General features: G+C 71.3%; 55 protein-coding genes and 1 tRNA gene (1 of these 56 only partly in view). 35 read left to right on the top strand and 21 right to left on the bottom strand.

The window, feature by feature from the left end; translation table 11 throughout:
• Positions 1–84, top strand: partial view of an aldo/keto reductase gene (locus M4960_RS07910; RefSeq protein WP_248703962.1) — the 3' portion only. It extends 867 nt beyond the left edge of the window; only the last 84 of its 951 coding nucleotides appear in the window; its start codon lies off the left edge, out of view; it ends in the stop codon at positions 82–84.
• 91 nt (positions 85–175) lie between these two features.
• Here the strand turns inward: M4960_RS07910 and M4960_RS07905 are convergent, their stop codons facing one another.
• From M4960_RS07905 to M4960_RS07880, 6 genes are all read right to left on the bottom strand, one after another.
• On the bottom strand, positions 176–460 hold the full coding sequence (locus tag M4960_RS07905; RefSeq protein WP_123293341.1) for a GlsB/YeaQ/YmgE family stress response membrane protein: 285 nt from the start codon (positions 458–460) through the stop codon (positions 176–178).
• Between the two features lie 101 nt (positions 461–561).
• A complete protein-coding gene (locus M4960_RS07900; protein ID WP_111086323.1) occupies positions 562–1,239 on the bottom strand; it encodes a FadR/GntR family transcriptional regulator in 678 nt (225 codons plus the stop codon).
• A gap of 87 nt (positions 1,240–1,326) precedes the next feature.
• Entirely contained in the window at positions 1,327–2,112 is a 786-nt protein-coding gene (locus M4960_RS07895) for an SDR family NAD(P)-dependent oxidoreductase (protein WP_123293342.1), read from the bottom strand.
• The gene (locus M4960_RS07890; protein ID WP_123293343.1) at positions 2,112–2,981 is read right to left on the bottom strand and encodes a fumarylacetoacetate hydrolase family protein; all 870 of its coding nucleotides are present in this window, start codon (positions 2,979–2,981) and stop codon (positions 2,112–2,114) included. The genes M4960_RS07895 and M4960_RS07890 overlap by 1 nt, the downstream gene beginning before the upstream one ends.
• A gap of 42 nt (positions 2,982–3,023) precedes the next feature.
• Entirely contained in the window at positions 3,024–3,863 is an 840-nt protein-coding gene (locus M4960_RS07885) for an amidohydrolase (protein ID WP_248703961.1), read from the bottom strand.
• Between the two features lie 123 nt (positions 3,864–3,986).
• Entirely contained in the window at positions 3,987–4,262 is a 276-nt protein-coding gene (locus tag M4960_RS07880; RefSeq protein ID WP_123340820.1) for a glutaredoxin domain-containing protein, read from the bottom strand.
• 49 nt (positions 4,263–4,311) lie between these two features.
• Here M4960_RS07880 and M4960_RS07875 point away from each other — a divergent pair, with 49 nt between their 5' ends.
• The 7 genes from M4960_RS07875 (at position 4,312) to M4960_RS07845 (ending at position 10,982) form a co-directional block, all read left to right on the top strand.
• Positions 4,312–6,000, top strand: coding sequence for an adenosylhomocysteinase (locus M4960_RS07875; RefSeq protein WP_248703960.1), 1,689 nt, complete (start codon positions 4,312–4,314; stop codon positions 5,998–6,000).
• Complete coding sequence (locus tag M4960_RS07870) at positions 5,997–7,433, top strand: amidohydrolase family protein (protein ID WP_374202923.1); 1,437 nt, start codon at positions 5,997–5,999, stop codon at positions 7,431–7,433. Before M4960_RS07875 ends, M4960_RS07870 begins: the two co-directional genes overlap by 4 nt.
• Entirely contained in the window at positions 7,430–7,927 is a 498-nt protein-coding gene (locus M4960_RS07865) for a cupin domain-containing protein (protein ID WP_248703959.1), read from the top strand. Before M4960_RS07870 ends, M4960_RS07865 begins: the two co-directional genes overlap by 4 nt.
• A gap of 24 nt (positions 7,928–7,951) precedes the next feature.
• Positions 7,952–8,260 carry a DUF3800 domain-containing protein gene (locus M4960_RS07860; protein ID WP_248703958.1) on the top strand — a complete coding sequence of 103 codons (309 nt, stop codon included), beginning with the start codon at positions 7,952–7,954 and terminating at the stop codon, positions 8,258–8,260.
• A gap of 244 nt (positions 8,261–8,504) precedes the next feature.
• On the top strand, positions 8,505–9,326 hold the full coding sequence (locus M4960_RS07855; protein WP_248703957.1) for an ABC transporter substrate-binding protein: 822 nt from the start codon (positions 8,505–8,507) through the stop codon (positions 9,324–9,326).
• A 4-nt stretch (positions 9,327–9,330) separates the two neighbouring features.
• A complete protein-coding gene (locus tag M4960_RS07850) occupies positions 9,331–10,209 on the top strand; it encodes an amino acid ABC transporter permease (RefSeq protein ID WP_123293349.1) in 879 nt (292 codons plus the stop codon).
• A complete protein-coding gene (locus M4960_RS07845; RefSeq protein WP_248703956.1) occupies positions 10,206–10,982 on the top strand; it encodes an amino acid ABC transporter ATP-binding protein in 777 nt (258 codons plus the stop codon). Before M4960_RS07850 ends, M4960_RS07845 begins: the two co-directional genes overlap by 4 nt.
• A gap of 66 nt (positions 10,983–11,048) precedes the next feature.
• On the opposite strand, the gene M4960_RS07840 is transcribed toward M4960_RS07845, so the two are convergent.
• Positions 11,049–12,500, bottom strand: a complete 1,452-nt coding sequence (locus tag M4960_RS07840; protein WP_123293351.1) for a DHA2 family efflux MFS transporter permease subunit — start codon at positions 12,498–12,500, stop codon at positions 11,049–11,051.
• 76 nt (positions 12,501–12,576) lie between these two features.
• On the opposite strand from M4960_RS07840, the gene M4960_RS07835 reads away from it, so the two are divergent.
• A complete protein-coding gene (locus tag M4960_RS07835) occupies positions 12,577–13,251 on the top strand; it encodes a TetR/AcrR family transcriptional regulator (protein WP_248703955.1) in 675 nt (224 codons plus the stop codon).
• On the opposite strand, the gene M4960_RS07830 is transcribed toward M4960_RS07835, so the two are convergent.
• Positions 13,248–14,213 (bottom strand): NAD(P)H-quinone oxidoreductase, encoded by a 966-nt coding sequence (locus M4960_RS07830; RefSeq protein WP_248703954.1) that lies wholly within the window; start codon positions 14,211–14,213, stop codon positions 13,248–13,250. The genes M4960_RS07835 and M4960_RS07830 overlap by 4 nt on opposite strands.
• Positions 14,214–14,327: 114 nt before the next feature.
• Between M4960_RS07830 and M4960_RS07825 the strand changes: the two genes are divergently transcribed.
• Together M4960_RS07825 and M4960_RS07820 are read left to right on the top strand one after the other, a co-directional pair.
• On the top strand, positions 14,328–14,738 hold the full coding sequence (locus M4960_RS07825; protein WP_123293354.1) for a hypothetical protein: 411 nt from the start codon (positions 14,328–14,330) through the stop codon (positions 14,736–14,738).
• Positions 14,738–15,220 (top strand): hypothetical protein, encoded by a 483-nt coding sequence (locus M4960_RS07820; RefSeq protein WP_123293355.1) that lies wholly within the window; start codon positions 14,738–14,740, stop codon positions 15,218–15,220. The genes M4960_RS07825 and M4960_RS07820 overlap by 1 nt, the downstream gene beginning before the upstream one ends.
• Positions 15,221–15,315: 95 nt before the next feature.
• Here M4960_RS07820 and M4960_RS07815 read toward each other — a convergent pair whose 3' ends face one another.
• The 4 genes from M4960_RS07815 to M4960_RS07800 form a co-directional block, all read right to left on the bottom strand.
• Positions 15,316–16,194: an aldo/keto reductase gene (locus tag M4960_RS07815; protein ID WP_248703953.1), complete on the bottom strand. Its 879-nt coding sequence runs from the start codon at positions 16,192–16,194 to the stop codon at positions 15,316–15,318.
• 145 nt (positions 16,195–16,339) lie between these two features.
• The gene (locus M4960_RS07810; protein WP_248703952.1) at positions 16,340–17,587 is read right to left on the bottom strand and encodes an FAD-dependent oxidoreductase; all 1,248 of its coding nucleotides are present in this window, start codon (positions 17,585–17,587) and stop codon (positions 16,340–16,342) included.
• A gap of 261 nt (positions 17,588–17,848) precedes the next feature.
• Positions 17,849–18,316 (bottom strand): DUF6264 family protein, encoded by a 468-nt coding sequence (locus M4960_RS07805; RefSeq protein WP_111086304.1) that lies wholly within the window; start codon positions 18,314–18,316, stop codon positions 17,849–17,851.
• Between the two features lie 10 nt (positions 18,317–18,326).
• Positions 18,327–19,199, bottom strand: a complete 873-nt coding sequence (locus M4960_RS07800) for a CoA ester lyase (RefSeq protein WP_111086303.1) — start codon at positions 19,197–19,199, stop codon at positions 18,327–18,329.
• A gap of 162 nt (positions 19,200–19,361) precedes the next feature.
• Here M4960_RS07800 and M4960_RS07795 point away from each other — a divergent pair, with 162 nt between their 5' ends.
• Positions 19,362–23,234 (top strand): AAA family ATPase, encoded by a 3,873-nt coding sequence (locus M4960_RS07795; RefSeq protein ID WP_248703951.1) that lies wholly within the window; start codon positions 19,362–19,364, stop codon positions 23,232–23,234.
• Positions 23,235–23,601: 367 nt separating this feature from the next.
• A complete protein-coding gene (locus tag M4960_RS07790) occupies positions 23,602–24,186 on the top strand; it encodes a CDP-alcohol phosphatidyltransferase family protein (RefSeq protein WP_248703950.1) in 585 nt (194 codons plus the stop codon).
• Positions 24,187–24,273: 87 nt separating this feature from the next.
• On the opposite strand, the gene mscL is transcribed toward M4960_RS07790, so the two are convergent.
• From mscL to M4960_RS07775, 3 genes are all read right to left on the bottom strand, one after another.
• The gene (gene mscL, locus M4960_RS07785) at positions 24,274–24,774 is read right to left on the bottom strand and encodes a large conductance mechanosensitive channel protein MscL (RefSeq protein ID WP_123293361.1); all 501 of its coding nucleotides are present in this window, start codon (positions 24,772–24,774) and stop codon (positions 24,274–24,276) included.
• A gap of 71 nt (positions 24,775–24,845) precedes the next feature.
• Complete coding sequence (locus tag M4960_RS07780) at positions 24,846–25,130, bottom strand: FmdB family zinc ribbon protein (protein WP_131921874.1); 285 nt, start codon at positions 25,128–25,130, stop codon at positions 24,846–24,848.
• Position 25,131: 1 nt separating this feature from the next.
• A complete protein-coding gene (locus M4960_RS07775; RefSeq protein WP_123293363.1) occupies positions 25,132–25,716 on the bottom strand; it encodes a 5-formyltetrahydrofolate cyclo-ligase in 585 nt (194 codons plus the stop codon).
• A gap of 115 nt (positions 25,717–25,831) precedes the next feature.
• Between M4960_RS07775 and galU the strand changes: the two genes are divergently transcribed.
• The 5 genes from galU to M4960_RS07750 all read left to right on the top strand — a co-directional run bounded on the left by galU (position 25,832) and on the right by M4960_RS07750 (position 30,855).
• Positions 25,832–26,722 carry a UTP--glucose-1-phosphate uridylyltransferase GalU gene (galU, locus tag M4960_RS07770; protein ID WP_111086297.1) on the top strand — a complete coding sequence of 297 codons (891 nt, stop codon included), beginning with the start codon at positions 25,832–25,834 and terminating at the stop codon, positions 26,720–26,722.
• Positions 26,723–26,809: 87 nt separating this feature from the next.
• Positions 26,810–27,469 (top strand): GNAT family N-acetyltransferase, encoded by a 660-nt coding sequence (locus M4960_RS07765; RefSeq protein ID WP_111086296.1) that lies wholly within the window; start codon positions 26,810–26,812, stop codon positions 27,467–27,469.
• Positions 27,470–27,568: 99 nt separating this feature from the next.
• The gene (locus tag M4960_RS07760; protein ID WP_132099019.1) at positions 27,569–28,660 is read left to right on the top strand and encodes a hypothetical protein; all 1,092 of its coding nucleotides are present in this window, start codon (positions 27,569–27,571) and stop codon (positions 28,658–28,660) included.
• A gap of 73 nt (positions 28,661–28,733) precedes the next feature.
• Positions 28,734–28,809, top strand: a tRNA-Ala gene (locus M4960_RS07755).
• A 213-nt stretch (positions 28,810–29,022) separates the two neighbouring features.
• On the top strand, positions 29,023–30,855 hold the full coding sequence (locus tag M4960_RS07750; protein WP_248703949.1) for a hypothetical protein: 1,833 nt from the start codon (positions 29,023–29,025) through the stop codon (positions 30,853–30,855).
• 105 nt (positions 30,856–30,960) lie between these two features.
• Here M4960_RS07750 and M4960_RS07745 read toward each other — a convergent pair whose 3' ends face one another.
• Positions 30,961–31,344, bottom strand: coding sequence for a hypothetical protein (locus M4960_RS07745; protein WP_123293366.1), 384 nt, complete (start codon positions 31,342–31,344; stop codon positions 30,961–30,963).
• Positions 31,345–31,454: 110 nt separating this feature from the next.
• Between M4960_RS07745 and M4960_RS07740 the strand changes: the two genes are divergently transcribed.
• Positions 31,455–32,504 (top strand): amidase domain-containing protein, encoded by a 1,050-nt coding sequence (locus M4960_RS07740; protein WP_248703948.1) that lies wholly within the window; start codon positions 31,455–31,457, stop codon positions 32,502–32,504.
• A 30-nt stretch (positions 32,505–32,534) separates the two neighbouring features.
• Here M4960_RS07740 and M4960_RS07735 read toward each other — a convergent pair whose 3' ends face one another.
• The 4 genes from M4960_RS07735 to M4960_RS07720 all read right to left on the bottom strand — a co-directional run bounded on the left by M4960_RS07735 (position 32,535) and on the right by M4960_RS07720 (position 37,831).
• A complete protein-coding gene (locus tag M4960_RS07735; protein WP_248703947.1) occupies positions 32,535–33,764 on the bottom strand; it encodes a hypothetical protein in 1,230 nt (409 codons plus the stop codon).
• A gap of 151 nt (positions 33,765–33,915) precedes the next feature.
• Positions 33,916–35,778, bottom strand: a complete 1,863-nt coding sequence (locus tag M4960_RS07730) for a glycoside hydrolase family 2 protein (RefSeq protein WP_248703946.1) — start codon at positions 35,776–35,778, stop codon at positions 33,916–33,918.
• An 87-nt stretch (positions 35,779–35,865) separates the two neighbouring features.
• Positions 35,866–36,321 (bottom strand): MaoC/PaaZ C-terminal domain-containing protein, encoded by a 456-nt coding sequence (locus M4960_RS07725; RefSeq protein WP_123293369.1) that lies wholly within the window; start codon positions 36,319–36,321, stop codon positions 35,866–35,868.
• A gap of 49 nt (positions 36,322–36,370) precedes the next feature.
• The gene (locus M4960_RS07720; RefSeq protein WP_248703945.1) at positions 36,371–37,831 is read right to left on the bottom strand and encodes a CHAD domain-containing protein; all 1,461 of its coding nucleotides are present in this window, start codon (positions 37,829–37,831) and stop codon (positions 36,371–36,373) included.
• A 141-nt stretch (positions 37,832–37,972) separates the two neighbouring features.
• Between M4960_RS07720 and M4960_RS07715 the strand changes: the two genes are divergently transcribed.
• On the top strand, positions 37,973–39,325 hold the full coding sequence (locus M4960_RS07715; protein WP_248703944.1) for a phosphotransferase: 1,353 nt from the start codon (positions 37,973–37,975) through the stop codon (positions 39,323–39,325).
• Positions 39,326–39,427: 102 nt separating this feature from the next.
• Here M4960_RS07715 and M4960_RS07710 read toward each other — a convergent pair whose 3' ends face one another.
• Positions 39,428–39,784, bottom strand: coding sequence for a DUF1844 domain-containing protein (locus tag M4960_RS07710; RefSeq protein WP_173170823.1), 357 nt, complete (start codon positions 39,782–39,784; stop codon positions 39,428–39,430).
• Positions 39,785–40,072: 288 nt separating this feature from the next.
• Here M4960_RS07710 and infC point away from each other — a divergent pair, with 288 nt between their 5' ends.
• The 15 genes from infC (at position 40,073) to tyrS (ending at position 56,441) form a co-directional block, all read left to right on the top strand.
• Positions 40,073–40,768 (top strand): translation initiation factor IF-3, encoded by a 696-nt coding sequence (infC, locus tag M4960_RS07705; RefSeq protein ID WP_123293372.1) that lies wholly within the window; start codon positions 40,073–40,075, stop codon positions 40,766–40,768.
• A gap of 60 nt (positions 40,769–40,828) precedes the next feature.
• A complete protein-coding gene (gene rpmI / locus M4960_RS07700; RefSeq protein WP_111086286.1) occupies positions 40,829–41,023 on the top strand; it encodes a 50S ribosomal protein L35 in 195 nt (64 codons plus the stop codon).
• Positions 41,024–41,050: 27 nt separating this feature from the next.
• The gene (gene rplT, locus M4960_RS07695; protein WP_111086285.1) at positions 41,051–41,434 is read left to right on the top strand and encodes a 50S ribosomal protein L20; all 384 of its coding nucleotides are present in this window, start codon (positions 41,051–41,053) and stop codon (positions 41,432–41,434) included.
• Between the two features lie 65 nt (positions 41,435–41,499).
• Positions 41,500–42,363: an RNA methyltransferase gene (locus M4960_RS07690; RefSeq protein WP_248703943.1), complete on the top strand. Its 864-nt coding sequence runs from the start codon at positions 41,500–41,502 to the stop codon at positions 42,361–42,363.
• A gap of 92 nt (positions 42,364–42,455) precedes the next feature.
• The gene (pheS, locus tag M4960_RS07685) at positions 42,456–43,496 is read left to right on the top strand and encodes a phenylalanine--tRNA ligase subunit alpha (protein WP_111086283.1); all 1,041 of its coding nucleotides are present in this window, start codon (positions 42,456–42,458) and stop codon (positions 43,494–43,496) included.
• Positions 43,496–45,988, top strand: coding sequence for a phenylalanine--tRNA ligase subunit beta (gene pheT, locus M4960_RS07680; RefSeq protein ID WP_248703942.1), 2,493 nt, complete (start codon positions 43,496–43,498; stop codon positions 45,986–45,988). The genes pheS and pheT overlap by 1 nt, the downstream gene beginning before the upstream one ends.
• Positions 45,989–46,066: 78 nt before the next feature.
• Positions 46,067–47,164 (top strand): N-acetyl-gamma-glutamyl-phosphate reductase, encoded by a 1,098-nt coding sequence (locus M4960_RS07675; protein WP_173170812.1) that lies wholly within the window; start codon positions 46,067–46,069, stop codon positions 47,162–47,164.
• A complete protein-coding gene (gene argJ, locus M4960_RS07670) occupies positions 47,161–48,369 on the top strand; it encodes a bifunctional glutamate N-acetyltransferase/amino-acid acetyltransferase ArgJ (protein WP_248703941.1) in 1,209 nt (402 codons plus the stop codon). The genes M4960_RS07675 and argJ overlap by 4 nt, the downstream gene beginning before the upstream one ends.
• Positions 48,369–49,421 (top strand): acetylglutamate kinase, encoded by a 1,053-nt coding sequence (argB, locus tag M4960_RS07665; RefSeq protein WP_248703940.1) that lies wholly within the window; start codon positions 48,369–48,371, stop codon positions 49,419–49,421. The genes argJ and argB overlap by 1 nt, the downstream gene beginning before the upstream one ends.
• 50 nt (positions 49,422–49,471) lie before the next feature.
• Complete coding sequence (locus M4960_RS07660) at positions 49,472–50,641, top strand: acetylornithine transaminase (protein ID WP_243648925.1); 1,170 nt, start codon at positions 49,472–49,474, stop codon at positions 50,639–50,641.
• The gene (argF, locus tag M4960_RS07655) at positions 50,638–51,600 is read left to right on the top strand and encodes an ornithine carbamoyltransferase (protein ID WP_248703939.1); all 963 of its coding nucleotides are present in this window, start codon (positions 50,638–50,640) and stop codon (positions 51,598–51,600) included. The genes M4960_RS07660 and argF overlap by 4 nt, the downstream gene beginning before the upstream one ends.
• 9 nt (positions 51,601–51,609) lie before the next feature.
• On the top strand, positions 51,610–52,806 hold the full coding sequence (locus M4960_RS07650) for an argininosuccinate synthase (RefSeq protein WP_123293379.1): 1,197 nt from the start codon (positions 51,610–51,612) through the stop codon (positions 52,804–52,806).
• 65 nt (positions 52,807–52,871) lie between these two features.
• Positions 52,872–54,308, top strand: coding sequence for an argininosuccinate lyase (argH, locus tag M4960_RS07645; protein WP_248703938.1), 1,437 nt, complete (start codon positions 52,872–52,874; stop codon positions 54,306–54,308).
• On the top strand, positions 54,305–55,000 hold the full coding sequence (locus tag M4960_RS07640) for a DNA-3-methyladenine glycosylase (protein WP_248703937.1): 696 nt from the start codon (positions 54,305–54,307) through the stop codon (positions 54,998–55,000). Before argH ends, M4960_RS07640 begins: the two co-directional genes overlap by 4 nt.
• 127 nt (positions 55,001–55,127) lie before the next feature.
• Entirely contained in the window at positions 55,128–56,441 is a 1,314-nt protein-coding gene (tyrS, locus tag M4960_RS07635; protein WP_248703936.1) for a tyrosine--tRNA ligase, read from the top strand.
• The last annotated feature ends 373 nt before the right edge of the window (positions 56,442–56,814 follow it).

The following is a 56,814-nucleotide window of genomic DNA, read 5'->3' as shown; positions in this document are numbered from 1 at the left end:
CGCTCGAACGTCGCTCGGGTGGCGGCCGTGGTGCCGGAGGCTCTGTGGGACGACCTCCGCGCCGCGGGCCTGCTCACCGCCTGAGCCCCGCACAACCAAAATCACCCCGAACCGCACGGATGCGCGGTTCGGGGTGACTTTGGTTGTGCAGCGAGTCGTGCCCGCCGAGACCTGCCTAGCGGGTCTTGGCGCTGCGACCCGAGAAGCGGATGTAGATGATCAGCACGATGATGGCGCCGATGATCGAACCGATGATGCCGGCCGGCTGGAAGAAGCCGTCCATCAGGTCGTGGCGGAAGATCAGGAACCCGAGGAACCCGCCCACGAACGAGCCGATGATGCCCAGCAGGATGGTCATGGGGATCGAGATGTGCTGCTTGCCAGGGACGACGAGCCGGGCGATGGCGCCGGCGATCAGGCCGACGACGATAAGACCGATGATGGTGCCAAGGACGCCCATGGTGTTTCCTCCGTGTTCTGCGGCCGGTCCGAGCGCGACGGATGTCGTGCTCAGGGCCGACGACCGACACAACACCCACCCGGCTGCACGCGTTCTCGGTTTCAGTCGAGGGAACGCCGCAGCCAGCGCTCGACACCCTCGACGTGCGACACCACGAGTGCCTGCACGAGCTGCGGATCCCGGCGTCGGATGGCGTCCACGATGGCGGCGTGCTCGTCGAGGGTGCGCTGCACGGACCCGTTCTGCGTCAGGCCGCGCCACACCCGCACCCGCACGGTCTTGCTCGACAGCGCGTCGAGCAGCCCGGACAGGTACTGGTTGCCGCCGATGCCCGCGATGGTCGAGTGGAACAGCAGGTCGTGCGCGACGAGGTCCTCGACGCCGGTGTCCTCACCGACGGACTGCATCAGCGTGGCGAGCTCGTCGATCTGCTGCTCCGAGGCCCGCGCGGTCGCCAGGACGGCGGACGCGGGCTCGAGGATGCGGCGGACCTCGAGCAGGTCGACGAGGGACCGGTCGTGGTGCATGTCGACGACGAACGACACGGCCTCGAGCAGGACACCGGGTTCGAGCGACGTCACGTAGGTTCCGTCGCCGCGGCGGACGTCGAGCACGCGGATGAGTTCGAGGGCCTTCACCGCCTCGCGCAGGCTGTTCCGCGACAGGCCGAGCGACTCGCTCAGTTCCTTCTCGGGCGGGAGGCGCTGCCCGGGTTGGAGCTCACCGCTCACGATCATCTGCTGGATGCGTGCGATCGCATCGTCGGTCAGCGACGCCACGTCACCACCTCCTGATCCCGGCCCGCTCGCGGACGCGAGCCGACAGGTCGACGATAGCCGGGCCTCCCGGTCGTCACGGCCGGACCATCAGGCGGGCCGCAGCCGGAGGGCCTGCATCCCGCCGTCGACGGCCAGGTCGACGCCCGTCGTGGACCGGGCGAGCGGGCTCGTCAGGTAGGCGACCGCCTCGGCGACCTCCTCCGCCTGGACGAGCCGACCGTGCGGCTGCCGGGCCTCGAGGGCAGCGCGTTCGGCGGCCGGGTCGCCCGCCGTGGACAGCAACCGCGCGACCCACGGGGTGTCAGCCGTACCGGGGTTGACGGCGTTGACGCGGACGCCCTCGCGGATGTGATCGGCGGCCATCGCGCGGGTCAGGGCGGCGATCGCACCCTTGGTCGCCGAGTAGAGCGCCCGCTGGGGCAGCCCTGCGGTGGCGGCGATCGAGCAGGTGTTCACGATGCTCGCGTTGCCCGACGCCCGCAGGTGGGGGAGCGCAGCGCGCGACAGCCGGACGGCGCCGAGGACGTTGACCTCGTACACGCGGCGCCACTCGTCGTCGTCGTTGTCCTCGACCGTGCCCTGGGCGCCGATGCCGGCGTTGTTGACCAGGACGTCGAGGCCGCCGAGCTGCTCGACGGCGGTGGCGACGGCGGCGCGGACCGAGGCGTCGTCGCTGACGTCGCACGTGACCGAGAGGAACCCCTCGGCGGTCGACGGCTGGAGGTCGAGCACGGCGACCGTGGCACCGCGGTCCTGCAGGGCGGCGGCGATCGCCGCGCCGATGCCGGACGCGCCCCCGGTGACGATGGCCCGGACGCCGTCGTGGCTGGCAGCGCTGCGAGCGCCGCCGGCGCTGCCGGTTGCGTCCGCCATCAGGCTGCTCCGACCGTCTGGCGCTGCGAGCCGAGCCCGTCGGCGGTGAGCTCGACGACGTCGCCGGGCTGCAGGTAGGGCGCGTGTCCGGCCAGCGCGACGCCGGCCGGGGTCCCCGTGCTGATGACGTCGCCGGGGTACAGCACCATGAACTGCGACAGGTACCGGACGATCTCCACAGGACGGAAGATCATGTCGGCGGTGGTGCCGTCCTGCCGGACCTCGCCATTGACGGTCAGCCGGAGCGCGAGTGCCGCGGGGTCGAGGCCGGCGGCGGTGAGCGACCCGGGCGTCACGAGCCACGGTCCGAGCGGGTTGAAGGTCTCGCAGGACTTCCCCTTGTCCCACTGCCCGCCGCGCTCGAGTTGGAACTCGCGCTCGGACACGTCGTTCGCGATCGCGTAGCCGGCGATGGAGGCCTCGGCGTCCGCATCGGTCTCGCAGTACCGAGCCGTGCGGCCGATGACGATCGCGAGCTCGATCTCCCAGTCGGTCTTCGTGCTGTTCCGGGGGATCAGGACCTCGTCGTCGGGGCCGATCACCGTCATCGGGTCCTTCATGAACACGATCGGTTCGGTGGGGATGTCGGCGCCGGTCTCGGCGGCGTGGTCGCGGTAGTTCAGGCCGATGCAGACGACCTTGCCGGGGCGGGCGATCGGTGCCCCGCGCCGCATGCCGTCGGCCCGGTCCCGGCCGATGATCGTCAGGTCGCCGGCGCTGCGGGCGTGGTCGACGCGGCCGACCGGGTCCGAGGCCAGGAAGGACCCGCTGATGTCACTGGTGATCGAGCGGAGGTCGAAGACCTCGCCGTCGGTGTCGATGGCCACGGGGATCTCGCTCCCCGCCGGGCCGAGTCGTGCGAACTGCATCGTTCCTCGCTCTCCGGCTGCGCCAGTGCAGCCAGAAACATCCTATGTCTGCGTGCTCCTCGGGACAAGGTAGATGCGCTCCGCGGTTCCGCCGAAGACGGCGTCGTGCTCGGTCGTCGACAGGTCGGCGAGTGCGTCCGTCGTCCGCTGCACGACCGCCGCGTACTCGGTCGCCAGGGTCGACACCGGCCAGTCCGAGCCGAACAACGACCGCTCGGGGCCGAACTGTTCCACGACCTCGCGGACGTACCGGTCGACCGGGCGGTCGCGCCAGTCCGGTCCGGCCTCGGTGAGCAGGCCGGAGACCTTGCACGTGACGTTCGGGCGTGCAGCGAAGTCGGCCATCCGTCCGGGCCAGGCCGGGTCACCCGTGTCGATCGATGGTTTGCCGGCGTGGTCCAGCACGAACGATGCGTCGGGGACGGCGTCGACCAGGGCCAGCGCAGCGGCGTGCTCCCGCGCTCGGACGAGGACGTCGAACACCAGGCCGGCACCGGCGAGGGCTCGCACTCCGCGGGCGACGTCCGGGCGGCCGAGCCAGTCCGCGTCCGGTTCGTCCTGCGCCAGGTGCCGGATGCCGACCAGGCGATCGCCGCCCGGGAGCGCACGGACGGCGGCGATCCGGTCTGCCACGTCCGGCGCGGTCAGGTCCACCCAGCCGATGACGCCCGCGACGGGGGCGGGCTGCTCGAGGAGCCAGGCGGTCTCACCCGGATCGTGCACGGCCTGCACCACGATGGTCCGTGTCACGCCGGTGTCCTGCGTCGCTGCGCGGAGGTCGTCCACGTCGAACCGGCGGCGGATCGGGGCGACGGAGTCGTCCATCCAGGGGTACGGCCGGTCGGCGGGGTCCCAGAGGTGGTGGTGAGCGTCGATGATCACGCCCTCATGATGCCCGATTCATCCGATGTCCGCCCGGTGCCCCGGCCGGCGACTTTTCGCGCTGAGCGACACGTCACGGGTGCCTGTCGGCGTGACGTGTCGCTGGGCGCGAAAGTCCGCGGCTCAGACGGCGCCGGAGGCCTCGAGCTCGGCGCGCAGCTCGGCGTCGGACGGCTCGACGAAGTGCTTGCCGTTCGGCAGCACCACGACGGGGATGTTCTTCCGGCCGCTGATCGCCTCGGCACGGTCGGCCGCCGACAGGTCCTGCTCGACGTCGACGTACTCGTAGTCGACGCCGAGGGTGTCGAGCAGCGCCTTGGACCGGCGGCAGTCGCGGCACCAGTCCGCACCGAACATCGTCACCTTGTCGAACACTTCGGTCGTGGATGCATCGCTCATGCCCAGAGAGTACGTCGGCGGGGCCCCGCGCATTCCCTACGATTGGGGCATGCCGCCAGGACCCGACCCCGAGACGCGATCCTGGGTGTCGGCAGCAGTCCGACGCTTCGCCGCGGTCACGAACCTGCTCGTCGCAGCCCGTCGGTTCCGCATCGTCGGTGGCGACCCCCGCGACGCGTCGGCGCTGCACGGCCTGCTGACCGGCCTCGGTGCACGCCCGGCCGCGGAGCACGAACCGATCGACCAGCTCTGGTGCCTTGGTTCCCCCGAGGACTCAACCCCCGTCATCGAGCGCGAGGCGGACCGCCCCCGCGGCGCCACGCTCATCGTGATCGACGCCGGCCGGCACCTGCCCGCGGTCGACGAGGACGCCTTCGGCCCCGTCGTCACCGCCCGCCCCGGCGTGCTCGGCGTCCCGATGCTCTCCGACGACGTCTTCCTGGTCTCCACCGGCCGCGACCCCGAGGACGACCCGGCCGCCGACGCCCGGCTGCGCTGGGCGCGACGCTCGATGCCCGTCTCGCGCGCGGTCGCCGCCGAGCTCCGCGACGGCGGACTGCTCCGCGGCACCCGCATCGGCGTCGCGATGTTCCTCGAGCCGAAGACGGCGGTCCTGAGCCTGCTCCTCCGCGACGCCGGTGCCGAGGTCGTCGTCTACGCGCACGCCGACGAGACCGACGACGCCGTGGCCGCGTCGCTCCGGGCAGCGGGGCTCACGGTGCACGCGAGCAGCACGGCCTCGCTGCCGGAGCAGAAGGCGCTCGCCCTCGCGATGCTCGACACCCGGCCGCACATCCTGCTCGACGACGGTTCCCACGTCATCCGGCTCGCCCACCAGGAGCGTCCGGACCTGCTGCCGACGATGCTCGGCGCGGCCGAGGAGACCACGAGCGGCCTCCGACCCCTGCGCGTGATGGCGTCGCGGGGCGAGCTCGGCATCCCCGTGGTCGCCGTCAACGACGCCCGCACCAAGACGTTCTTCGACAACCGGTACGGCACCGGGCAGTCGACGGTGTTCGCGATGCTCGACCTGGTCGACGGGCTCCCGTCCGGTACGCACCGAGCGATCTCGGGAGGCGCGGCGGTCGTCGCCGGGTTCGGGCACGTCGGCGAGGGGGTCGCGTTGGTGCTCTCCGCCCTCGGGTTCCGGGTCACGGTCGCCGAGACCGACCCGGTGCGCGCCCTGCAGGCGCTGTTCGCCGGCCACGCCGTCGCACCGCTCGCCGAGGCGGTGCAGGACGCCGACCTCGTGGTGAGCGCCACCGGGGTCGCCGACACCATCGACCTGCGCGTGCTGCGCTCGTGCGCGGACGGGGCCGTCGTCGCCGTCGCGGGCGGGGTCGACCACGAGGTCGCGCTCGACGACGCCCGCGCCGCCGGTGCCGAACTGCGGCCGGTGGGTCCGAAGGCCGAGCGCCTCGTGTTCCCCGACGCCGAGGGCGGACCCATCGTGCTCGACCGCGGCGGCTGCATCAACATCACGGCGGCCGAGGGCAACCCGATCGAGATCATGGACCTGTCCTTCGCCGCGCAGCTCGGGGCCGTCCGCATGCTGCTGGAGCGCGGCGACGAACTGGAGCGAGCCGTCGTGCCCATCGATCCCGCGGTCGACGACGCGACCGCCCGCACGGCGCTCGCCGCGTTCGGAGCGCGCCCCGTTCCTCCCGGCCTTCCAGCCGAACACCCTGCGGACCGCGAGCCGGACGTCCGGACGCGCCGTTTCGGAGACCCCGCATGAGCGAGTCGCGCCCGAGCACCGCGCCCCCGAGCGCCACGCACCCGCGTGCCGACCACTCCGTCGTCGTGCACTCGGCGCGCGTCGTCGTGCCGATGACCGCGCCCCCGATCGCCGACGGTGCCGTCGCCGTGCAGGACGGCCGCATCCTGCACGTCGGCGACCGGTCCTGGGTCGTCGACCAGCTCGCCGGCTCGGGTGCGACGTTCACCGAACGGCAGTGGCGCGGAGCCCTCCTGCCGGGCCTCGTCAACGCGCACTCGCACCTGCAGTACACCGGCATGGCCAGTGTCGGTCGAGGCCAGTACGACGGTTTCGAGGACTGGGCGTCCGCGTTCAACCAGGACTACGCCGAACCGCACGACTGGCGGGCCGAAGCAGCCGCTGGCGCCGCAGCCTCGATCCGCGCGGGCGTGACGAGCATCGCGGACATCGTCACCGACATCGAGGCCTCCACCGCGCTCGAGGACGCCGGGCTCGGCGGCATCGCCTACTGGGAGGTGATGGACTGGGAGAACGATGCCTGGCAGTCGCACGGCCGCGACCAGGTGCTCGACGAACTCGCCCGGATCCCGACCACCCCCGGCGCTGGCCTCTCGCCGCATGCGCCGTACTCGCTCGAGGTCGCGCCCCTCCTCGAACTCCCCGACATCGTCCGGCAGCGTGGTCTCCGCCTGCACCTGCACCTCGGCGAGGCCGCCTTCGAAGGCGAGCGCATCGCCCTCGGACCGGTCCCCGGACTCGACGGCGTCGACGGCGTCGGCCACGGCAACGACTGGCACCTGGCGAACGTGCCCTCGTTCCGGGCGCTCCGGGCACTCGGGTTCGGGGCGAGCGCCACCGCGTTCGTCGACCGGCTCGGGGTGCTCGGCCCGGACTGCCACATCGCGCACGGCGTCTACATGACCGCTGCCGACCGGGCGCTCCTGCGCGCTCGCGGCACCGCAGTCGCACTGTGCCCGCGCTCGAACGCCGTCATCGGCCTCGATCCGCCACCGGTCGCCGACTACCTGCGCGAGGGCAGCCCGATCGCCATCGGCACCGACTCGCTGTCGTCGTCACCGTCCCTCGACCTGATGGCCGACGTCACGGCGTTGCACCGGATCGCCCGTGCTCAGGGGTACGGCCACCGCGACCTGCACGAGCGGCTCCTGTCGGCGGCGACGCTCGGTGGTGCGCACGCCATGGGACTCGCCGTCGGCCCGGACCGCATCGGCCACCTCGCCGTGGGTGCCCGCGCCGACCTGGCCGTCTTCGACGTCGACGCCCGGACCGTGCCCGACGCACTCGCCGAGCTCGTCGAGGACGGTGCCGGGCGTGCGTCCGCCACCGTCATCCGTGGGGTCGTCCGCGCCGTCGACGGCGCGCTGACCGGCGTGCCCACGTCGTCGCCCGACCGCCCCGCTCGCCCTGTCATCCCTGTGGAGGAATCATGACCGAGACCGCACCCCGCCCCGGCATGGCCGCCCGTCGCACCGTCGACGGCGAACTGATCGAGTGGCTCGACGTGCCGAAGCGCGCCATCGCCCTCGGCATGGAACCGCACCCCGAGGGTGGTTGGTACGTCCGCACCTGGACCTCGCCGGCCACGGTGACGACGCCCGCGGGGGACCGCCCCGCCGCGACCCTGATCCACTTCCTGCTGCCCCCGGGCGAGGCCTCGGCCTGGCACCGGGTGACGAGCGACGAGATCTGGATGTGGCACGGTCCGGACACCGTGGAGCTCGAACTCGGCGGCTCCGGCGATGCTCCCGAGCCCGGCGCGCGGGTCACCCTCGGGCCCGACGCCGGACGTGACCGGGTGAACGACGCACAGGCGTTCGTGCGCGGCGGCGTGTGGCAGCGGACGATCCCGAACGACGGCGAGGTGCTGCTGAGCTGCCTGGTGTCGCCGGGCTTCTCGTTCGAGGACTTCACGATGGCCGACTGACGTACCGGCAAGCCGATCATCCTCGTGCACAACGCGGGTGACGACGCGACGGTCCGCGCGATCCACCGGCGCTTCCGGCGGCACAGCTTCGCACCAGGGGGTTCTCGTGTCAGCGCGCCGCTGCTCGTCGAGGATCCGGTCCCTCGTGACTCGGCGTCGTCCTACTTCGTCCAGGCGGCCGACCTGGTCGCGTACGCGGGGTTCCGGCGGTTCCAGTCGCCTGGCCCGAAGAGCGGCAGCGTCTGCGACGAGACGATGTGGGACGAGCTGCGGCCCGTCTGGCGCACCGAGGTGACGAACGCTCGGCGCGACGCCATCGTCGTCTGGCCGTGATCGCGTTCGGGAGTGTTCCGAGAACAGAAAGGGGGCGCCCCGTGCTGGGACGCCCCTTGATCTCAGACCTCAGCCGAGCATGCGCTCGGTTCAGCCCGCGTCGCCAGATTACCAGCCAGACGTCGACCCGTCGACTGGTGTGTGACACGAGACCGGGTCACGAGGAGCGCCCGGAGTCGCGTTGGTATCCCACCGCGAAGTACACTTCGACCTGCCCCCACCCCCCTCCCACGAAGGCCCGACCGTGACCCGATCCCTCCGCCTCACCCTCGCCGTCGCAACAGCCGCGGTCGCCGCCCTCGCCCTGACGTCGTGCGCCGCCGGCAGCGGCAGCAACGAAGACGGCACCGTCACGGACGGCAAGCTGACGGTCGCCACCGGTGAGCCGGCGTACTCGCCGTGGATCGAGGACAACAAGCCGGAGTCCGGCAAGGGCTTCGAGTCCGCCGTCGCCTACGCGGTCGCGAAGGAGATGGGCTACAGCAAGTCCGACGTCGTGTGGAAGCGCAGCACCTTCGACAGCGCGATCGCACCGGGTCCGAAGGACTGGGACCTCAACGTCCAGCAGTTCTCGATCGACGCCAAGCGCAAGAAGGCCGTCGACATGTCGAGCGCGTACTACACGACGACGCAGGCCGTGGTGACGACCAGCACCTCGAAGGCCGTCGACGACACGAGCATCGCCGCGCTCAAGAAGGACGCGATCGGCGTCGCCACCGGGTCCACGTCGATCGCGAGCGTGAAGAGCGTGCTGGGGATCACCCCGCAGGTCTTCAACTCGAACGACGACGCCGTGCTCGCACTGAAGTCGGGCCAGATCGACGCGATCGTCACCGACCTGCCGACGGCGTTCTACATGGCCGCAGCGCAGCTCGACGACGGCACGGTGTCGGCGCAGTTCCCGTCCGACGGCAAGGGCGACCAGTTCGGTTTCGTCCTGCCGAAGGGCTCGGAGCTCACGAGCAAGGTGGACAAGGCGCTCAAGTCGCTGACGGACGACGGCACGCTCGAGGACCTGCAGACCAAGTGGCTCTCCTCGGAGACCAACACCCCGGTCCTGAAGTAACCGCATGACCGTTCCAGCAGGCGCCGGTACCCCGGTCGCCGCAGCCGCGCCGAGCCAGGTCGAGGCCGAGCGGCGGCTCTACCGCCGGCAGCGCGGACGCCGGTCGATCGTGGTGTCGGTGGTGTCGACGCTCGTGGTGATCGCGATCGCCTACTTCGGCGTCGTGAACACCCCCGGCTGGGCAGCGGTCCAGCAGTCGTTCTTCGACCCGCAGACCGCGATCGACACGTTCCCGGACATCCTGCTGGGCCTCTGGCTGAACGTCCGGATCCTGTTCTTCAGCGCCATCGGCGTCGCCGTGTTCGGCACCCTGCTCGCAGTGGTGCGGGGCCTGCGGAACCCGGTCTTCTTCCCGCTGCGGATGCTCGCGACCGGGTACACGGACCTGTTCCGCGGCCTGCCGCTCATCATCGTGCTCTACCTGGTCGGCTACGGGATCCCCGGTCTCGGGGTGTTCCCGCGGCTGCCCGCCGAGGTCTGGGGCACCATCGCGATCGTCCTGACGTACTCGTCGTACATCGCTGAGGTCCTGCGTGCCGGCATGGAGGCCGTGCACCCCTCGCAACGTCTGGCCGCGCGGTCGCTCGGGCTCTCGCACGCCAAGACGCTGCGACTCGTGGTGCTGCCGCAGGCGATCCGCAAGGTCACACCGGCACTGATGAACGACTTCGTCTCGATGCAGAAGGACGTCGGCCTGGTGTCGATCCTCGGCGCCGTCGACGCGGTCCGTTCGGCGCAGATCGCGCAGGCGGAGACCTACAACTTCACGCCGTACTTCGTCGCGGGGCTGCTGTTCGTGGTGATCAGCCTGCCGCTGATCCGCGTCACGGACGCGATCGCGCGCCGCCAGCAGCGGCGCGAGCAGATCGGAGGGACCGTATGAGCGAGGTCGGCCAGGAGGCCCGTGGTGCGTCCGGTGCGGACGCTGCGGTCCTCGAGCTGCGCGGGTTGCGCAAGGCCTTCGGCGAGCACGAGGTCCTGCGCGGCATCGACCTGACGCTGCACCGCCACGAGGTCATCTGCGTCATCGGGGCGTCCGGCTCGGGCAAGTCGACCCTGCTCAAGACGGTGAACCTGCTCGAGGGCATCGACGACGGCGAGATCCTGCTGCAGGGCACCGACATCGCCGATCCCCGCGTCGCGGTCGACGGTGTCCGTGCGCGGATCGGCGTGGTCTTCCAGCAGTTCAACCTGTTCCCGCACATGCGCGTGCTCGACAACGTGACGCTCGCCTCGCGGCAGGTGCACGGCGTCGGCCGGGCCGAGGCCGAGGCGACCGCGCGTCGGCTGCTCGAACGGATCGGGCTCGCGGAGTTCGCCGACGCCTACCCGGACCGGCTCTCCGGCGGCCAGCAGCAGCGTGTGGCCATCGTCCGGGCGATCGCGTCCGACCCCGAGCTCCTGCTGCTCGACGAGGTCACGAGCGCCCTCGACCCCCAGCTCGTCGGCGAGGTGCTCGACCTGGTCGCCGAGCTGAAGCGGCAGGGGTCGACGATCCTGATGACCACGCACGAGATGCACTTCGCGCGGAACGTGGCCGACCGGATCGTGTTCCTGCACCGGGGAGAGGTCGTCGAGCAGGGCGTTCCCGCCCAGGTCCTCGACGCCCCGCAGCACCCGGCGCTGGTCGAGTTCCTCTCCCGCGTCCACGCCTAGGACCAGACCGGGCGACTACGCGACGGGAGCCGGGACGGCGGGCGTGGGCCGGGCCTCTCCCCACCGTCACGGCCGGCTCGCCGCTGGCGCGTCGACCCGGAACCGGCGGCGTGGGCCCAGGTCGTCATCGGCGACCACCTCGGGGACGTGGGATCCGCGACCTGCCGGCAGGAACACGGCGACGAGTGCCGAAGCCGCGACGACGGCCGCTCCGACCAACACGGCGGGCTGTGCCGCGTCGACGTAACCGGTGGGCGTGAGCTGGCCGCCGGCACCGGTGAACACGGCGGTGAGCACCGCGATGCCGAGTGCGACGCCGATCTCGCGCAGGGTGGAGTTCGCGCCGGAGGCCTTCGCGTGGTCGTCCTGCGGCATCCGCGCGAGCACGGCGGTCGAGATCGGCCCGAACACGGCGCCCATGCCGATGCCGGCGAGCAGGAAGCCGGGCAGGAGGCCGGTGAAGGTGACGTCGGCGGACATCGTGGCGGCGATCCAGAACAGTCCGGCGGACAGGAACGCCATGCCGCCGGCGATGAGCACCCGGGTGCCGACCCGTGGTGCGATGATCCCGGCGAGCGGCGCGACGACCATCGGTGCGAGCGTCCACGGCATCGTCCAGACGCCGGCCTCGAGCGGTGACCGGCCCTGCACCACCTGCAGGAACTGGATCAGGATGAAGACCGACCCGAACGCGCCGAACGAGAAGGTCATGGCGACGAGGTTGGCGAGGGTGAAGCTGCGGTCGCGGAAGAACCGGAGCGGCAGGAGCGGTGCGGCCGTCGTGGCCTGGCGGACGACGAACGCGACGAGCAGTGCGCCGCCACCGATGAGGCCGACCAGCACCTCGGTGCTCGTCCAGCCCGCGTCGTTGCCGCGGACGATGCCGAACACGACGCCGAGCACCCCGAGACCCGCGAACACGACGCCGAGGACGTCGGTCCGGACCCGGGCGCCACGGGTGTTCGGCAGGGCGAACAGGGCGAGCGGGATCGCGATCACGCCGACGGGGACGTTGAGCCAGAAGATCGCCTCCCAGCTCCAGCTCTCGACGACGGCTCCGCCGATGAGCGGGCCGAGCGCGACGCCGAGGCCGGAGATGCCGCCCCAGACGCCGATGCCCACGGTCCGCAGGCGGTCCGGGACGCTGCCGACGAGCAGCGTCAGCGACAGGGGCATGATCGCCGCGGCGCCGGCCCCCTCCACCGCGCGCCAGACGATGAGGGCGGTCGGGTCGGTGCTCATCGCGGCGAAGGCCGACGAGAGGGTGAAGACGCCGATGCCGGCGATGAACAGGTGGCGGCGGCCGATGCGGTCGCCGAGGCCGACGGCCAGCAGCATCAGGGCGGCGAAGGCGAGCGTGTAGGCGTTGGTGATCCACTGCAGCTCCTCGACCGAGGCGCCGAGGTCGGCGTGCACGGCGGGGAGTGCGCTGGTGACGACGAGGTTGTCGAGCGTCGCCATGAACATCGGGAGGGACGCGGCGGCGATCGCGAGCCACACGGGGATGCGTCGGGACATGGTGTCTCCAGTCGTTGGTAATCCGATGATTACTTGTCTCACCGGACTGTAGTAATCGACTGATAACATGTCAACCATGAGCACGGAGACAGCCGTCCGGATGCCGGCAGCGCAGCGTCGCGCGATGATCCTCGAAGCCGCACGCGGGGTGTTCGGCCGCCAGGGGTACCACGGCACCACCACCGACCAGATCGCTTCGGCGGCGGGCATCAGCCAGCCGTACGTCGTCCGGATGTTCGGGTCGAAGGAAGCGCTGTTCCTCGAGGTCTTCCGCGACACCCTCGGCATCCTGCTCGACGCCTGGCGCGAGACCCTGACGACCCTCGGCCCGGATGACGTGCCGGCGCACGTCATCGGTGAGCAGTTCGTCGACCTCGCTGCCGAGCAGGGTCTGCACACCGTGCTGCTGCAGGGGTTCGTCTCCGGTGCCGAGCCTGCGATCGGTGCGGCCGCACGCGACGGCTTCCTCGAGATCTACCGGTTCCTGCGGGACGAGGCGGGGATCCCGGACGACCAGGTGCAGGGCTTCCTCGGCAGCGGGATGATCTTCGCGATCATGCTCGCGATCGACATGCCCGCACGGTTCGACGAGGACCGCGACGCGGCGGACCTGCTCCGTGCGACGTTCGGCGCGAAGTGCGGGCAGGTACTCGACCTGGTGCGGCCGAGCGCGGCAGACCCGGGCGCAGCGCACCCGGGCGCAGCGCACCCGGGCGCAGCGCACCCGGGCGCAGCCCGCCCACGCGCCTAGAGCGTCAGCAGCACCTTCCCGACGACCTCGCCGTCGCGGACCTTCCGGTGCGCCTCTGCGACCTCGGCGAGCGGCAGGTCGGTGTCGATCACCGGGCGGACGCTGCCGTCGGCGACGAAGGGCCAGACGTGCTCCCGGACGGCGGCGACGATCGCGGCCTTCTCGGCGAGCGGCCGGGCGCGCAGGGTCGTCCCGCTGATCGACGCCCGCTTCCGCATCAGGGCGCCGAGGTCGAGCTCGGCGGTGCTGCCGCTGCCCGAGGCGATGACGGCGATGTGCCCGTTGGGTGCGAGGGCCTGCAGGTTCCGCGCCAGGTACGACGGTCCGACGACGTCGAGCACCACGTCGACCCCGACGCCGTCCGTGAACGCCAGGACGCGCTCCACGAAGTCCTCGGTGCGGTGGTCGACCACCAGATCGGCACCCAGGTCACGCGACGCCTGGACCTTGCGGTCACCGCCGCTCGTCGCGATCACCGTGGCACCGAGGGCCTTCGCCCACAGGACGGCGTGCGAGCCCATGCCGCCGGTGCCACCGTGCACGAGCAGGGTCTGCCCGGGGCGGAGTCCGGCGAGCATGCCGATGTTCGAGTACACGGTGCAGGCGGCCTCGGGCAGGCCGGCAGCCTCGACCAGGTCGACCGACTCGGGGACCGGCAGCACCTGCATCGCGGGAGCCACGACGAGCGAGGCGTAGCCGCCGCCGGACAGCAGGGCGCACACGCGGTCGCCGACGGCCACCGAGGTCACGCCGTCGCCGAGTGCCCGGACGGTGCCGGAGACCTCGAGCCCGAGGATCTCCGAGGCTCCGGGCGGCGGCGGGTAGTTCCCCGCGCGCTGCTGCAGGTCGGCGTTGTTCACCCCGGCGGCGGCGACCTCGATGAGCACCTCGCCCGCGGCGGGCACCGGGTCGGGCAGGTCGGTCACGGACATGGTGGTGTCGTCGAACGTGATGGCGCGCATGCCCTCGACGGTACGCCGGGCAGCCGGTCATCCTGTGAGTGCCCCATGTACGCTCGATGACGGATCTGCACCTCATCCGGGGGAGTGCGGACCGATCGAGGGGGACTCTCCACCATGCCGAAGAACAAGCTCATCGCGCTCGCCACCGCCGGCCTCGCGCTCACCCTGCTCGCCGGTTGCTCGACCGGGCCGTCGAAGGCCGACCAGTGCACCCAGTTCGAGAAGACGGTCAAGTCCGCCGCCGAGGGCGTGCAGTCCGAAGCCGCGAACCTCCAGTCCGACCCGGACGCCGCCGTCACGAAGCTCAAGGAGCTCGACGAGAAGATCTCCGACGGCGTCGACGACCTGTCCGACGACGCCCTGCAGGACAAGGGCGAGGCCTTCGAGGACGCCTACGGCGACCTCGTCGACCAGATCGAGGACATCGCGAAGGACCCGCAGTCGGCCGACGTCTCGGCGCTCACGAAGTCCAGCACCAAGGTGCAGGACGCCGGCAACGCCTTCCAGAAGGAGTGCAACTCCTGATGCGCCGCACCCTCACCGCGGTGACCACGGCGCTCGTCGCCGCGGCGCTGCTGGCGGGCTGCTCCGGCGGCTCGTCCAGCGACGGCGGCTCGTCCGACGACGGCGCCTCGACGGAGACGTCGAAGACGTCCGCCCCGTCGAAGACGTCGGCCGCCGCCGCGCAGACCAAGACCGAGGCGTGCGCCCTGGTCGAGAACGAGCTCAAGTCGTTCATCGCCGAGCAGACGTCGTCCTCGGCGCCGGCGGACCCCGCCGCGCGGGCGAAGCTGGTCGGCGAGTTCACCGACCGTCTCGACGCGGCGCTGCCGAAGGTCACCAACGACGACGTCCACGACGCCTTCGAGGACTTCACCGAGGACGCGAAGGAGTACGCCTCGGCGCTCACCTCCAGCGGCTCGAGCGACTCCGCCGAGGCGAAGGACGCCCAGACCGACGTGCAGTCCTCGCTGAACGAGGTCTCGGCGGTCTGCCCGAGCAACTAGTCGCCGCACCCGGCCCCGACACCGCGACGCCCCGCAGCTCCGACCGGAACTGCGGGGCGTCGCCATGCGCCGTGGAGCGGCAGGACGACGCCGCCTCAGACGGCCGCCGGCTGCGACGCGTCCAGACGGGCGACGTCCTCCGGCCGCAGCTTCACGGTCGGTGCGGTCAGCGAGTTGAGGATCGACTGCGGCCGCGACGCCCCGGGGATCGGGACGACCACGTCGCTCTTCTGCAGCTCCCACGCGAGCGCGATGACCTGCGGGGTCACGCCACGGTCGCGTGCGATGTACGCGAAGTCCTCGTAGGCGGTGCCGAGGTCGGCGGCGCTCGCGATGCCACCGAGCGGGCTCCACGGCAGGAACGCGATCCCGAGCTCGTCGCAGAGCTCGAGTTCCGGCTCGCTCGACCGGAACTTCGACGAGAACTGGTTCTGCACCGAGGCGAGTCGTCCGTCGAGGACCTCGTTCGCCGTCCGGATCTGGTCGGGGTCTGCGTTCGAGATGCCGGCCATCCGGATGACGCCCTCGTCGAGCAGCTCGCCGAGCGCGCCGACCGACTCGGCGTACGGGACCGCGGGGTCCGGACGGTGGAACTGGTACAGGCCGATCGCCTCGACGCCGAGGCGCTTCGCCGACGCCTTCGCCGCCTGCTTCAGGTACTCCGGGTGGCCGTTCTGCGCCCAGGCGCCGGCTTCCGGTCGCAGGTGTCCGCCCTTCGTGGCGATGAGGATCGACTCGGTGTCGCCGTGGAACTCGCGGACCGCCCGGGCGATGAGCTCCTCGTTGTGCCCCACCTCGTCGTGGGCGGCCAGGTGGTACGCGTCGGCGGTGTCGATGAGCGTGACACCGTTCTCGAGCGCGGCGTGGATGGTCGCGATGGACTGTCGTTCGTCGGGGCGCCCCTCGATCGACATGGGCATCCCGCCCAGACCGATGGCGCTGACCGACACGTCTCCGATGACTCGTTGCTTCATGGCCCCAGCATGCGCCGGAGGTGCGCGGTCGCGCACAGGGTGCGTCGCGCAGTGGTGGTGACCACCCGCCGACCGGGAGGCCCGTGGCGGCCCCGCCCCGCGCCTCCCGTCCGCCGTCCGGTCCCGTCCACTGCGCCCGCTCCGTTCAGGGCCGCGCCCAGCTCGGCGCGTGCTCCGGGAGCGGCCCGAACGCGATGCCCCGGGCGTAGAGACCCCGCGACGGCGGCACGTACCGGGCGAGCAGCACGGGCAGCAGCGGTGGCCCGTCCTGCAGCCGTCCGGCGAAGGCCCGCTCGAACACGACGCGGTGCAGCACAGTCTGCGCCGACTGGACGATCACTGCCGGCGGCCTCCTACGACGCTGCACCGCGGCCAGTGCACCGTCCAGCCCCGCACCTCGGAGCCCGTGCCGCAACGACGGAACCAGGATCGCCGCCGTCGCCACGGCGTCCTGCACCGCCAGGTTGATCCCCACCCCACCCGCGGGCGACATCGCGTGCGCCGCGTCGCCGATGCACAGCAGCCCCGGCCGCCACCACCGCCGCAACCGGTCCATCCTGACGTCGAGCACGTGCACGTCGTCCATCGACCCGATCGCGTCGAGCCGGTCGGCGAAGTCCGGACGGAGCCGCGCCACCCGCTCCCGGAAGGCGCCGATCCCCTCGGCCCGCAGCGCCGCGTCCGAGCCCTTCGGAGCGAAGTACGCGACCTGGTGGTAATCAGGCCGGGGGAAGCTCAGCAGCACGTCCTTCCCCGAGAACGCGGGGGTCAGGGCGCTCGCCGCGTCGCCCGGCCGTCGGGGGAGCCGGAACCACCAGGTGTCGAACGGCACCGGGAACGCCCGTGGCACGAACCCTGCTGCCCGGCGCAGGACCGAGTTCCGTCCGTCGCACGCGATCACGACGTCGGCGCGGAGCTCCTCCGGTTCGCCGCTGCCGTCGCGCGGGCGGAGGTGGACCCCGGTGACCACGCCGTTCTCCTCGATGAGCCCGGTCGCCGCGCGGCCCATCGCGATGTCGAACGACGGTTCCTGCCGGGCAGCGGTCACGAGCAGGTCGAGCAGGTCCCACTGCGGCACCATCGCCACGTGGTCGTACGGGGGATCGAGCCGCGAGAAGTCGCCGAGCAGCAGCCGTGACCCGTCGGGCATGGGCAGGGAGAAGTCGTCGAGCCGTGACTGCGGCAGGGCCCGGAAGCGGTCGCCGAGGCCGAGCTCGTCGAGCAGCCGGATCGTCGAGGCGTGCACGGTGTCGCCCCGGAAGTCCCGGTTGAAGTCGTCGTGCTGTTCGATGACGCGCACGGCGATGCCGGCCCGGGCGAGCAGCAGGCCGAGGACGACACCGGCGGGGCCACCACCGACCACCGCGACCGTCGTCCGCGACACCGTCACCATGCCGTGGACGCTACGCCCTGTCGGACGGGAGGCCCGTGGCCGTGTCCGCCACGTGCCTCCCGTCCGTCGCCCCGTCGCCTCTGCCCACTCGACGCGACGCGGTGCGACGTGGTGCGACAGTCCCGATGTCGTACGACATCGACGATGTCGCCGCTGCGCGCGCGCAACTGGCGGCGGTCGCAACGAACGACGAACTCGTTGTCGTACGACGTCGATGGTGTCGTTCGGAGTCGGTCCGGCGAGGCGCGGTGCGCGACGGGGCTAGGCGCTCGCGGACACCGAGGACGACGCGGTCTCGTCGTCGGCGGCGTTCGCGAAGACGACCCCACCCCACGTGATCACGGCGATCGCGAGCACGAAGCCGACCGCGGCGATCCACCACGACGACTTCCGACGGATCCACGCGCCGATCGCCAGCACGATCGTGGCGACGCCGATCACGAACGCGCCGCCGACCGCGATGGCCGTGCCGCCGATGTACCCGCCGGGCGAGCACCCGGCCGAGGCATCGCAGGTCGCGGTCGCCGAGATGACCGCGATGATGCCGACGACGGCGGTGACGATGGTCATCACGGCGCCGAAGGCCAGCAGCAGCACGGTGGAGATCCGGTCGGCGAGCTTCGCCGGCGGGAACAACGTGGTGCCGCTGCGCTCCCAGGCCGCGCGCTGCGGGTCCTGGGGGCCGGGCGAGGACTGCGGCGGACCGCCGGGGACGTTGGACCAGGTCATGGGAGCAGTCCTACCGCGCTTCCACGCCGAACGCCTGTGCGAGCCGCTGGATCTTCTGCGCCCGACCCAGGCGGGGCAGGTCGGAACCGTCGCGGATGACCTTGCCGCGGGCCTCGAAGTCGTCGAGGAAGTCCTGCGCCCAGGCGACGTCGGTCGGGGTGGGGGAGATGACCTCGTTGATGACGGGCAGCTGCTCGGTGTCCAGGCAGAGCTTGCCGGTCAGGCCGAGCGACACCGCGACCTGGGACTGCTCGCGCAGGATCGGGTGCGACGACCCCACCGTCGGGCCGTCGATCGGGCCGGGCAGGTCGCCGACGCGCGAGGCGACGACGAGCTTCGACCGCGGGTACGCCATCGCCAGGGTGTCGGCGCTCGTGCCGGTGTCGCGGCGGTAGTCGCCGGAGCCGAACGCCAGCCGGAACGCGCCCTGGGCCCGCGCGATCGAGACGGACTCCTCGATGCCGAGCGCCGACTCGACCAGGGCGATCACCGGGGTCTGGCCGCCGAGCCGGTGCCACGTGTCGGTGACCTGGGCCGGGGACTCGGTCTTCGCGAGCATCACGCCCTGCAGTCCGGGCAGGCCGCGGAGTTCTTCGACGTCGTCGGCCCAGAAGTCGGTCGTGACGTCGTTGATCCGGACCCAGGCCTCGCCGCCTCCGGCCAGCCACGCGGCGACGCCCTGCCGTGCCGAGGGCTTGGCGGCGGGGTCGACGGCGTCCTCGATGTCCAGGATGATCTGGTCGGCGCGGGACCGCTGGGACTTCTCGAACCGGTCGGTCGCGGTGCCGGAGACGAGCAGCCACGAGCGGGAGATCTCGGCGGGGACCGATCGACGCCGGTTCGGCGTGGGGGCGGACGGGGTGGTGCGGTCGTCGATGGCCATGCCCCGTTGGTACCACATCGGACGCGTTGCACCGCAGATCCGACGCGTCACACCGCAGATCTGACGTGCGGTGCGTCCGTCGGAAACCCCGAAACCTCGGTTCATTGCCAGAGAGGGCGCTCGTTCCCGCCTACAGTGTCGGATGTGTGGCGAGCGGACAGGGTGACCGACGGTGAGGACGACGTGAACGACGACGTCCCCGTCGAGGGTGCCCACGAGCGCCCGGATGACGAGCGAGACGACCGCGGTCAGCGCGACCACCGCGACGAGCGAGACGACCGAGACGAGCAGCAGGACGTGGACGAGGACCGGACCGACGACGAACCGGACCGCACGCTCCGCCCGGAACTGCAGCTGACCAGCCCGCAGGCGATCAGCCTCGGCGACCCCCGGCTGCAGGCGGGCAACGCGGCCGAACCGACGTGGGACGGCTGGCGCGGCCAGCTGACCGGCGTCGGTGGCACGAGCCCGCTCACCCACTTCAGCGACCACCCCCGCGCGCGCATCGAGCTGTCGACGACGCACCCGGGCGGACTCGCCCAGTTCATCACCGGCAAGACCACCCTGCTGTCCAGCCTGATCCGCGACGAGGTGGCGCTCCGTGCGGCCCGCGTCGCCGCCGGCCAGGTCGAGGCGAAGGGCACCGAGCTCGCCACCGTGCGCGGGATCGACGCCGTGAAGCTCGGCATCGGCATGGCCGACTGGAAGCACGGCGACGAGCAGTTCCGCGGCCCGGTGCTCCTGCGCCCGCTGGCGATCCGCCGCCACGGCCGTGACTTCGAGGTCCGGCTCCTCGGCGAACCCGTGCTCAACCCGGGTCTCGCCGATGCCCTGCACGAGCAGTTCGGCGTCATCCTCGACGCGCAGTCCTTCGTGGCGCTCGCGCAGCAGGACGGCTCGTTCACCCCGAACCCCGTCATCGACCGCCTGCGTGGCCTGACCGCGCACATCCCCGGCTTCTCCGTGCACGCCCGGCTCGTGGTCTCCACGTTCGCCGAGGTCGCGACCGGTCTGGTCGAGGACACCGGCGACCTGTCCCACCCCGTGCTCGACGCCCTGGCCGGCAACCCGAGCGCCAAGTGGCAGGTCGAGCAGTCGTACCACCCGGTCGAGCAGACCCCGTCGGACGAGCGCAGCCCGGAGACCGACACACTGCTGCTCGACGCCGACGACGAGCAGGAGAACGTGATCGCGCAGATCGCGGCCGGCAACTCCATCGTCGTCAAGACCCTGCCCGGCACCGGTGGCACCCAGACGATCGTGAACGCCCTGGGCGGCCTGGTCGCCGCGAACAAGCGCGTCCTCGTGGTGAGCCCGCGCCGTGCGACCCTGCGGGGCATCGCGGCGCGCTTCGGCGAGGTCCAGCTGCCCGGCGTCGCGGTCACACCGTCGACCCTGCGCCGTGACGTCGTCCGTGCGATCGCCCGGAACGAGAAGGCGGCCCGTCCGAACCTGCGTGAGGTCGACGACGCCCTGGTCCGGCTCCGCAAGGTCCTGAAGGACTACCGCGGTTCGCTCACCCGCAAGGACGCCGACTTCGGCGTCTCGGTGCTCGACTGCCTGGTCGAGCTCTCGCGCCTGTCGCTCCTGCCGGTCTCGCCGTCGACGACCGCGCGGCTGTCGAAGCAGTCCGTGGCGTCCATGGTCGAGGGGCGTTCGCGCGTCGCCGAGACGATGGTCAGCGCGGCCAACCTCGGTGAGTTCCGCTACGGCCCCGACGACTCGCCCTGGTACGGCGCGAAGTTCTCCACCAGCGACGGTGCCCAGCGCGCCCACCGCATCGCGAAGGACCTCGACTCCGACGGGCTGCCGACGCTGCTCCGCCGGGCGCACGACCTGGTGAGCTCGACGCACATGCGCCAGTTCACGACGATCAACGAGCTCGGCATCTACCTGCGCCTGCTCACCGAGATCCGTGACACCCTCGACCGCTTCCTGCCGGTGGTCTTCGATCGCTCGGTGTCCGAGCTCGTCGCTGCCACCGCCCCGCGTGGCGAGGGCGCTCCGATGTCGTCGACGAACCGTCGTCGCCTGAAGAAGCTCGCTCGTGAGTACGTCCGCCCCGGCGTGCACGTCTCCGACCTGCACGAGGCCCTGACCCGGGTGCAGCAGCAGCGCGTGCTGTGGCAGCGCTACGTCGCGGCCGGCGTGAACCCCGAGGTGCCCACGGGCATCGCAGACGTGCAGGTGCTGTTCTCGAACGTCGCCGAGGACCTCGCGCGCCTCGACGAGCCGCTCGGCCGGACCGAGCGCGATCGTCAGCTCGCGAACACCCCGGTCGACCAGCTCGTCCCCACCATCGCCGAGCTCGCGGCCGAGTCCGACGTCCTGCACAACCTGCAGGAGCGCACCGAGCTCATGCAGACCCTGCGCGACCTGCAGCTCGAGCCGCTCATCACCGACCTGGCGAACCGGCACGTGCCGGACCTGCAGGTACCGGCCGAGCTCGAGCTCGCCTGGTGGCAGTCCGCCCTCGAGACCATGCTCGAGTCCGACCGGGCACTGCTCGGCGCGAACACCGACATGCTCGACCGGGTCGAGGCCGACTTCCGCCTCGTCGACGACGCCCACGCGGCCGGCGTCTCCCAGGGCCTGGCGTGGCAGCTCGCCGAGAACTGGAAGGTCGGACTCGTCGACTGGCCGGAAGAGGCCACGGCGCTGAAGACCCAGCTGCGCGAGGGTGCGATCACCTCGCGGCTGCTCCAGGACTCCGCACCGCACCTGTCCCGGTCGATCGCGCCCGTGTGGCTCGCGAGCCCGTACGAGGTGTCGCAGATCGCCGACACGATGCCGTTCGACACCGTGATCCTGGTCGACGCCGGCGCCGTGACCATCGCCGAGACCGTCGGAGCCGTCCGCCGTGCGCGCCAGACCGTCGTCTTCGGTGACCCGGTCACGCAGACGCCGTCGCCGTTCCGCATCGCCGTCGACCCCGAGCACCGTGCGCTGCAGGTCGACGAGGGCACCCTCGACGCCTTCCACGCCGACTCCGCCCTGGCGAAGCTCTCCACGCTGCTGCCGACCCTGTCGCTCTCGCGGTCGTACCGCGCCGGCGGCGAGGACCTGGCCGAACTCGTGAACCGTCGCTTCTACGGCGGCAAGATCGAGTCGCTGCCGTGGGCCGGCTCGTTCCTCGGGCACGGCTCGATCGCGCTCGACTACGTCAGCGACGGCAAGGCCGTGCCGGACCCCGAGTCCGGTGCCGTCGAGAGCGTCGACGCCGAGGTGGACCGCGTCGTCCGCCTCGTCATCGACCACGCCCGCACCCGCCCGTCCGAGTCGCTCATGGTCATCACCGCCTCGGCGAAGCACGCCGTGCGCGTCGAGCAGGCCGTGCTGACCGCGGCGCAGGGGCACAAGGACCTGACCGAGTTCGTCATCGGCGACCGCGCCGAGCCGTTCATCGTGGCGACACTCGAGCAGTCGGTGGCGCAGAGCCGCGACCGCGTCGTGTTCTCCATCGGCTACGGCCGCACCCCACACGGCCGCGTCCTGCGGGACTTCGGTCCGCTCGGCAAGCCCGGCGGCGAGCGGCTGCTCGCGGTCGCGATGACCCGTGCGCGCCGCTCGATGGTGATCGTGACGTGCTTCCAGCCGTCCGACATCGAGGCCGAGCGCATGGGCCACGGCACCGTCGCCCTCGCCGAGATCCTGGCCGAGGTGCGTGCGCGCACCACCGCCGAGTACGTGCCGGACGACTCCGACCCGCTGCTCGTCGACCTGGCCCGCCGACTCGAGATGCGCGGCATCCCGGTCGCGCTCGGACACCGTGGCAAGCTCGGGCTGGTGGCCGCGCACGGCGGGGTCTGCGTCACGATCGAGACCGACGCGTCGCTGGTCAGGGGATCGCTGCGCGAGTCACTCCGCCTCCGCCCGGAGGTCCTGCGCCGACTCGGCTGGCACTACGTCCGCGTGCACGCGTTCCAGCTGTTCTCCGACCCGGACCGCGTCGCGAACACGGTCGCCGCCGTGCTCGGTGTCGACCGTGGCGTCACGCAGGAGATCTCGATCCCGCCGATCCCCGCCCGCCGGTGAACACGCAGGATCTCGATCCCCGCGTGCCCGCCATCGGCCCCGCACGCCGATGACCGACCGGCCGAGTCGGCGCGCCTCCCGGCCCGCCGGTCCGGTGACGCCGGAGACGGACCAGCTGGTGGGCACGTGGACGCGAGCCGACGACGCGTCGTCAGCCGCGCCTCCCGTCCGGTCAGCGTCTCCGGAACGCGACACGGACGACCTGTCGGGAGGCCCGGTGCGGCGCCGCAGACGCGTCACCACCCAGCCGGTGCCGGGTTCAGACCCCACCCCCGCGCCGGAGCCGGCGCGGCACGGATCCGGCGAGAACGATGTCCGTCTCCGGGCGGACGTCCCGCCCCACTGGTAGCAGGTAGCCTGGCCTGCGATGACTGACACCGTGCGGGAGCGCCCCGACTGGCAGACCTGGCCGAACCTGATCTCGCTGTTCCGGCTGCTGCTGATCCCGGTCTTCGTGTGGCTCGTCGTCGCCGGACACCCGGGTTGGGCGTTGGTCGCACTCGTCGTCATCGGCGTGAGCGACTGGGCGGACGGCTTCATCGCGCGCAAGTTCGACCAGGGCTCGAAGCTCGGCAAGGCGATCGACCCCGTCGCCGACCGACTCGCCATCATCGCGATCGTGCTGTCGCTCGTGCTGACCGGCCTGCTGCCGTGGTGGGTCGTCGCCGTCGTCGTGCTCGTCGACCTGGTGCTCGTGGTGCTCTCCAGCGTGCTGTTCCACGGAAACCCGGACCTCGACGTCACGTGGACCGGCAAGATCCGCTCCGCGCTGCTCTTCGTCGGGCTGCCGGTGCTGCTGTTCTCGGCCGTGCACGCCGTCGACGAGAACGCGCCGTGGGTGCGGGTCGTCGCACTGGTCTTCGTCTACCTCGGCACCGTGGGCCACGTTCTGGCGGGCATCCAGTACGCGACGGCGATGTTTGCCAAGCGCCGCCGCGTGCCCGTCGCCTGACGTCCCCCCCCCCGAACGAAACCAGGTTCCGGACACAGCACCGCGGATCTCCGTGGTGTCGTGTCCGGAACCTGGTTCCGGGTCGCGCTAGAGCTTCGTCGAGCCGCCGATGCCGGGTCCCTCGGGAGCGGTGTTCGGGGCGATGTGTGCGCCGGTCCCCGTGCTCGTCGAGACGCCGTTCTGGGAGCGGAGCAGGTCGCGGATCTCGAGCAGTACCTCGACGTCCGTCGGGGGCACGTCCTGCGGGGTCTGCTCCTCGTCGTTCTTGACGCGCTCGAACGCCACCTTCTTCAGGTGGTTCACGGGCACGACGAGGGCGAAGTACACGACGGCGGCGACGATCACGAAGTTGATGACCGCGCCGATGATCGCGCCGAACAGGATCTTCGCGCTTCCGCCGGACACCGTCGGGATGGACCAGACGAGCGCCTTGTCGAGGCTCGACGCGTTGAAGACCGCGCCGATCAGGGGGTTGATGAGGCTGGTGACGATCGCGGTGACGATCGCGGTGAACGCAGCACCGATGACGACTGCGACGGCCAGGTCGATGACGTTGCCGCGGAGCAGGAACTCCTTGAAGCCCTTCACGGGACTCCTTCCGGTCGAGGACAGTCGCCGGACGGCGACCCCATCAACCTATCGGCGAGGAGTGCTCGTGGTCAGGAGGCGCTGGGCTTCGGCGTGCTCGGCTTCGACTCGGTCTTCGCCGGGGCGGACTTCGTCTCCGACTTGGCCGGCGTGCTCGACGAGCCCTCGGACTTCGGCGCCGGGCGGGAGTCGGTGCGGTAGAAGCCGCCGCCGTTGAACGTCACGCCGACGGGGGAGAACACCTTGCGCAGGACACCGCCGCACACCGGGCACTCGGTCAGGGTGGCGTCGGAGAACGACTGCTTGATGTCGAACGCGTTGTCGCACTCGGTGCAACGGTACGAGTAGGTGGGCACGTCAGCTCCGGAACGTGATGATGCGCGACGGCGTGATGATGCCGTCCACGGGTTCGTCGTGGGGTTCGCGCGGGACCTCGTCGAGGTACTCCGCGTCGAAGATCACAGCATAGACGGGCGGGCGCTTCGCCATGGACCCGAGGGTCTTGTCGTAGTAGCCGCGACCCCATCCCATCCGGACGCCGTCGTGCCCGACCGCAGCCGCGGGGGCGAGGATCGCGTCGACGTCATTGATGGCGATCGGGGACAGGACCTCGCCGACGACCTCGGGCATGCCGAAGATGCCCTCGGTCTCGCTCTCACCGTCGCCGACCGCCCAGTCGAGCAGGCCGTCCTCGCGCGTGACCGGCAGGAGCACCCGGATGTCGTGCGCGAACGCCCAGTTCAGGAACGGCCGGACGTTCGGCTCGTCCGACGCCGACAGGTAGAGCGCCAGCGAGGTGACCTGGCGCTCCTCGGCGAAGCGCTGCAGGGTCGCGGTGAGCGCCGCACTGTCCGCGTCGCGTTCCGTCGTGGTCCGGGTGCGCCGCCGCTGCCGGAGTTCGGCTCGCAGGGCGCGCTTCTCGTTCCCGAGATCAGCGATCATGCGCAGGAGTCTACCGAGCGCATCCGTTGCGGCTTCCCGCCGGGAAACGCGCTGATGCCGTGTCCCCAGTAGCGATGACATGCCCCGGAAACCCGGATCGGATACGGTCTGGGGCATGGGCTTCCAGATTTCCAAGGCGGTGATCCCAGCGGCAGGGCTGGGCACTCGCTTCCTCCCCGCGACCAAGGCGATGCCGAAGGAGATGCTCCCCGTCGTCGACAAGCCAGCCATCCAGTACGTGGTGGAAGAGGCTGTCGACGCAGGACTCACCGACGTCCTGATGATCACGGGCCGCAACAAGAACGCACTCGAGAACCACTTCGACCACGTGTCGGAGCTCGAGGAGACCCTGAAGAAGAAGGGTGACCACGAGAAGCTGCAGAAGGTCAACCAGTCGACGGACCTCGCCGACATGCACTACGTGCGTCAGGGCGACCCGCTCGGCCTCGGCCACGCGGTGCTCCGCGCGAAGATGCACGTCGGCCGCGAGCCGTTCGCCGTGCTCCTCGGCGACGACATCATCGACGCCCGCGACCCGCTGCTCAAGCGCATGATCGAGGTCCAGGGCGAGAAGAACGCCACGATCGTGGCGCTGCTCGAGGTCCCCGAGTCGCAGACCCACCTGTACGGCATCGCCACGGTCGAGCCGACCGACACCGACGACGTCGTGAAGATCACCGGGCTCGTCGAGAAGCCCCCGCAGGGCGAGGCGCCCTCGAACCTGGCCATCATCGGCCGCTACGTCATCCGCCCCGAGGTCTTCGACGTCCTCGAGAAGCAGGAGCCCGGCAAGGGCGGCGAGATCCAGCTCACCGACGCGCTCATGAAGATGGCGAGCGCCGAGGAGTGGACCGGCGGCGTGTACGGCGTCGTGTTCCGTGGACGCCGGTACGACACCGGTGACAAACTCGACTACATCAAGGCGATCGTGCAGCTCGCCTCGGACCGCGAAGACCTCGGCCCCGACCTCAAGTCGTGGCTGAAGGAGTTCAACGCGGGCGAATGAGTCGGCCATCCCGCCCGGGACCGTGCACACGGACCCGGGCGGGACACCCCGTCCCGCACAGCGGCGGGATCCCGGAGGAACCAAGCGATGACGACGATCCCGACCCTGTCCCACGGGCGGGTCACCATCCGGCCCCTCCGGCTCCGTGACACGCGCGACCTCGACCTCGCGCTGGCGTCCAACCGTTCGTGGCTCCGCACCTGGGAGGCCACGAACCCCTCAGGACACGTCTCCACCGACGTCCGCGGCAGCATCCGCGCGCTCCAGGCCAACGCCCGCGCGGGACTCGGACTGCCGTTCGCGATGGAACTCGACGGCCGGTTCGTCGGGCAGCTGAACGTCTCCGGCATCACCTACGGATCCCTGGCCAGCGCCTCGATCGGCTACTGGGTCGTCGAGGACGCCGCCGGACACAACGTGACGCCGATCTCGGTCGCCCTGGCCGTCGACCACTGCTTCCGCGCCGTCGGCGTGCACCGCATCGAGATCTGCATCCGGCCCGAGAACGCCCCGTCGCTCCGCGTCGTCGAGAAGCTCGGGTTCCGGTACGAAGGCCTGCGCCGCCGGTACATCCACATCAACGGCGACTGGCGCGACCACTTCTGCTTCGCGCTCGTCGCCGAAGAGGTCCGTGAGGGCGTCCTCGAGCGCTGGGTCCGCGGGCAGGTGCCGCCCGGCCTCGGTGCCGTGCCGCTCGCGGCCCGTGACGAAGCGGCGCTGCCGATCACCACCACGCCGCGTCTCTGACGGGAGGCCCGTGGCACGTCCCACGGATTCCGCCGCGACACGCGCAACACGCGTTCCGCAATCACGCGACGGGGATACCCCCGCCCCTACCGTGTCCCCATGGCAGGAATCGGCTCGTGGGGTGGCGGCATCGTCCTGCTCGTCGCGGCCGTCCTCTGGCTCGTCTACCTGATGCCGTCGTGGGCTGCCCGACGCCAGTACCTGGCCACCGAACGCAACGCGATCCGACTGCAGCAGACCCTGCGGATCCTGGCGCAGACCGCTGAACTGCCCGACGAGGTCCGTGTCGAGATGAACGCGAAGTCCCTGGCCGAGGCGCAGCGCGTCGCCCGGTCCGAAGAGGCCAAGCGAACCGCCATCGTCCGTGCCCACGAGGCCGCACGCCAGCGCGAGATCACCCGCCGGCTCGCCGAGCAGGCCCCCGTCCTCGAGCGTGCGTCGTCGGTGCCCGCACTGACCGCGATGCGCATGCGACGCTCCCGGCTCGGAGCCACCCTGTTCGGTACGCTCGGCGTCGTCGTCGCGCTCGTCGTCTTCGTCGCAGCGCCCGCCCTGTGGCTCGTCGGTGTCGCGGGGCTCCTCGCCGCGGGTGGGTCCGCAGCCGTCCTGGCCCAGCTCCACCAGGTGGCGACGGCACGGAAGACCCGTGTCGCGGCGGCCGAGGCGGGCGCGACCCGTGCCTCCCGGCCTGCGAGCACGTGGACGGACCCGGCACCGCCGCTGACGACCGAGCAGTCCGCAGAACCCGCGCAGGACCGCAGCTGGACCCCGAACCGGGTGCCGAAGCCGCTGTACGTGGAGCGACCGACAGCGCCCGCTGCGTCGCCGGAGTCGTCCGCCGAGCTCGCCGCGCGACTCAAGGAGCGCGTCGCCGAGGCCAAGGCCGAGGCGGACGCCGAAGCCGCAGCCATCCGTGCGGGCGAGGCCGACCCGTCGCTCGCCCGGGTGTCACGCATGCGGCCCGAGCTCGAGGACGCTGCCGCGTCGCTGTCCGCCCACGACCAGGGGCGTCTCGCGGAGCGGCTGGGGCTGCGTGCTCCCGCAGTACCGGAGCTCGTCGCCGAGACGCCGGACGAGCCGACCGCGCCGACGGGTCCGCCGAGCAAGTGGGCCGGCATGGGTGTCCTGGACGACGACGCGTACCAGCAGGCCGACCTCGACGCGATCATGCGTCGGCGCCGCGCGGTCTGAGTCGCGGCTCGCCCGACCGGCTGTCCACGATTTCGGATCGGCCGAACGGTGGTGCTAGTGTGGTCGAGCACTTGGGGCTATGGCGCAGTTGGTAGCGCGTCTCGTTCGCAATGAGAAGGTCAGGGGTTCGAATCCCCTTAGCTCCACCAAGGCAATGCAGAACGGCCCGGAACCGACAGGTTCCGAGCCGTTCTGCGTTCGGTGTGTTCCACAGGCTCGCGTCACTGTGTCGTCGTGCACAGTTCGCGAACAGGGGTGGTGTGTTGCTGAGCGCATCGTTCTAGACTCCCGGTGCGCCAAGGGGGCGCGGGGAACGGGGGAACACGTTGCGCTTCAGGACTGCCATCGCATCGATCGGGACGGTGCTCGCCGTCACTGCCGGGCTGCTCGTGGTCGCCCCGGTGGCACCGGCATCGGCCGCAGCGCCGACCACTGGTCGGTTCACGCCCGTGGCACCCGCGCGAGCCTGGTCCGGCACCGCGACGAGCAAGCTGACGACCGTCACGTTCGCTGGCCGCAACGGCATCCCGTCGAACGCGACCGCGGTCGTGCTGACCGCGACCGTGACCTCCCCGAGCGCGGCGGCGTACGTGAGCGTCGCCCCGTTCGGCAGCACCGCCAGCCCCGCCATCCAGAACTTCGCCAGGGCGCAACCGATCTCCGGCACCACCACGGTCGGACTCACCAGCGGCAAGGCCCAGGTGAAGGTCTCGGCCGGCAAGGCGACCGTCGCCCTCGACGTCGCCGGTTGGTACGGCACCAGCGCCACCGGGTCGACCTACACGCCGCTCGCGCCGACGAACGTGCTGAACGGCACCGTCACCACCGGCGCCAAGCGCATCGTCGTCGCGGGCAAGGCGGGCGTGCCGTCGAACGCCACCGCCGTCGTGCTGCAGGCCGACGTGTCCCGTCCCGCGACGAGCGGCCGGCTGCGCCTCACCCCGTACGGCAACAACGCCGGCGTCGTCTCGCTCATGTACTCCAAGGGCACCACCGTCGCGAACACGACGACGGTCCGGCTGTCCGGCGGTGCCGTCCAGGCCAAGGTCTCCTCCGGGTCCGCGCGCGTGCTCGCCGACGTCGTCGGGTACTACGCACCGAACGCCAACGGATCCGTGTTCGTGTCAGCACACCCAGTCCGCGCCGCGACCGTCGCAGCGGGCACCACCGCGACGAAGGTCACCGTCGCCGGCACCGCGGGTGTCCCGCGCAACGCGACCGCGGCCGTCATCAACGCCAAGGTCGGCGGCGGCAGCGTCGGGGGATCGCTCCGCGTCGTCGGTGCGGGGCTCGCCTCGAGCGTGCCCACGCAGATCTACGCCAAGGGGCAGACGATCGGCAACGCGCTCATCGCGCCGCTGGCGTCCGGTGGGCAGGTGCAGGCGAAGGTGTCCGCGGGCAGGGCCACCGTGTACGTCGACGTCGTGGGGTACTTCCTCAACGGCAACAGCGGGTCGGGGACGGGCGTGGACGTCTCGTACCCGCAGTGCGGCAAGAGCGTGCCGACCGACCAGTCGTTCGGCATCGTCGGGGTGAACTCGAGCCTCGGCAACACCACGAACCCGTGCCTGCAGCAGCAGCTGTCCTGGGCGGCGGCGTCGGCGGGTGGCACCGCGCAGCCGAAGACGCAGGTGTACGCGCTGTTCGCCAACCCCGGGGCAGGCGCAGCGTCGGTGTGGCCGACGTCGAACGTGTACCCGGCCGGGCACACCGTGACCCGCAACACCTACGGCACCTGCGCGGCGGTGAACGGCAAGCCGGCGACCACCCGCGCGTGCTCGTTCATGTACGGGTACGCCCGCGCCTACGACGACGCGGCCAGCCGGGGGATCACGAACCCTGGGCAGTACCGCTGGTGGCTCGACGTCGAGACGGGCCTGTCCCACCTGAGCGACACGACGCAGAACCTCGCGGCGCTCGAGGGGATGCTCGCCGGGCTGCAGGACGCCGGCGTCACCCAGGTCGGTGTCTACTCCACGGCGTACCAGTTCCGGACCATCGTCGGCACGGTCCCCGCGACGAGCACGCTGCGCAAGAACACCCTGCCGAGCTGGATCGCGATCGGCGACGGCCGTCTCGACCAGGCGCAGGCAGCATGCTCCGGCGCACGGCTGCTCGGTGGCCCGATCGCGATGACGCAGTACAAGACGCCGTTCGGCTCGACGGAGATCGACCGCAACTGGTCCTGCTCCTGACGAGGCCGCACGCGGTTCGCGACGATCCACGAGTCGTTCGTCGGGTGTCCTGTCGGAGAACGGGTGCGGACCGGTCCGCGCCCGCGCGCCGGCGACGCGACCGCGTCAGCTCGCGAAGCTGTCCGTCAGGACGCCCGCCTGCGCGAAGGACGTGTGGATCGCGTTCGCGGCCTGCTCGAACGCGCGGTTGCCGCGCGAGATCCCGATCGCCCCGCCCTTGATCGCGGACTTGCCGGAGCCGCGCAGCAGTCGAGCGACGGTGCGGCCGTCCGCGGTGACCATGATCTGCACGTCGAGCCGGGTGTGGAAGGTGCGGTCGTTCGCGAGACCGCCGATGAGGAGCGTCAGGCCCATGCTGCCGCGGGTGGCCCGGAGCGCGCCCTGTTCGGCGTCGTCCACCGTGTAGCCCTCGCGGCTGAGGGCGAGTCGGACCTGACCGCGAGCGGTCTCGGGGTCGGTGGCGACGAAGAAGTCGTGGCTCTCGGGCATGGTCTGCTGATCCTCTCGAACGCGTCCGTGCGGACGCGGAGGACGCTCGCCCCCCGGAGACGATCATGCCGTGTCGGAACGTCAGGTGCGTCGCCTACGCTGGCTGTGTCATGACTGCCTCGATGAACCGCCGCGCACTCCTGTCCCTCGCCGGTGTCGCCGGGATCGGGCTCGCGGTCGCCGCGTGCTCGTCCGGCAGCGACGATGCCGGCAAGAAGAACAGCAGCAGCGGCAAGGACGACAACGCCGAGGGCGGCACGAGCACGACCACCCCGAAGCCCGCCGCGAAGTCCCTGACCCCGGCGCAGGTCCCGCTCGTCGGCGGCGTCACGGTCACCGTCGCGGGCACCGGTCTCGCCGCGGTCAAGGGCGTCACCGTCGGCGGGGTCGCTGCCCGCGACGTCACGGCCACCGAGTCGAAGGTCACCTTCACGGCTCCACACCAGGCGATGTACACCGCCGGTGACGCCGCCGTCGCGCTCTTCACCGAGTCGATCGAGCCGACCCCGTCCGCCAACCAGTCGTCCGACGGCAACGGCAGCGCCGCGAACGACGGGCAGACCGGCGCGACGCAGGACTCGGCCACTGCGACGCCGACCCCCACGGCAGCGCCGGTGCCCGATGCGTCCACCGCGGTGGCGACGTCGTCGATGGCCTACGCCGCGTTGACCGACGTCGACCGGCAGCTCCAGTACGCGATGGCGCACTGGAAGGACTACAACCTGTCCGAGTACGGCACCATGAACCCGATCGGCGGCGACTGCGCGAACTACGTCAGCCAGACGCTCATCGCCCGCGGCTGGGAGCAGCGCTCCGACTGGTACAACCGCGCAGCCGGTGCCGAGCACAGCGCCACGTGGACGTACTGCCCGACGATGGACCCGTGGCTCGAGACGAACGCTGCGGAGTTCGGGCTCACCCGGCGCTCCTCGGACGAGCGCGACAAGGTCAAGGTCGGCGACATCGTCTTCTACGACTGGAACGCGAACGGATCGCCGGACCACACCACCATCGTGTCCGAGGTCTTCACCGAGTCGGACGGCACCATCCGCATCAAGTCGGCGAGCCACAACCAGGACGGCCCGTACCGCGACCTCGACGAGATGATCACGGTGCAGCACCCGGGCGGAAGCGCCTGGTTCCACACCTTCGACGCGTAGGCCGACAGGCCGGCAGCATCGGCCCGCCGCTCAGGGGTACCCGAGGAACCAGAGCAGCACGATCGCGACCGGCTGCAGGCACACCCCGACCACGAGCCACGTCACCGCTCGCCGCCGCGTCCGCACGAACACGTCCGACCCGAGCAACGGCGCCATCGGCATGAGCAGCCGCGGCAACGACTGCTGCGGCAGGAACACCGCGACCAGGTACAGCCCGTACGACGCCGTGAACGCGAGCACGTCCGGTCCGAGGGCCCGGGTACTCCTGCGAGAGAAGAACCACACCGCGCCGACGAGCACCGCGACGACGAGCACGATGCCGAGCAGTCCGAGCCACGTCGATGCCATCGTGAACCACGGCGTCAACGGGGCGAAGTGCTGTCGCCCGACGAACCCCACCCACCACGACAGTTCGGTGTCCAGGTAGGCGTTCGGCCGCCCGGTCACCGCCGAGGCGATCACCGGCCACGCCAGACCCGCCGCCGCGACGACGAGGCCGGAGACCACGATCGCGATGCGGTCACGCCACGGGAACACCTCGGCAGGTCGAGCAGACCGGCGGGACCCGACCCACCGGACGACCAGGTGCACGGCCAGCGCCACGGCCAACGCGAGGACCCCGGGTTTCGTGAACGCCGCGACCACCCCGAGCGGCGCGATCAGCCAGTACCGCCGTCGGACCAGCGCCAGCAGCGCTCCGAACAGCAGCACGAGCAGCAGGCTCTCGGCGTAGGCGACCTGCAGCAGGAACCCGGTCGGCGCGAACGCGAACAGTGCGGTGGCCCAGCGGGCCCGGTGCGAGCAGCCCACCGCGAGCACGAGCCGGTACAGCAGGACGCAGGCCCCGGCGCCGGCGATAGTCGCGACGAGCACTCCCGCGACCCAGAACGACGCACCCGTCAGAGCCATGACGGCACGCACGATGGCCGGGAACACCGGCAGGAACGCCCAGGCGTTCGGCGCGACGTGGCCCGCATCGTCGAGGGGGAGCGTGGCCGGGTACCCGTGCTCCGCGATCGTCCGGTAGAACGAGGCGTCCCACGATCCGGAGAACGTGAAGAACGACGGGTCCTGCCGGTACGACGCGAACGTCCAGTCGTTCGCGGTCGCCAGCACGTACATGGTGGCGAGCAGCAGCGTGCTCACCAGGCGCGAGGCGGCCCAGATGAGCAGGGGCGCGGTCCACGCACTGCGGGGTCCGGTCAGCAGGCTGCGCACCCCCGACCGGGAGGCCCGGCTCGTCTCCGCCACGCTCGTCACCCGCCCGATCCTCGCAGACCAGGGCCCGTGCCCGCGTCAGCGGGCGGCCGTGCGTCGGGCCGCGCGCCGACCTGCGTGCATCGTGAGCAGCAATGGTCGGGTCCGTTTTCCGGACCCGACCATTCCTGCTCACGAAGTGCGGGCCTCCCGGCTAGCGACCGGTGACCGCGCGACGGATCTGCTCGATCGGGACCTTCGGGGAGCGGTCGGCGTTGAGCAGGCCGTTCGTCTCCTGCATGGTGTCGGTCAGCTGCGTGTAGCAGGAGCCGGCCAGGAACGAGCTCGCCCGGATCGCGTCGTACAGTGCCGTGATGCGGGTGACCCAGTCGTCGCCGTCGGTGGCCGAGGTGTAGCCCCAGCCGTCCTCGCGCTGTGCACCCGGCTGGTAGTTCACGCCACCGAACTCGGTGAGCATCACCGGCTGGCCGAGGTCCTGCGCGCCACCCACGAGCACCCAGCGGTCCGACGGGCCGAAGTGGGTGAACAGCGCCGTGCGTGCTGCGTCGTCGGCGTAGGTGCGGGCGAGTGCGTCGCCGGCACCCTCGTAGTCGTGGATCGTGACGATGTCGGAGTTGGTGTGCTCCCACCCGTCGTTCGAGATCACCGGACGCGTCGGGTCGATCGCCCGCGTGACGTCGGCCAGGGACCGGGCGTAGGCCTGCTGCGCCGGATCCGTGCTGATGTGCTGCACGCCCCAGCTCTCGTTCGCCGGCACCCACGTGACGATCGACGGGTGCGATGCATCACGCTCGACGGCGTCCATCCACTCGCGCATCAGGCGCTGGACGGCACGCGGCGAGAAGGCGTAGGCGCCGGGGGCCTCGCCCCAGACCAGGATGCCGAGCCGGTCCGCCCAGTACAGGAACCGGGGGTCCTCGATCTTCTGGTGGTTGCGGGCCGCGTTGAAGCCGAGTTCCTTGATGAGCTCGACCTCGCGGCGCAGTGCTCCGCGCGACGGCGCGGCGATGTGCGAGTCCGGCCAGTAGCCCTGGTTCAGGACACTGCGGACGTCGTAGCTGCGGCCGTTCAGCAGGAAGGTGCCGCCGTCGACGCCGACGGTGCGGAGCCCGAAGTAGGACGCGACGGAGTCGATCGGCGTCGTGCCGGTACGGGGGAGGAGCGAGACCGTGGCGTCGACCAGGCGCGGGGCGTCCGGGGTCCAGTGCAGTTCGTCCTCGGCCTGCCCGTTCGTCTGGCGCGCGATCGGCACGACCACGTCGAACTCGTCCGAGGTGTCGCCGAGCGTGGCCTCGACGGTGGCGAGGTGCTCGTCACGCTCGTCCCACCGGGCGACGACGCGCAGGCGCTCGCCGCCGGTGCGGCCGCCAGCGATCCGGACGGTCAGGCGGACGGTGGCATGGTCGACGTTCGTCCAACGCAGGTACTCGATCGAGGCGGTCGGCACGGCTTCGAGCCACACGGTCTGCCAGATGCCGGTGGTGCGGCGGTACCAGATGGCGTGCGGGTCCTCGTGCCAGTCCTGCTTGCCGCGGGGCTGGGTCAGGTCGTGCGGGTCGTCCTCTGCGCGGACGACCAGGGTGTGGACGGCGTCGGGGTCGGTGGCGAGGGCGTCGGTCACGTCGAAGGAGAACGGCGTGTGGCCGCCCTCGTGCTCGCCGACGAACTGGCCGTCGATCCAGACGCGGGCGCGGTAGTCGACGGCGCCGAAGTGCAGGACGAGTCGGGGTGCGGCGGTGCCGTGACCGGCGGCCTCGAGGTCGGCGCGGGTGATCGCACGGGAGTACCAGACCACCGGGTGGAAGCCGGGCTCGTCGATGCCCGAGGCGACGGACTCGGGCGGGAACGGCACGACGATGTCGCGGGCGTCGGGGAACCCGGTGCGCCAGGCGGTGTCGTCGCCGTCGTTCCGGAAGGACCACGTGCCGTCGAGGTCGGCCCAGGCGGTGCGGAGCATCTGCGGCCGGGGGTACGTGCCGTCCTGCCGCGAGGCGAGGGGGAGTGCGGGAGCGGATGCGGTGTCAGGTGCGGCCACGGTGCCGTCGAGCGTGCTCATGGGTCCATGCTCCCGCGCCGGTACATCGTTGTAAAGAGCGTCGCAACGATTGCCATCCGGAGAACCCGGCGGGTGCTCGGGGCGACGTCAGGCGATCGCGGCGTCGCGCGTCAGGACCATCACGTCCATGCGTCCCTGCTGCACGACGTCGCCGCGCTGGTTCCGCAGTGAGACCGTCCGCTCGACGATGCCGGTGGTGCCGGAGCTCGTCAGGCGCGTCGACAGGATCTCGACCTCGCAGGTCACGGTGTCCCCGATGAACACCGGCGCGGTGAACCGCCACTGGTCGATCCCGAGCAGTGCCACGGCCGACCCCTCGAACACCCCGGTCCGTGCGATCAGCCCCAGGCAGAGCGAGGTGCCGAGCAGCCCGTGCACGACCCGCTGGCCGTACCGGGTCTTGCCGGCGAACTCGACGTCGGTGTGCACCTGGTTGTTGTCGTTCGTCCACGAGGCGAAGGACACGACGTCCGCCTCGGTGATCGTGCGACCCGGGGTCGTGAAGGTCTGTCCGGCGGCGAGGTCCTCGAGGTAGTGGGGCACGTCCGCGATTCTCGCAGAGGAGCGCGACGAGCCTCACGCCCGGCCGCGCTCACAGTCGGGCGAGCACCTTCCGCGAACGTCGCAGCCCCCGCTCGAGCACGGCGTGCTCGGCCGTCGCCAGCGCCCCGTACCCGAAGGTGTCGGCGCCGTCCCGGGCCGCGGGCCCGGAGAGCCGCCGGTAGGCATCTGCCGCGTGTGCCGCGTCGAGGGCGTCACCGAGCGTCTCCTGCACCCGCCGCAGCCGGCTGAGCCGCCACTTCCCGAGGTCGGCGGCGTCACCGGCCGCTTCCAGCGCGTACCGCAGGCGCCGTGCCGCCTTCCGGATCTCGTGCAGGACGTCGAGACCCGCCGCGCCACCGTCGACCAGTCGTCGGACCCGAGCGCGCTCGCGGTCGATGCGCTTCGCGACGAAGGCGGCGGCGGCGTCGTCGGCGTGCGGTCCGGCCGGGGCGCGGAGCAGCAGTTGATCGAGCGCGTCGAGGGTACGGAACCAGTCGTCCGAGCGCAGCGCCTGGCGGAGTTCCGCTGCGGCCGCGCTGCGGAGAGCCGCCGCCTGCTCGCCGATCCGGTCCAGCGTGGGGGCGTCGACGAAGCCCTCGGGGGCCCGAGCCGCCGACCGGAACAGCCCGCCGTGCAGGACCTCGGCATCGCGGGCGACCCCGGCGACCCGTCCGGCTTCGGCGAGGGCGGCCCGCAGTGCCTCGGTTGCCTCGCGGTCGAGGGCTCCGCGGTACGCCGCGAGCACGCTCCGCAGCCGACGGACCACCTTCCGGAAGTCGTGCACCGACTCGTGGTCGTCGGCGCGGACTCGGGGGTCGACCGCGACGAGGTCGGCGCGGAGTGACTCGAGGACCCGCAGCACGAACGCCGCAGCGGTGCCCGAACGTGGTCGCTTCGCCCGGTTGCCGCGCCGCTCCGGGGCGAGCACGGGGGCGGGCGGGACCACGACCGCCGAGGTCGACGGCGGCTCGGTGGCCGCGTCGTCCAGTGCTCGCTCCGCGGCCCGTGCCGTGGTGCCGTCCCGCCCGTCGTCCGACAGCGCCCACCACCGTGCGGACCGCAGCACGGAGGTGTCCGGGTCGCCTTCGTCCACCCGGACGTCGGCGATCTCGGCTCGGACCCGACCGTCCTTCCCGCGCAGGGTCACGAGCGTCGTCGTGGTGTCCCGGAGGCGGACCGTCGCCACCGCCCGCCCGCGCAGGAACACCTCGACCGCGTCACGCGGGGGCTGTTCGCCGCCGGGTCGATCGAGGTCCGCACCCACCGGTACCGGGCCGTCGCCGTGGTCGAGGCTCCAGGAACCGTCCTGGGCGCGGGTGAGCGTCACCCCTTCGGCCGCGAGCACGCGCTCGTCGGAGTCCCACACCGTCTCGCGGAGTGTCACGGGCTCGTGCCGTTCGACGGCGGATGCGAGGGGCTCGAGTGCCGGCAACCGGCGGTCGTCGGGGATCCGCCAACTCCGGCGGGGATCGGTGCGGGCGGTGTCGGGGGCGGGGTGCTGGCTCGGCATGTCCGCAAGTGTCGTCCGACGGTGCCCGTGCGGTCCGAGCGCAGGCGCGTTCTGTGGACGGGCGGCCCAGAACCGCTCCCTGTGCAGGGATGAGGAACGGACTCGGCACCTCGCCAGCACTCGGCGCGTACGGTCCGCTGCATGAGCGACGGAGCCCGCCACCCCAGCGACACCGCACCCGACACCCGCGACACCGCACCCTCGAGCGCCACGGCACCCCCGAGCGACACAGCCCCGAGCGCCACGGCTCCGAACGACCACGACCTCGAGTCCTGGATCGCCGACCGTCGGTGGTACGCGTCGAAGGGGTCCGTGCCGCGCCTCCGCACCCTCTCCACCGCCGACGGCACCCGGCTCGTCCTCGACGAAGCCCCCGCACCACCAGCGGCTCCGGTCCTCTACCAGTCACCTGTGACCAGCGGCCCCGACGGCACCATCGCCGACGCCACCGCCGACCACGCGTGGATCACGGCGCTCGCCGCACGCATCGACGCGGACCCGCAGAGCCTCCGTCCCATCGGCACCGTCACGGCTGCCCGCGTCCTGACCGGCGAGCAGTCCAACACCTCGGTCATCTGCGACACCGAGTCCGGTGCCCGCGTCATCATCAAGGTGTTCCGCGTCCTGCACCACGGCGACAACCCCGACGTCACGACGCAGCTCGCGTTGTCCGCAGCCGGCAGTGCTCGCGTCCCCCAGGTCTACGGCGCACTGCGGGGCAGCTGGCCCGACGTCGGGCAGGGCAGCGGCACGGCGACCGGTCACCTCGCGTTCGCGCAGGAGTTCCTGCCGGGCCTCGAGGACGCCTGGCGCGTGGCCCTCGAGGAAGCGCACGCCGGCACGCCCTTCGGCGATCGGGCCGAGCAGCTCGGGGCGGCGCTCGCCGACGTCCACCGCACCCTCGCCGAGGCACTACCGTCCGAGCCCGCCGACGAGGCGCGACGACGGACCGCCGTCGCGACGATGCACGAGCGGCTCGACACCGCCGCGCGCGAGGCCCCGGCGGTCGCCGAGCACGCAGACGCGATCCGAGCGGTGTACGCGGCGGCGACGGCGACGCCCTGGCTGGACCTGCAGCGCATCCACGGCGACCTGCACCTCGGGCAGGTGCTCGCTGCCCCCGAGCCGCGCGGGTGGGTCTTCCTCGACTTCGAGGGGGAGCCGCTCCGTCCCCTGGCCGAACGCTCGTTGCCGGACGTCACGCTCCGTGACGTGGCCGGCATGCTCCGGTCGTTCGACTACGTCGCCGGAGCCCTGGCGCACGACGCGGAACCGGTCGACGCAGCGGGCTGGGCGGACGAGGCACGCGTGCGGTTCCTCGACGGGTACCAGCGGGGGACCGGCACCGACCTCGGCGCACACCGGGAGCTCCTGGATGCGTTCGAGCTCGACAAGGCCGTCTACGAGGTCGTCTACGAGACCCGGAACCGACCCGACTGGGTCGGCATCCCGCTCACGGCCGTCACGCGCCTGGTCGGCCGCAGCGGGTCCTGACCGCGCACCCGGAGGCGGACGGGAGGCCCGTGGCGATCCCGCCACGGGCCTCCCGTCGAACGCCGTGACGGACAGTGCCCGTCGTGCGTCAGCCGCCAGCCGTCAGTTGACGGGGCCGGTGTACTTCTCGCCCGGTCCGGCGCCCGGTGCGTCCGGGATCGCCGACGCCTCGCGGAACGCGAGCTGCACCGAGCGCAGCCCGTCGCGCAGCGGACGGGCGTGGTGGTCGCCGATCTCGGTCGCCGCGGCGGTGACCAGTCCGGCCAGTGCGGTGATGAGCTTGCGCGCCTCGTCCAGGTCGGTCTGCTCCTGGGGGTCGTCGGCCAGGCCGACCTTCACGGCGGCGGCACTGAGCAGGTGCACGGCCACGGTGTTGATGAGTTCGACGGCCGGCACCTCCGAGATGTCCCTGGCGGCGTCGATGCCGCTGCCGTCGTCGTCGATCGGGGTGTCGGTCACGGTGCTCCTCTGCTAGACTCGCTCGCGGCAGATGCTGTCCGTGTGCCATCAGGTTCTCCTGAAGCGCTCGGACGGTGTCACGAAAGAGGAGTCTCTCCCACCCGCGGCCGCGTTCCACCAGGCTACCGGGTCACCACCGCTCCACGAGTGCACAGCAACTGGGTGCACACGTCGGTCGGGTCCACGGATCCGACGCAGGGCGGCTGCCGAACGGGTTCCGATCCGTGCGTCAGATCTCCTCTCTCGTGCTGTCGTCCAGGGCAAACGTCCCGGACGACCACCACCTGATTGAAGGAGCTCCGCATCACCGATCCCCGTACCAACGACCGAATCCGCGTTCCCGAAGTCCGACTCGTCGGCCCGCAGGGTGAGCAGGTCGGCGTTGTCCCGATCGCCATGGCACTGCGCCTCGCGCAGGAAGCCGAACTGGATCTGGTCGAGGTCGCGCCGAACTCGAAGCCGCCCGTGGCCAAGATCATGGACTACGGCAAGTTCAAGTACGAAGCCGCTCAGAAGGCCAAGGAAGCCCGTCGCAACCAGGTGAACACGGACCTGAAAGAGGTCCGTTTCCGCCTGAAGATCGACGTGCACGACTACGAGACGAAGCGCAAGCGCGCCGAGGGGTTCCTCCTCGGTGGCGACAAGGTGAAGGCGATGATCCTCTTCCGTGGCCGCGAGCAGTCGCGTCCGGAGCAGGGTGTCCGTCTCCTCCACAAGTTCGCGGAGGAGATCGCCGAGTTCGGCGTCGTCGAGTCCCGTCCCACCCAGGACGGCCGCAACATGACGATGATCATCGCCCCCCTGAAGAACAAGTCCGACGTCAAGGGCGAGCAGAACGCGAAGCGCGCTGCACAGAAGGCCGAGCGTCGTGCCACCGAGCACGCTGCGAAGGACCACTCGGACGCCGAGACCGAGACCGAGGCCCCGGCCGAGGCTCCCGCGCAGGACACGGCACCGGCCAAGAGCGACGCTCCCGCCGAGTAGGTCACCCAGACCGACCCCGCAACGACGCGGCTCCCATCCATCCCACGGAAAGGCACCACCATGCCCAAGCAGAAGACCCACTCCGGGTCGAAGAAGCGCTTCAAGATCACCGGTACCGGCAAGGTCATGAAGCAGCAGGCCGGTATGCGTCACAACCTCGAGGTCAAGAGCTCCAAGCGCAAGGCCCGCCTGAACGAGGACCAGGTCCTCTCCAAGGCAGACGCGAAGAACGTCAAGAAGCTCCTCGGCCACTGAGCCCCCGGATCGTAAAGGAATAGTGCAATGGCACGAGTAAAGAGAGCGGTCAACGCCGCCAAGAAGCGCCGCGTCATCCTCGAGCGCGCCGAGGGTTACCGCGGCCAGCGTTCGCGTCTGTACCGCAAGGCCAAGGAGCAGGTCACCCACTCCCTGGTCTACGCGTACCGCGACCGTCACGCGAAGAAGGGCGAGTTCCGTCGCCTGTGGATCCAGCGCATCAACGCTGCGTCCCGTGCGAACGGCCTGACCTACAACCGTCTGATCCAGGGTCTGGGTCTCGCCGGTGTCGAGGTCGACCGTCGCATCCTCGCCGACCTCGCGGTGAACAACCCCGAGACCTTCACCGCGCTCGTCGAGACCGCGAAGAAGGCCCTCCCGGCCGACACCTCGGCCCCGAAGGCTGCGTAGTCAGTTCTTCTGCTCGCGAAACCCCCGCCGCACGGCGGGGGTTTCGTCGTTCCTAGACTTGGGTCGTGAGCGAACTCCTCGAGAACCCCCGTGCCGGACGCGTGAAGGCCGTCGCGGCCCTGTCGAAGAAGGACGTCCGTGCCGAAACGGGCCTCTTCCTGCTGGAGGGGCCGCAGGCGGTGCGTGAAGCACTCGAGTACGCCCCGGAGCTCCTGCGCGAGCTCTACGTGACGCCGACTGCCGCAGCCCGCTACGGCCTCGACGACGCGCCGGTCGACACCTGGTTCGTGACGGAGCAGGTCCTCGACGCGATGGCCGACACCGTGACGCCACAGGGCGTCGTCGCCGTCTGCCAGCAGTTCCCGACGTCGGTCAAGGACGTCTTCCCGGACCGTCGCGTCGGTGACGTTGCCGCTGCCGTCGACCTGGAGGCCCGTGGGGACGCCGACGAGCCGGCCGCGTTGCCGGGGCTGGTCGCCATCCTCGAAGAGGTGCGGGACCCGGGGAACGCCGGCACGATCATCCGCGCCGCCGACTCCGCCGGCGCCGACGCGGTGGTCCTCACCGGGCGGTCGGTGGACCCGTACAACCCGAAGGTCGTCCGGTCGACCACGGGCTCGCTGTTCCACGTGCCGGTGTCGGTCGGCGTGACCCTGGCCGACACGATCGCGCGGGCGAAGGCACTCGGGTACACCGTGCTCGCGGCCGACGTCTCGGGTGACGACCTGCCGGTGGTCCGGGCCGAGGGCATGCTCGACGGTCCGACCGCGTGGGTGTTCGGCAACGAGGCGCGTGGGCTCACGACCGAGGACCTCGCGCTCGTCGACCGTGCGGTGAAGGTGCCGATCTACGGCCAGGCGGAGTCGATGAACCTGGCGACGGCGGCCTCGGTCTGCCTGTACGAGTCGGCGTTCGCACTCCGGAGCTGACCTCCCTCCACAGGTCGGTCGTCGGCATCGGCCATCCACAGTCCGACCGGTGCAGGCGGGTGGTATCCCGTCGGCCGGTAGGCTTGGGTCTCGTGTCAGAACCTCTCGAGATCAGCGAATCGGCCGTCGCCGACGCCGTGGACGCAGCACTCGCCGCCGTCCGCGCCACGACGACGGTCGCCGAACTGAAGCAGGCCAGGGCCGAGCACACCGGTGAGCAGTCGCCGCTGGCTCGGATGAACGCGTCGATGCGCAGCGTCCCGCCGGAGCAGAAGGCCGCGGCCGGCAAGCTCGTCGGTCAGGCCCGCGGGCGGCTGAACGCGGCGATCGCGGAGCAGGAGTCGGTCCTCGCCGTGGCCGAAGAGCGCGCGCGGCTCGAGGCCGAGCGCGTCGACGTCACCGCGTTGCCGACCCACCGCCCGACCGGCTCGCGCCACCCGCTCTCGCTGCTCAACGAAGCCGTCGCGGACATCTTCGTCGGCATGGGGTGGGAAGTGGCAGAGGGCCCCGAGCTCGAGCACGAGTGGTTCAACTTCGACGCCCTGAACTTCGACCAGGACCACCCGGCCCGGGCCATGGCGGACACGATCTTCGTCGAGCCGGTCGACCGCCACCTGGTCATGCGCACCCACACGTCGCCCGTGCAGGTGCGGTCGCTGCTGTCCCGCGACCTCCCGCTCTACGTCATCGCCCCGGGCCGCGTGTACCGTGCCGACGAGCTCGACGCCACGCACCTGCCGGTCTTCACCCAGGTCGAGGGCATCGCGATCGACAAGGGCCTGACGATGGCACACCTGCGCGGCACGCTCGAGCACTTCGCCCGCCAGGTCTTCGGTGCCGAGGCACAGATCCGCCTGCGCCCGAACTACTTCCCGTTCACCGAGCCCAGCGCCGAGATGGACGTCTGGCAGCCGAACGCCAAGGGTGGCGCGCGGTGGGTCGAGTGGGGCGGCTGCGGCATGGTCAACCCCAACGTCCTGCGTGCCGCCGGCATCGACCCGGACGAGTACCAGGGCTTCGCCTTCGGCATGGGCATCGAGCGGACGCTGCAGTTCCGCAACGGCCTGAACGACATGCGTGACTTCCTCGAGGGCGACATCCGCTTCTCGCAGCAGTTCGGAACGGTGGTCTGATGCGCGTCCCACTCCGCTGGCTCGGCGAGTCCGTCGACCTCCCCGAGGACGTCACCCTCGAGCACGTCCACGCGGCGCTCGTGTCGGTCGGCTTCGAGGAAGAGGACGTCCACACCTTCGACCTGACCGGCCCCGTCGTGGTCGGCCGGGTGCTCGAGCGTGTCCCGGAACCGCAGAAGAACGGCAAGACGATCAACTGGTGCCAGGTGGACGTCGGCGAGCCCGAGCCCCGCGGCATCGTCTGCGGTGCGCACAACTTCGACGTGGGCGACCTCGTCGTCGTGACGCTGCCCGGCGCCGTGCTGCCCGGACCGTTCCCGATCGCGGCCCGCAAGACCTACGGCCACGTCTCCGACGGCATGATCGCCTCGGCACGCGAGCTCGGTCTCGGTGACGAGCACGAGGGCATCCTCCGCTTCGCAGACCTCGACATGGAGCCCGACGTCGGCCAGGACGCCATCGCGCTCCTCGGCCTCGACGACGCGGCGGTCGAGATCAACGTCACGCCGGACCGCGGGTACGTGCTGAGCATGCGCGGTGTCGCACGTGAGTACGCCCACGCCACCGGCGCGAGCTTCCACGACCCCGTCGACCGCGTCGCACCCCGCACGGCCGAGGGTTTCTCGGTCACGATCGACGACCAAGCCCCGATCCGCGGTCGCGTCGGCGCGAGCACCTTCGTCACCCGCGTCGTCCGAGGCATCGACCCCGCCACGAAGACACCGGCCTGGATGGTGTCGCGTCTCGCCCTGGCAGGCGTCCGTTCGATCTCGCTGCCCGTCGACATCACGAATTACGTCATGTTCGAGCTCGGCCAGCCGCTGCACGGCTACGACCTGTCGACCGTCCGCGGCGGCCTGGGTGTCCGTCGTGCGGCTGTCGGCGAGACGCTCGAGACCCTCGACGGCGCCGTGCGGAAGCTCGACCCCGAGGACCTCGTCATCACCGACCACGACGGCCCCGTCGGGCTCGCCGGCGTGATGGGCGGTGCCCGGACCGAGATCTCGGCGAGCACGACCGACGTCCTGATCGAGGCAGCTGGCTTCGACCAGGTCTCGATCGCGCGGACCGCTCGCCGGCACAAGCTGCCGAGCGAGGCCTCCCGTCGGTTCGAGCGCGGCGTCGACCCGCTCGTGGCCGAGGCTGCTGCGAACCGCGCCGTCGACCTCCTCGTCGAGCTGGCCGGCGGCACGGCCGACGCCCTCGGTTCCACGCTCGTCGACACCGAGCCCCGTGCGACGGTCGCTATGCGGACCTCGCGTCCGGCCGAGCTCATCGGCGTGGATTACAGCGACGCCGAGGTCGTGGACACCCTCCGTGCGATCGGTGCGACGGTGCAGGCCGACGGCGCGCAGCTCGCCGTCACCCCGCCGACCTGGCGTCCGGACCTGACCGACGACACCACGTTGGTCGAAGAGGTCGCGCGGATCGTCGGGTACGACCGCATCCCGAGCGTGCTCCCCGTCGCGCCGCCCGGACGCGGACTCACCCCGCACCAGCAGGCCCGCCGTCGGGTCTCCGCGGCCCTCGCCGCCGCGGGTCTGGTCGAAGCGGTGACGGCGCCGTTCGTCTCCGCTGCAACGCAGGACGCCTACCCGGGGATCGACCCGGAGGGCGGCCCGAGCGTCGTCCTCGCCAACGCCCTCGACAGCGAGCAGAACCTGCTCCGCCGCAGTGGTGTGCCGGCCCTCGTCGACGCCGCCCGCCGGAACGTCTCGCGCGGCCTGCTCGACGTCGCGCTCTACGAGACCTCGCGGGTGTTCCTGCCGGTGACGGGCGTGACGCTCGGCACCGACGAGGTCCCGGCCGGTGCCGCGCTGCCCGACCGCGCGACGCTCCAGGCCCTCGACGCGTCCCTGCCCGCACAGCCGTTCCACGTGTCCGCCCTGCTCACCGGCAACCGCGTCGGCAAGCAGGCGGGCGTCGCGGCCGAGCCGTTCGGCATCGCCGACGCGATCGACGCGGCTCGCCAGGTCGCGTGGGCCGTCGGCGTGGAACTGCGCGTCGTGCAGACCACCCACCCGTCCCTGCACCCGGGCCGCGCGGCGTCGCTGCTCGTGGGCGACACCGTCGTGGGCGTCGCCGGCGAACTCCTGCCGGAACTGTCCGCCGCCGCGGTGCTGCCCCGCGTGGTGGCCGTGGTCGAGCTCGACCTCGACGCCATGGTGGCCGCGGCCCCCGACCTCGTCGCGGTCGCGCCGATCGTGTCGTACCCGGCAGCGACGCAGGACCTGTCCCTGGTCGTCGACGCCGGGGTGCCGGCCGGTGACGTGTTGGATGCGGTCCGCTCTGGTGCCGGAGACCTGTTGGAGTATGCTCGGCTCGTGGATGACTACCGGGGCTCCGGCGTGGACGAGGGACAGAAGTCCCTGACGTTCGCCCTGCGCTTCCGTGCCACGGACCGCACGCTGACCGCTGCCGAGGCCACCGAGGCCCGTGACGGCGCAGTCCGACGTGCCGGCGAGCGATTCGGGGCGACCCTGCGCGACTGACCCACGACGGGATCAGCACCGCCCGGGGTCGCCGCCTCCGACTCTCTCGACGACCAGTCCGACCAAAGGTGGAATCCCATGTCCGTATCCGTCGCCGTGGCGGGAGCCTCCGGCTACGCGGGTGGTGAGCTCCTGCGCGTGCTCTCCGCCCATCCCGAGTTCGACGTCAGGACGGTGACGGCGTTCTCGAACGCCGGACAGCCGTTGATCGCGACGCAGCCGCACCTCCGGTCGCTGTCGCACCTGACCCTCGAGAAGACGACGGCCGAGACGCTCCGCGGGCACGACGTCGTGTTCCTGGCGCTGCCGCACGGTCAGTCGGGGGCGATCACCGAGGAGCTCGGCGACGACGCCCTCGTGGTTGACTGCGGCGCGGACCACCGTCTGACGGACCCCGCAGCCTGGGAGCAGTTCTACGGCGGCGACTACCACGGCGCCTGGACCTACGGCCTGCCGGAGCTCCTGCTCGCCGCCCCGACCCCGGGGTCGGCCGACGAGTGGCGCGAGGTCGAGGACATCGCGTCGCAGGGCAAGCAGCGTTCGGCCCTGGTCGGCACCAAGCGGATCGCGGTCCCCGGGTGCAACGTCACCGCGGTGACGCTCGGCATCCAGCCGGGCATCCAGGCCGGGCTCGTCGAGTCGGACGACATCGTCGCTGTGCTGAGCGTCGGCCCGAGCGGTGCCGGCAAGAAGCTCGCCAACACCTACCTGGCGTCCGAGATCATGGGCTCCGCCAGCGCCTACGCGGTGGGCGGCACGCACCGGCACGTCCCGGAGATCCAGCAGAACCTGGTCGTCGCGGGCGCTGCCGACGTGACGATCTCGTTCACGCCCGTGCTCGTCCCGATGTCGCGGGGCATCCTCGCGACGACGACGGCCAAGCTCACCCCGGGTGTCAGCGCCCGCGACGTGCGGCTCGCCTGGGAGCAGGCCTACGTCGACGAGCCGTTCGTGCACCTGTTGCCCGAGGGCGAGTTCCCCCGGGTCGCGGACACCATCGGTGCGAACACCGCACTCGTCGGCATCGCGGTGGACGAGGCCGCAGGCCGCGTCGTCGCCGTGACGGCTCTCGACAACCTCGCGAAGGGCACGGCGGGTGCCGCCGTCCAGTCGACCAACATCGCCCTGGGTCTGCCGGAGACCCTGGGCCTCAGCGTGGACGGAGTCGCACCGTGACCGACCTCACCGACGTGAGCGAGCCCACCCAGGGCGAACCGGGCCTCCAGGGCGTCACCGCGGCAGCGGGTTTCCGCGCTGCCGGCGTGACCGCCGGCCTGAAGACCAGCGGCAAGCCGGACGTGGCCCTCGTCGTCAACGACGGCCCCGACGCGGCCGTGGCCGCGGTCTTCACCAGCAACCGCGCGCAGGCGCACCCGGTGATCTGGTCCCGCCAGGTCGTCGGTGACGGCGTCGCGCGCGCCGTCGTCCTGAACTCCGGCGGCGCCAACTGCTTCACGGGCCCCTTCGGCTTCCAGACCACGCACCTGACCGCCGAAGCCGTCGGTGACGCCCTCGGCATCGGAGCGGGCGACGTCGTCGTCTGCTCCACCGGCCTCATCGGGGTCGGCGACCAGACCTTCCGCGACGGCGTGCTCCGCGGGGTCGACCTCGCGAGCGCCGCACTCAGCGCCGACGGCGGCCCGGACGCGGCCACGGCCATCATGACGACCGACACCAAGGCGAAGCAGTCCGTGGTGACCGAGGACGGCTGGACCGTCGGCGGCATGGCGAAGGGTGCGGGCATGCTCGCACCCGGGCTCGCGACGATGCTCGTCGTGATCACCACCGACGCCGTGCAGACCCCGGACCAGCTCGACCAGGCGCTCCGCGCGGCCACCCGCATCACCTTCGACCGCGTCGACTCGGACGGCTGCATGTCGACGAACGACACCGTCGTGCTGCTGTCGTCGGGTGCGAGCGGGGTGACGCCCGAGGTCGGCGACTTCCAGGAAGCCTTGACCGCCGTCTGCGCCGACCTGGCCCGCCAGCTGCAGCAGGACGCCGAGGGCGCCAGCCACGACATCGCGATCGAGGTCGTGCACGCCGCGACCGAGGACGACGCCGTCACCGTCGGCCGGAGTGTCGCGCGCAACAACCTGTTCAAGGCGGCCGTCTTCGGCAACGACCCGAACTGGGGCCGGGTCCTCGCGGCCATCGGCACCACGGACGCCGACTTCGACCCGTACGCGGTCGACGTCAGCATGAACGGTGTCCGGGTCTGCCACGCCGGCGCCCCGGACCAGCCGAGCGACACCGTCGACCTGACGCCGCGGGACACCCACGTGCGCATCGACCTCGGCGTCGGGACGCACTCGGCGACGATCCTGACCAACGACCTCACGCACGACTACGTGCACGAGAACAGCGCGTACTCCAGCTGATGGCGAACGACACCGAAGGGGCCGGGACGCCCCTCACGAAGGAAGAAGAGCACGAGTTCGCCGCCGTCAAGGCCGCGACCCTGATCGAGTCCCTACCGTGGCTCAAGCGGTTCTCCGGCAAGGTCGTCGTCGTCAAGTTCGGCGGCAACGCGATGGTGAACGAGGACCTCAAGCGTGCGTTCGCCGAGGACATGGTCTACCTCCGCTACGCCGGGTTGCACCCCGTCGTCGTGCACGGCGGGGGTCCGCAGATCTCGGCCGCGCTCAAGGAACAGGGCATCGAGTCCGAGTTCCGTGGCGGCTACCGCGTCACCACGACCGAGGCGATCTCGGTCGTCCGCGACGTCCTGGCTGGCGAGGTCAACCGCGAGATCGTCGACCTGATGAACGAGCACGGCGAGGGCCTGGCCGTCGGCGTGTTCGGCGACGGCGGGTCGCTGTTCACCGGCGAGCAGAAGGGTGTGGTCGTCGACGGGCAGGAGTACGACCTCGGGCACGTCGGTGACATCACCCACGTCGACCCGTCAGGGGTGCTCGCCGCGATCGAGGCCGGCCGCATCCCGGTGGTCTCGAGCATCGCGATCGACGACGCCCACCCGGACCAGGCGCTCAACGTGAACGCCGACGCAGCCGCGGGTGCCCTGGCGATCGCGCTGCGTGCGTCGAAGCTCATCATGCTCACCGACGTCCCCGGCCTGTACCGCAACTGGCCGGACCGCGACTCGCTCGTCGACCTCATCGCGGTCGAGGAACTCCGCGCGCTCCTGCCGTCCCTCGAGTCGGGCATGATCCCGAAGATGACCGCGTGCCTCGACGCCGTGGTCGGCGGGGTCGGCGGGGCGACGATCATCGACGGCCGGATCCCGCACTCGATCCTGCTCGAGGTCTTCACCCTGCGCGGTGCGGGCACCGAGGTGATCCCGGACCCGAGCCGACGCACCGAGAACCAGATGACCCACGCCGAGATCGGCCGACGCGTGGCAGCACCGTCGACGAACACCAGCACCGGCCAACACGTGGCCAGCACGACCGAGAAGGGGCAGCAGCCGTGAGCAGCGAGACGCAGACCGAGACCTGGAACGACCGGTTCGGGGCGTCGCTCATGCGATCCCTGACCCCGCCGAAGATCATGCTCGAGCGCGGACAGGGCTGCCGTGTCTGGGACGTCGAGGGCAACGAGTACCTCGACTTCCTGGCGGGCATCGCCGTGAACTCGCTCGGCCACGCGCACCCCGTGCTGGTCGAGGCGATCGCCGACCAGGCCGCGAAGCTCGTGCACGTGTCGAACTACTTCGCGACGCCGCCCCAGCTCGAGCTGGCGGAGCGCCTCAAGCGCATCACCGGTGCGGGCGACGCCGGGCGGGTGTACTTCGGCAACTCCGGGGCAGAGGCGAACGAGGCCGCGTTCAAGCTCGCGCGCCTGAACAAGGGCGCCGACGGGCAGAAGACCCGCATCCTCGCGCTGAAGCAGGGGTTCCACGGCCGGACGATGGGGGCACTCGCGCTCACCGGCAAGCCCGCGCTGCAGCAGGACTTCCTGCCGATGATCCCGGGCGTCGAGCACATCGACTCCACCGTCGCAGCGCTCGAGGCGTCCATCGACGACACGGTCGCGGCGATCGTCATCGAGCCGATCAAGGGCGAGGCCGGCGTCGTCGACCTGCCCGAGGGCTTCCTGCTCGCCGCGCGCCGGCTGACCGAGGAGCACGGTGCGCTGCTGATCCTCGACGAGATCCAGACCGGTGTCGGCCGGACGGGCAACTGGTTCACCTACCAGGGCCACGGCTTCACCCCCGACGCCGTCACGGTGGCCAAGGGCATCGCCGGCGGCTTCCCGATCGGTGCGCTCGTGACCTTCGGGTGGGCGTCCGACCTGTTCTCGGCCGGCCAGCACGGTTCGACCTTCGGCGGCAACCCGCTCGGCACCCGCGTGGCGAACGCGGTGCTCGAGGAGATCGAACGCGCGGACCTCGTCGCTGCCGCCGTGGTCAAGGGCGAGCGGATCCGGACCGGCATCGCCGGCATCGGCTCACCGCTCGTCGAAGAGGTCCGCGGCACCGGTCTGCTCATCGGCGTCGGGCTCACCGGCCCGATCGCGGCCGCGGTCAACGCCGCCGCCCTCGAGCGTGGCCTCATCATCAACGCCCCGAACGAGTCGAGCCTGCGTCTCGCGCCGCCGCTCATCGTGTCCGACGCCGAGATCGACGAGTTCGTGTCGATCCTCGCCCAGAGCCTCGCGGCCGTCGCTGCCGCCCAGGAGACCTCCGCATGACCCGCCACTTCCTCCGGGACGACGACCTCAGCCAGGCCGAGCAGTCCGCGATCCTCGACATCGCCGACCAGATGAAGGCCGACCGTTGGGGTGCGAAGCCCCTCGCCGGCCCGCAGAGCGTCGCGGTCATCTTCGACAAGTCGTCGACCCGCACCCGGGTGTCGTTCCACGTCGGCATCTCCGACCTGGGCGGCAGCCCGCTCATCATCTCGACGGCGAACAGCCAGCTCGGCGGCAAGGAGACCCCGTCGGACACCGCCCGCGTGCTGGAGCGCATGGTGTCGGCGATCGTCTGGCGCACCTACGGTCAGGCTGGTCTCGAGGAGATGGCCGCCGGCACGACCGTCCCCGTCGTCAACGCACTGTCCGACGACTTCCACCCCTGCCAGCTGCTCGCCGACCTGCTCACCATCCGCGAGCACCGCGGCACGCTGGCGGGCCAGACCGTGGCGTTCATCGGCGACGGCGCGAGCAACATGGCGCAGTCGTACCTGCTCGCCGGCGCGACCGCGGGCATGCACGTCCGCGTCGCGGCTCCCGCCGAGTTCTCGCCGTCCCCGCAGGTCGTCACCGACGCCGAGCACCGTTCGGCCGAGACCGGCGGTTCCGTCCTGGTCGTCACCGACCCGGTGGCAGCGGTCGCCGGTGCCGACGTCGTGGTCACCGACACCTGGGTGTCGATGGGCAAGGAGTCCGAGAAGCAGTCGCGCCTCGACACCTTCTCCGGGTACCGCGTGGACGACGCCCTGATGGCGCACGCTGCCGACGACGCGGTGTTCATGCACTGCCTGCCCGCCGACCGTGGCTACGAGGTGACCGCCGACGTCATCGACGGGCCGCGCAGCATCATCTGGGACGAGGCGGAGAACCGTCTGCACGCCCAGAAGGCGCTGCTGGCCTGGCTCCTCGCCGCGAATGGCGCGACGACGGCGACGGCGACCGCCGCGGCGACCGCGTAGGCGCACCGCATGGCTGACCGCGTCGTCCTCGCCTACTCCGGCGGCCTCGACACCTCCGTCGGGATCGGCTGGCTGCGTGACGCCACCGGCAAAGAGGTGGTGGCACTCGCGGTCGACGTCGGCCAGGGCGGCGAGGACCTCGACGCGATCCGACAGCGCGCGCTCGACTGCGGGGCCGTCGAGTCGATCGTGGTCGATGCCAAGGACGAGTACGCCGACGAGTACATCGTGCCGGCGCTCAAGGCCAACGCGCTGTACCAGAAGCGCTACCCGCTGGTGTCGGCGCTGAGCCGCCCGCTCATCGCGAAGCACCTCGCGCTGACGGCGAAGCAGCTCGGCGCCGACAGCGTCGCGCACGGCTGCACCGGCAAGGGCAACGACCAGGTCCGGTTCGAGGCCGCCGTCGCGGCGATCGCCCCGGACCTGCGGAGCGTGGCACCGGTGCGTGACCTCGCCCTGACCCGGGACAAGGCGATCGCGTACGCCGAGCAGCACGCCCTGCCGATCCAGCAGTCGCAGCGGTCGCCGTACTCGATCGACCAGAACGTGTGGGGCCGTGCGGTCGAGACGGGTTTCCTCGAGGACCCGTGGAACGCCCCGACCGAGGACCTCTACGCCTACACGCAGGACCCCGCCGTCCCGCGCGACCCGGACGAGGTGACCATCACGTTCGAGCGCGGCGTCCCTGTGGCGCTCGACGGGCAGCGCTTCAGCGTGCTGCGGATCGTGCAGGAGTTGAACGCCGTGGCGGGCAAGCACGGCGTCGGTCGGATCGACGTCGTCGAGGACCGCCTCGTCGGCATCAAGTCGCGCGAGGTGTACGAGGCCCCTGCGGCGATCGCGCTCATCACGGCGCACGAGGAACTCGAGCGCCTCACCCTCGAGCGCGACGTGAACCGCTACAAGCGTGGTGTCGAGTCGGAGTGGGCCGACCTGGTCTACGACGGCCTGTGGTTCGGCGGGCTGAAGCGCAGCCTCGACGCCTTCGTTGACCACACCCAGCAGCACGTCTCCGGCGACGTCCGCCTCCAGCTGCACGGCGGTCGCGCGACGGTGACCGGCCGTCGCTCGGAGCAGAGCCTCTACGACTTCGACCTCGCCACGTACGACACCGGCGACACGTTCGACCAGTCCCTCTCGAAGGGCTTCATCGAACTCTGGTCGCTCCCCAGCAAGATCTCCGCCCGCCGCGACGCGGCGAACTGACAGCACGCCACCCGGCGGACGACACACCGCCGCCACCCGGCCCGACGACAACGACGCAGGACGACATGACCGACGAGAAGACCGACGCCACCAACACCGGAGCCCTCTGGGGCGCCCGCTTCGCCGACGGCCCGAGTGCGGCCCTGGCAGCGCTCTCGAAGTCGACGCACTTCGACTGGCAGCTCGCCCCGTACGACATCGCCGGCTCCCGCGCGCACGCCCGGGCCCTGCACACGGCCGGGTACCTGACGGCGGACGAGCTCGAGCGCATGCTCGCCGGACTCGACCGGCTCGAGGCCGCGCACGCCGACGACACGCTGCAGCCCGACGAGTCCGACGAGGACGTCCACGGCGCCCTCGAGCGCCTCCTCATCGCCGACCTCGGTCCGGAACTCGGCGGCAAGCTCCGCGCCGGCCGCAGCCGCAACGACCAGATCGCGACGCTCGGCCGCATGCACATGCTCGACCACGGGCGGCGCATCGGCCGACTCGTGATCGACCTGGTCGACGCGATCACCCAGCAGGCCAACGAGCACCCGGCGGCGATCATGCCGGGTCGCACGCACCTGCAGCACGCGCAGCCCGTCCTGCTCGCGCACCACCTGCTGGCGCACGCGTGGCCGTTGGTCCGCGACCTCGAGCGCCTCCGCGACTGGGCGGGCCGCGCGAGCGTGAGCCCGTACGGCGCCGGTGCCCTCGCCGGCAGTTCGCTCGGCCTCGACCCCGCCGCGATCGCCGCGGAGCTCGGGTTCGACCGCCCGGCCGACAACTCGATCGACGCCACGGCCGCCCGCGACGTCGTCGCCGAGTTCGCGTTCGTCCTCGCGCAGATCGGCATCGACGTCTCGCGTCTGTCGGAAGAGGTCATCCTCTGGAACACGAAGGAGTTCGGCTTCGTCCGGCTCCACGACGCCTTCTCGACCGGCTCGAGCATCATGCCGCAGAAGAAGAACCCGGACATCGCCGAGCTCGCGCGCGGCAAGTCCGGTCGTCTGATCGGCAACCTGACGGGCCTGCTCGCGACTTTGAAGGGACTGCCGCTCGCCTACAACCGCGACCTGCAGGAGGACAAGGAGCCCGTCTTCGACTCGGTCGCCACGCTCGAGGTCCTGCTGCCAGCCTTCACCGGCATGATCGCGACGCTCACCTTCGACACGGACCGGATGGCCGAGCTCGCGCCGCAGGGCTTCTCGCTCGCGACCGACGTGGCCGAGTGGCTGGTCCGCCAGGGTATCCCGTTCCGCGATGCGCACGAGGTGTCCGGTGCGCTGGTCCGGTACTGCGAGCAGCGGGGCATCGAGCTCGACGACCCGACCGACGACGAGTACCGGTCGGTCTCCGAGCACCTGACCCCCGGGGTCCGTGCCGTGCTCACGATCGAGGGCAGTGTCGCGTCCCGCTCGGGCGTCGGTGGCACCGCTCCGGACCGTGTGGCCGAGCAGCTGGCGTCCGTCACGCGTCGCGTCCACGACCTGGCCGAGGGCGCACCCTTCACGCGATGACCGAGGGGCTGCTCGCGATGCTCGCCGAGCCGGCGCCGCGCATCGCCCCGGCGCTGCTCGGCGCGACGATCGCGGGCCGTGGCGTGACCCTGCGCATCACCGAGGTCGAGGCCTACTTCGGCCCCACCGACCCCGGCTCGCACGGGCACCGCGGTCCGACCGAGCGCAACCGCCACCTGTTCGGGTCGCCGGGCACCCTGTACGCGTACCGCTCGTACGGCATCCACACCTGCGTCAACGTCGTGAGTGCACCGGCCGGCACCTCCTCCGGTTCCCTGCTCCGCGGTGCGCAGGTGATCGAGGGCGTCGACACCGCACGCGGACGACGTGGCCCGTCGATCGCCGACGTCGCGTTGGCGCGTGGCCCCGGCAACCTCGGTGGCGCCCTCGGCGCGGTGCTCGGACAGGACGACGGCACCTCGCTGCTCGACGGGTCCGGTCCGTTCGTGCTCACGTTGGCACCCGGCCTGGAGGCGCGGCTCGCCTCCGCCTCGCCGGCCCGCGTCGTCGAGGAACTCCTGACCGAGACCGCACCCGGCCCCGGCGGGACGGGTCCGGTCCCGCGCATCTCGCGCGGACCGCGCACCGGCGTCGGCGGCATCGCCGGCGGTGCGCAGTACCCCTGGCGCTTCTGGTTGACGGGCGACCCGACGGTCTCGACGTACCGACGGCACAAGGGTGCCCTCGACTGATCCCCACCGGCACGGCCGGCCCGCCGCTGGCGCGTCGCGCCGGAACCGGCGGCGTGGGCCCAGACGCACCACGGGCCTCCCGGTCGACGGCGCGCTGTCGGTGGTGCGCCGCCGCTACGATGGCGGGGTGTCCAGTGATACCGCTCAAGACGTCCTGACGCGCCAGCAGAACGACCCCACCTTCGCCTCGGTGTGGGACGAACTGCGCTGGCGCGGTCTGGTGCAGGTCTCGACCGACGAGACCGCACTCCAAGAGGCCCTCGACGGTGATCCGATCACGTACTACTGCGGCTTCGACCCCACGGCACCGTCGCTGCACTGCGGCAACCTGCTGCAGCTCCTGACCATGCGTCGGTTGCAGCTCGCCGGGCACAAGCCGCTGGCGCTCGTCGGCGGATCGACGGGGCTCATCGGCGACCCGCGTCCGACGGCGGAGCGCACGCTGAACACCCGCGAGACCGTCGCCGAGTGGGTGGCGCGTCTGCAGGGACAGGTGTCGCGGTTCCTGAGCCCGGACGGTGACAACGGCGTCCGGCTGGTGAACAACCTGGACTGGACGTCGCCGATGTCCGCCATCGACTTCCTGCGCGATGTCGGCAAGTACTTCCGGGTGAACTCGATGCTCAAGAAGGACGCCGTCGCCGCGCGGTTGAACTCCGACGCTGGGATCAGCTACACGGAGTTCAGCTACCAGATCCTGCAGGGCCTCGACTACCGCGAGCTCTTCCGTCAGTACGGCTGCACGCTGCAGACGGGTGGCTCGGACCAGTGGGGCAACCTGACCTCGGGGACGGAACTCATCCGTCGTGCCGAGGGTGCGACGGTGCACGCGCTCGGGACGCCCTTGATCACGAACTCGGACGGCACGAAGTTCGGCAAGAGCGAGGGCAACGCCATCTGGCTCGACGCCGAGATGACGTCGCCGTACGCGCTGTACCAGTTCTGGCTCAACACGGCGGATGCCGACGTGATCGCCCGGTTGCGGGAGTTCACGTTCCTGTCCCGTGCCGAGATCGAGCGACTCGAGCAGGCGGTCGCCGACGAACCGTTCCGGCGCGAAGCGCAGCGGACCCTCGCGTTCGAGGTCACCTCGCTCGTGCACGGGTTCGACGCCACCCAGGCCGCGATCGACGCTGCGGCCGCGCTGTTCGGCAACGGGGACCTCGGTGCGCTGGATCCGGACACCCTGCGGTCGGCGATCGCGGAGCTGCCGGGGTCGGTCACCATCGAGGCCGGAGCCGACGTGGCCCGGGCACTCGTCGAGACCGAGCTCGTGAAGTCCCTCGGCGAAGCGCGGCGGGCGATCGACCAGGGCGGCGTGTACGTGAACAACGTCCGAGCCGAGGACGCCAACGCACCGCTGTCGGACCTCGCCCTGCCCGGGGGAGTCCTCGTGCTCCGCCGCGGCAAGAAGACCCTCGCCGGCGTGACGCTGGCCTGATCGCCCCGGCACCCGGGCGACGCGTGTTGCACAACGCGACACGCCCGGGATCGGGCCTGGCTTGGCACACTCGCCCAGGCCTGCGTAAAGTTCCTACTCGTCACCCCAAAGGTGCGGCGGAGCGGCTGGAGCGAAAGCCCAGAGCACGTCGGCCCTCAAGCGGGACCATCCTCCACTGAAGATCAGATCTGGCCTTGTGCTCGATCGCTTCGACGCCTAGGATGACAAGCCCACCGGTTCTCTCCCCTCGGGGATGAGCCACAGGACCTCCGGGTCCGACGACAAACCGGTGGCAAGCCAAGTACACAAGCCTCGTGGCTGGAGCTCGAACCTGAGCCGAAGAGCGAGTGCGTCTGGTCCTTGAGAACTCAAC

The sequence above is a fragment of the Curtobacterium sp. MWU13-2055 genome, assembly GCF_023242305.1.
GTDB lineage: Bacteria > Actinomycetota > Actinomycetes > Actinomycetales > Microbacteriaceae > Curtobacterium.
The sequence above is the reverse complement of the archived record's forward strand: the minus strand, read 5'-3'. Positions and strand labels throughout refer to the sequence as shown.

What these genes read in the sequence shown, in the direction of transcription:
- M4960_RS07905 (WP_123293341.1), bottom strand. Translation starts at nt 460, where the DNA reads ATGGGCGTCCTTGGCACCATCATCGGTCTTATCGTCGTCGGCCTGATC.
- M4960_RS07895 (WP_123293342.1), bottom strand. Translation starts at nt 2,112, where the DNA reads ATGGCGGACGCAACCGGCAGCGCCGGCGGCGCTCGCAGCGCTGCCAGC.
- M4960_RS07890 (WP_123293343.1), bottom strand. Translation starts at nt 2,981, where the DNA reads ATGCAGTTCGCACGACTCGGCCCGGCGGGGAGCGAGATCCCCGTGGCC.
- M4960_RS07880 (WP_123340820.1), bottom strand. Translation starts at nt 4,262, where the DNA reads ATGAGCGATGCATCCACGACCGAAGTGTTCGACAAGGTGACGATGTTC.
- M4960_RS07875 (WP_248703960.1), top strand. Translation starts at nt 4,312, where the DNA reads ATGCCGCCAGGACCCGACCCCGAGACGCGATCCTGGGTGTCGGCAGCA.
- M4960_RS07870 (WP_374202923.1), top strand. Translation starts at nt 5,997, where the DNA reads ATGAGCGAGTCGCGCCCGAGCACCGCGCCCCCGAGCGCCACGCACCCG.
- M4960_RS07865 (WP_248703959.1), top strand. Translation starts at nt 7,430, where the DNA reads ATGACCGAGACCGCACCCCGCCCCGGCATGGCCGCCCGTCGCACCGTC.
- M4960_RS07850 (WP_123293349.1), top strand. Translation starts at nt 9,331, where the DNA reads ATGACCGTTCCAGCAGGCGCCGGTACCCCGGTCGCCGCAGCCGCGCCG.
- M4960_RS07845 (WP_248703956.1), top strand. Translation starts at nt 10,206, where the DNA reads ATGAGCGAGGTCGGCCAGGAGGCCCGTGGTGCGTCCGGTGCGGACGCT.
- M4960_RS07840 (WP_123293351.1), bottom strand. Translation starts at nt 12,500, where the DNA reads ATGTCCCGACGCATCCCCGTGTGGCTCGCGATCGCCGCCGCGTCCCTC.
- M4960_RS07835 (WP_248703955.1), top strand. Translation starts at nt 12,577, where the DNA reads ATGAGCACGGAGACAGCCGTCCGGATGCCGGCAGCGCAGCGTCGCGCG.
- M4960_RS07830 (WP_248703954.1), bottom strand. Translation starts at nt 14,213, where the DNA reads ATGCGCGCCATCACGTTCGACGACACCACCATGTCCGTGACCGACCTG.
- M4960_RS07825 (WP_123293354.1), top strand. Translation starts at nt 14,328, where the DNA reads ATGCCGAAGAACAAGCTCATCGCGCTCGCCACCGCCGGCCTCGCGCTC.
- M4960_RS07820 (WP_123293355.1), top strand. Translation starts at nt 14,738, where the DNA reads ATGCGCCGCACCCTCACCGCGGTGACCACGGCGCTCGTCGCCGCGGCG.
- M4960_RS07815 (WP_248703953.1), bottom strand. Translation starts at nt 16,194, where the DNA reads ATGAAGCAACGAGTCATCGGAGACGTGTCGGTCAGCGCCATCGGTCTG.
- M4960_RS07810 (WP_248703952.1), bottom strand. Translation starts at nt 17,587, where the DNA reads ATGGTGACGGTGTCGCGGACGACGGTCGCGGTGGTCGGTGGTGGCCCC.
- M4960_RS07805 (WP_111086304.1), bottom strand. Translation starts at nt 18,316, where the DNA reads ATGACCTGGTCCAACGTCCCCGGCGGTCCGCCGCAGTCCTCGCCCGGC.
- M4960_RS07800 (WP_111086303.1), bottom strand. Translation starts at nt 19,199, where the DNA reads ATGGCCATCGACGACCGCACCACCCCGTCCGCCCCCACGCCGAACCGG.
- M4960_RS07790 (WP_248703950.1), top strand. Translation starts at nt 23,602, where the DNA reads ATGACTGACACCGTGCGGGAGCGCCCCGACTGGCAGACCTGGCCGAAC.
- M4960_RS07775 (WP_123293363.1), bottom strand. Translation starts at nt 25,716, where the DNA reads ATGATCGCTGATCTCGGGAACGAGAAGCGCGCCCTGCGAGCCGAACTC.
- galU (WP_111086297.1), top strand. Translation starts at nt 25,832, where the DNA reads ATGGGCTTCCAGATTTCCAAGGCGGTGATCCCAGCGGCAGGGCTGGGC.
- M4960_RS07765 (WP_111086296.1), top strand. Translation starts at nt 26,810, where the DNA reads ATGACGACGATCCCGACCCTGTCCCACGGGCGGGTCACCATCCGGCCC.
- M4960_RS07760 (WP_132099019.1), top strand. Translation starts at nt 27,569, where the DNA reads ATGGCAGGAATCGGCTCGTGGGGTGGCGGCATCGTCCTGCTCGTCGCG.
- M4960_RS07745 (WP_123293366.1), bottom strand. Translation starts at nt 31,344, where the DNA reads ATGCCCGAGAGCCACGACTTCTTCGTCGCCACCGACCCCGAGACCGCT.
- M4960_RS07740 (WP_248703948.1), top strand. Translation starts at nt 31,455, where the DNA reads ATGACTGCCTCGATGAACCGCCGCGCACTCCTGTCCCTCGCCGGTGTC.
- M4960_RS07730 (WP_248703946.1), bottom strand. Translation starts at nt 35,778, where the DNA reads ATGAGCACGCTCGACGGCACCGTGGCCGCACCTGACACCGCATCCGCT.
- M4960_RS07720 (WP_248703945.1), bottom strand. Translation starts at nt 37,831, where the DNA reads ATGCCGAGCCAGCACCCCGCCCCCGACACCGCCCGCACCGATCCCCGC.
- M4960_RS07715 (WP_248703944.1), top strand. Translation starts at nt 37,973, where the DNA reads ATGAGCGACGGAGCCCGCCACCCCAGCGACACCGCACCCGACACCCGC.
- rpmI (WP_111086286.1), top strand. Translation starts at nt 40,829, where the DNA reads ATGCCCAAGCAGAAGACCCACTCCGGGTCGAAGAAGCGCTTCAAGATC.
- rplT (WP_111086285.1), top strand. Translation starts at nt 41,051, where the DNA reads ATGGCACGAGTAAAGAGAGCGGTCAACGCCGCCAAGAAGCGCCGCGTC.
- pheT (WP_248703942.1), top strand. Translation starts at nt 43,496, where the DNA reads ATGCGCGTCCCACTCCGCTGGCTCGGCGAGTCCGTCGACCTCCCCGAG.
- M4960_RS07675 (WP_173170812.1), top strand. Translation starts at nt 46,067, where the DNA reads ATGTCCGTATCCGTCGCCGTGGCGGGAGCCTCCGGCTACGCGGGTGGT.
- argB (WP_248703940.1), top strand. Translation starts at nt 48,369, where the DNA reads ATGGCGAACGACACCGAAGGGGCCGGGACGCCCCTCACGAAGGAAGAA.
- M4960_RS07660 (WP_243648925.1), top strand. Translation starts at nt 49,472, where the DNA reads ATGCGATCCCTGACCCCGCCGAAGATCATGCTCGAGCGCGGACAGGGC.
- argF (WP_248703939.1), top strand. Translation starts at nt 50,638, where the DNA reads ATGACCCGCCACTTCCTCCGGGACGACGACCTCAGCCAGGCCGAGCAG.
- M4960_RS07650 (WP_123293379.1), top strand. Translation starts at nt 51,610, where the DNA reads ATGGCTGACCGCGTCGTCCTCGCCTACTCCGGCGGCCTCGACACCTCC.
- argH (WP_248703938.1), top strand. Translation starts at nt 52,872, where the DNA reads ATGACCGACGAGAAGACCGACGCCACCAACACCGGAGCCCTCTGGGGC.
- M4960_RS07640 (WP_248703937.1), top strand. Translation starts at nt 54,305, where the DNA reads ATGACCGAGGGGCTGCTCGCGATGCTCGCCGAGCCGGCGCCGCGCATC.